This is a genomic window from Massilia sp. ZL223, from assembly GCF_018119395.1.
In the GTDB taxonomy this organism is placed as follows: Bacteria; Pseudomonadota; Gammaproteobacteria; order Burkholderiales; family Burkholderiaceae_D; genus Telluria.
This window is the reverse complement of record NZ_JAGPWD010000028.1, coordinates 1-55,847: the sequence shown is the minus strand read 5'-3', so window position 1 is coordinate 55,847 and position 55,847 is coordinate 1. Positions and strand designations below refer to the sequence as shown.

Sequence of the window (55,847 nt, the reverse complement as noted above, 5' to 3'; positions counted from 1 at the left end):
AGCGCGCCATCAGCGCTTCGCGGCGCGCTTCTTCCATGACAGGCTCGTAGCGGCGCTCGGCCTGCCACTGGCGCGCGATGTCCTCGCCCGACTCCCAGAAACCGACCGCCAGGCCGGCCAGGTAGGCCGCCCCCAGGGCCGTGGTTTCGGTCACGCGCGGACGCACCACGGGAATGCCGAGCAGGTCGGCCTGGAACTGCATCAGCATGTCGTTGCACGCCGCGCCGCCGTCGGCCCGCATTTCGGTGACGGCGCAGGCGGCGTCCTTCTGCATCGCATGCAGGAGCTCGGCGCTCTGGTAGGCGATGGCTTCGACCGCGGCGCGCGCGATATGGGCCGCCGTGGTCCCGCGCGTCATGCCGACGATGGCGCCGCGCGCATACGGGTCCCAATGCGGAGCGCCCAGGCCGGTGAAGGCCGGCACCAGCATCACCCCGCCGCTGTCGGGCACGCTCAGCGCCAGCGGCTCCACATCGGCGGACTGCCGGATGATGCCCAGGCCGTCGCGCAGCCACTGCACCGTGGCGCCGCCCATGAACACGCTGCCTTCCAGCAGGTAGTCGGTGGCGCCGGCGATGGTCCAGCCGACCGTCGCCAGCAGGCGCGTATGCGAGACGGGCGGCTTGTCGCCCGCATGCATCAGCATGAAGCAGCCGGTGCCGTAGGTGTTCTTGACCAGGCCCTTGCGATGGCAAGCCTGGCCGAAGGTGGCCGCCTGCTGGTCGCCGGCGATGCCGGCGATCGGGATCGCATGGCCGAACCACTCCTCGGACGCCAGGCCCACGACTTCCGAACTGGCCACCACTTCCGGCAGCACGGCTGGCGGAATGCCGAACAGGTCCAGCAAATCCTGGTCCCAGCGCAGCGTGTGGATGTTGAACAGCATCGTGCGCGAGGCGTTGCTGACGTCGGTGACATGGCGGCCGCACAGGCGGAACGCCAGCCAGCTGTCGACGGTGCCGAAGGCCAGCTCGCCGCGTTCGGCGCGCTCGCGCGCATGCGGCACATGCTCGAGCAGCCATTGCAGCTTGGTGGCGGAAAAATAGGCGTCGACTTCGAGGCCGGTGCGTTCCTGGATCATGGCGGCATGGCCGGCCGCGCGCAGGCGGTCGCAGGCTTCGGCGGTGCGGCGGTCCTGCCAGACGATGGCGCGGGCGAGCGGTTCGCCGCTGCTGCGGTCCCATAGCAAGCTGGTCTCGCGCTGGTTGGCGATGCCGATGGCGGCCACTTGCGCGGGCTGGATGCCGGCCTGGCGCAGGGCCTCGCGTGCGCAGGCGAGCTGGCTGCTCCAGATGTCGAGGGCGTCGTGCTCGACCCAGCCGGGCTGGGGGAAATGCTGGGGGTATTCGCGCTGGCAGCTGGCGACCGGCAGTCCGGCGTGGCCGAACAGGATCGCGCGCGAACTGGTGGTGCCCTGGTCGAGGGCGAGGATGAAGCGATCCATCACGTCTCCTGAAGCGGTGCTAAGAAGAGAAGCCCAGGCGCGGATACCCGGCGCAGCCGTCAACCTCGTGCAGGAAGCCTGCGTCCAGGTAGCGCGGGATCTTGTCGAATTCACCCAGCACCCGGCTGCGGAATGGCTCGTCCTCGTACCAGCGTTCGGCCGGGACGCCGAAGTAGTTGACCGGACAGACCGACATGCGCAAGCCCGGCCAGTGCCGCTGCAAGGTCATGAGGTAGCGGCGCGTCGAGCACACCTTGCCGATGACGAGGACGCTGCGGATCGCGCCGAGGTCCATCGCTTCGGCCGCACGGGCGCGGCCGAAGCGGACGTTTTCGCCGGTGTTGGTGGCGGCGGTTTCCAGGATCAGGACCGACTCGGGCAGGCCCATGCGCACCAGCCGCTCCCCGATGAGCTCCGCCTCGGCTTCCAGCAGGCCGCGCGTGCGCCCGCCGGAGACCAGCAGGCGGCGGAACATGCCCTGCTGCCACAGCCCATAGGCCGCGTCGCAAAATTCGGGCATGCCGTGGCGCGTGCCGAAGAGGAAGCCAAGGTCCGAGGGTGAGGCCGGAAAAGCCGGCATCATGTAGTCGGCTATCAGCTGCAAATCAGTGGGAGACATGGCGCGGGAGCGAGTCGTCGACAGGCCGATCATATCAGCCCGGCAAGCCCTTATGTCCACGCCGTGGAGAGAGAATTCAAGTAAAGCAGGCCGATAGGCCGGATTCTGTGTAGTGGTCTCCCTTGCGGGACGCCCCTATGACAGCCATTCCTCTAGGCGCTGGATTACTCCAGCGCTCAAGCTTCCTACCCGCACGCTCCGCGAGCAACATCAACGCGTGCCTATTTGGAATTGCTCCAGGTGGAGGTTACCGCGTTTCACCGTAACTTAATACGCTCGTCTCTGTGGCCCTATTCCTCGCCTTATACCTTGCGGCTTTCAGCGGACGGCCGTTAACCGTCACCCCGCTCTGTGGAGTCCGGACCTTCCTCCCGCCCGCATCCGAAGATGAGGGCCAGCGACTGTCTGGCCTGCTTCACGGCTGACATTGTAACCGATTGGGGGTGGGCGGGACAGCGGAGCCGGGAGGATGCGTGGTGCGCGCCACAGTGCAAGCGGAGGCCCGCTACCCGTAAACGCCATCCCGGCGCAGGCCGGGATGGCGTTTACGGGTAGCGGGCCGAACGCTCGCGTTTTCTGAAATTTGATGTCGCCATTTCAAAAGCCTCCACTGAGCAGCTCACATAGAATGCCCGGATGCCAAACCAACAAGGATGACCGAACCATGACGCACCCTTCCCGTACCGGCGGCCAGATCCTGGTCGATGCGCTCCACATCCACGGCGTGGACACCGCCTTCGGCGTGCCGGGCGAAAGCTACCTCGACGTGCTCGACGCGCTGCACGATTCGCAGATCCGCTTCGTGATCAACCGCCAGGAAGGGGGCGCGGCGTTCATGGCCGAGGCCTACGGCAAGCTGACCGGCAAGCCGGGCATCTGCTTCGTCACCCGCGGCCCGGGCGCCACCAACGCCTCGATCGGCGTGCACACCGCCTACCAGGACTCGACCCCGATGATCCTGTTCATCGGCCAGGTCGGCAACGACTTCATCGACCGCGAAGCCTTCCAGGAAATCGACTACCGCCGCATGTTCGGCCAGATGGCCAAGTGGGTGGCCCAGATCGACCGCGCCGACCGCATCCCCGAATACATCGCGCGCGCCTTCCAGGTCGCCACCAGCGGCCGTCCGGGCCCGGTGGTGCTGGCGCTGCCGGAAGACATGCTGGTCTCGACCGCCGCCGTGGCCGATACCCGCCCCTACCAGCCGGTCCAGGGTTCGCCTTCCGCCGCCCAGATCGCCCAGCTGCGCGCCGTGCTGGCCGAAAGCCGCCGCCCGCTCGTACTCCTGGGCGGCAATACCTGGAACGACCAGGCCTGCGCCGACCTGCGCGCCTTCGCCGAAGCCAACCACCTGCCGGTGGCCTGCGCCTTCCGCTTCCAGGACCTGCTCGACAACGATCACCCGCACTACGTCGGCGACGTCGGCATCGGCATCAATCCCAAGCTGGCGGCGCGCGTCAAGGACGCCGACCTGCTCATCGCCCTCGGCCCGCGCCTGGGCGAGATGACCACCAGCGGCTACTCGCTGCTGGCCTCGCCGGTGCCGCAGCAGCGCCTGGTCCACTTCCACCCGGACCCGGAAGAACTGGGCAGCGTCTACCAGGGCGAACTGATGGTCGCCAGCGGCATGCAGCAGGCCTGCGCCATGCTGGCCGCGATGGAACCGGTCGACGCCAGTGCCTGGAAAGGCACGGTCGCGCAAGCCAGGGCCGAGCTGGCCGCTTACCAGGCCCAGCCGCCTATCTTCAAGGAAGGCAATGCCCCGCTCGACCTGTGGCAAATGGTGCAGGAACTGATGGCCCAGCTGCCGCACGACGCCATCATCACCAACGGCGCCGGCAACTATGCTTCCTGGGCGCACCGCTTCTACCGCTACGGCGGCATGCGCACCCAGCTGGCGCCGACCAGCGGCGCGATGGGCTACAGCGTGCCCTCGGGCGTGGCCGCCAAGATCGTGCACCCGGAGCGCACGGTGGTGACCTTCGCCGGCGACGGCGAATTCATGATGAACGGCCAGGAACTGGCTACGGCGGTGCAGTACGGCGCCGGCGTCGTGATCCTGCTGTTTAACAACGGCATGTTCGGCACCATCCGCATGCACCAGGAACGCGAATACCCGGGCCGCGTGTCCGGCACCGGCCTGCACAATCCCGACTTCGCCGCGCTGGCGCGCGCCTACGGCGGCCATGGCGAAGTGGTGGAAACGACGGAAGAGTTCGGCCCGGCCCTGCGCCGCGCGCTGGCCCATGCCAACGAGCACAACAAGCCGGCCCTGATCGAGCTGCGCTACGACGGCAACCTGATCACGCCGAACGCGACCCTGGAAGCCATCCGCAAGAACGCGGAAGTCACCAAGGCGAAACGCTGAGCGGAATGCCCGGCTCGGGAAACCGGGCCGGGAAGACTGGGGTCAGTTCTGTTCCAGGCCGAGCTCGGCTGGAAGCGGGATGGGAGCGTCGAAGAAGCTGGCCTGTTCAGGATGCGTCAGGAACAGCGCGACCAGGGCAATGAAGGCCCAGACGACGATGTTGCGCAGGGTCGCGGCGCTGCCTTCGAGGGCGTTGTCACCGAACACCAGGCGCTTCAGGAAGTTCGTGATTTTCACGGTTAAACCCCGATTTTATCTATTGGTCTCTCTCTGGCTGTCACTCTATATCAGCCGCGCTCGTTTTTCCAGTTTCGCACTGTTGAGTTGTGACGATTTGATGACAGATTGACGACACGAAAATCTTCCGTGAAGCCAGCGCCCGCGCCGCGTGGGCGCGCGCAGTGGGCTGCGGAGTAGGCTGTATTGCTGCTCTGGTAAAATATTCGCTACTTTTTTCATCGCGCCGCCTCCTGGCGCTGCATGCAGCCCCCACCACCAGACCATGTTTAGCTTCTTCAAGAGAAAAAAAGCTCCGGAAACTCCGGAGGTGCAAGCGCCTGCGCCAGTCATCGCGCCCAAGCCGGCTCCGGCGCCCGAGCCCGAACCGGCATCCGCGCCTGTCCCGGCGCCGATCGCGCTGCAGGAAGGCGAGCTGTTCCCTGAAACCGCCGAGCGTCCCACGACCGAAGCCGAAAAGAAACGCTCCTGGATGACGCGCCTGAAGGCGGGCCTGTCCAAGACCTCGAGCAACCTGTCGCTGCTGTTCGTCGGCGCGCGCATCGACGAAGACCTGTACGAGGAACTCGAAGCGGCCCTGCTGATGTCGGACGCCGGCATGGACGCCACCCAGCACCTGCTGGATGCGCTGCGCCGCAAGGTCAAGGAAGAAAAGCTGCTCGACGCGGCCGCCGTCAAGAATGCACTGAAGGAGTTGCTGATCGAGCTGCTGCAGCCCTTGCAGAAGCCGCTGGAGCTGGGCCGCCACGACCCGCTGGTGATGATGATCGCGGGCGTCAACGGCGCCGGCAAGACCACCACCATCGGCAAGCTGGCCAAGCACATGCAGCGCTTCGAGCAATCGGTGCTGCTGGCCGCCGGCGACACCTTCCGCGCCGCCGCGCGCGAGCAGCTGATGGTCTGGGGCCAGCGCAACAACGTCACCGTGATCTCGCAGCAGTCGGGCGACCCGGCAGCGATCGCCTTCGACGCGGTGCAGTCCGGCAAGGCGCGCGGCGTTGACGTGGTCATGGTCGACACCGCCGGCCGCCTGCCGACCCAGCTGCACCTGATGGAAGAACTCAAGAAGATCAAGCGCGTCATCGGCAAGGGCATGGAAGGCGCCCCGCACGAGACCCTGCTGGTCATCGACGGGAACACCGGCCAGAATGCCCTGGCCCAGGTGAAGGCCTTCGACGACGCCCTGCAGCTCAGCGGCCTCATCGTCACCAAGCTGGACGGCACCGCCAAGGGCGGCGTGCTGGCCGCGATCGCGCGCACCCGCCCGATCCCGGTCTATTTCATCGGCGTGGGCGAAAAGCTGGACGACCTGCAACCTTTCAACGCGGAAGAATTCGTCGAAGCGCTGCTCGGCTAAACCCCATGATCGAATTCCAGTCTGTTTCAAAACAGTACTCTCATGACGCCTATGCGCTGCGCGACGTCTCCCTCAGCATCGCCAAGGGCGAGCTGGTCTACCTGGCCGGCCCTTCGGGCGCCGGCAAGTCGACCCTGATGAAGATGGTGGCCGCGGTCGAGCGGCCCAGCAGCGGCAAGGTCCTGGTCAACGGCCAGGACATCGGCCGCATCAACAAGGCCGGTATTCCCTTCCTGCGCCGCAACCTGGGCCTGATCTTCCAGCAACAGCGCCTGCTCAACGACCGCCACATCCTGGCCAACGTGATGCTGCCCCTGCTCGTGACCGGCGCACAGAAAGGCCAGGCCGAACAGCGCGCCCGCGCCGCGCTCGACAAGGTCGGCCTGGCGGACCGCGCCAAGGCCATGCCGCTGGAGCTGTCCGGCGGCGAACAGCAGCGGGTCGCGGTGGCGCGCGCCATCGTCAACCGCCCGCAGATCATCCTGGCCGACGAGCCGACCGCCAACCTCGACCGCGTGGCGGCCGACAAGGTGATCGACGCCCTGCGCGCCTTCCACGCCGCCGGCGTCACCTGCGTGATCTCGACCCACGACGAGCAGGTGCTCGACGCAGCCGGCCGCGTGATCCGCCTGGAGCACGGCCACCTGGTCGGAGGCGCCGCATGAGCCCCTGGTTCCGCCAACACAGCTTCGCGCTGGGCGCCGCGCTGTCCACGGTGCGCAAGTCGCCCGGCAGTTTCCTGTTCAACGTGCTGGTCGTGGCCCTGGCCCTGACCCTGCCCTTCGCCGGCATCACCCTGCTCGACAACGTGCGTCCCCTGTCCGAGCAATTGTCGGTCGACCCGGAAATCAGCCTGTACATGCGGGAAGACACTCCGCGCGCCGAGGCCCAGGCCCTGGCGCCGCAGATCCGCGCCATCGTCGGCAAGGGCAAGACGCAAGTGAACTTCGCGCCGCGCGAAAAGGCGCTGGCCGAGCTCAAGGACAGCAGCGGCCTGGGCGACGTGATCGACACCCTGGGCGAGAATCCGCTGCCGGACAGCTATGTGATCAAGCTGGAAGCCTTCGCCAGCGCCGGTGCGGCCGAGCAGGTCGACGCCATCGTCGAGCGCCTGCGCGCGCTGCCGGGGGTGGAATCGGTGCAGGTCGATTCGAGCTGGGTCAAGCGCCTCGCCGCCATGCTGGGCGTGCTGCGCCTGGCCCTGCTGCTGCTGGCCGCCACCCTGGGCGTCGTCGTGATCGCGGTGGTGTTCAACACGATCCGCCTGCAGGTGCTGACGCAGAAGGAAGAAATCGCCGTGGCCAAGCTGCTGGGCGCGACCGACAACTTCATCCACCGGCCCTTCTATTACACCGGCGCCCTGCTCGGCCTGTGCGCCGGGGCCGTGGCCCTGGGCGTGGTGGCGCTGGCGCTGGTGCCGATGAACGAGGCGATCCTGGCGTTTGCGCGCCTGTATGCTTCGGATTTCCAGTTGTTCCCGCTGGGGGCGCTGGAAGTGGCGGGCTTGCTGGCGATCAGCGCCGGTCTTGGACTGATCGGGGCGATGCTGTCGGTGCAGCGGCATCTGGCACGGGTGCGCTGAAGTTTCTATTTAATGGTGACGGTGTTCTGGCTTCCCGATCTTGACGGCGCTAAAGAAGAACCCGTCCCAAAAGATCACCGCTCGATTGGGTTGTTTGATAAAGACATGCGTGCAACCCAGGTCGACGACCGTGACCGGATTAGGAAGCCGTAAATTCCTTGCGCTGATCCGGGCTTCACGGCGCACATAGAGATCTGGCTCGACGCGCTGGGCCTCCAGACTGGGGGCTCCACAGGTCTGGTCGCCGAATCGCGTTCCCTCCTTTCGTATTGCCATCACGCGACCGAGCAGTTTTTTCGCCTGTTCGTCGTCGATAGACGTAATCTCGACGTTATCGAGAACGGAAGTGAAACGCCAGTCTCCAATTACCTCATGGACAGGTTGCGCCGCTTGCAGTGGCACGGAGATAAACAGTGCAGTCATCGCAAGCACAGCATATGCGTGGATTCGCTGGCTTATGGTAGAGCAAGGCAAGAAGGACATGCGGCTATCCTATTTGAGGGCTCAGGTTGCAGTCTCAGACTTTGCCATGCTTAGAAACAAGCACCTTGAAAACCGTCGCATTGGCCTCATTTTTACTGCTTAGCCGTTCCACCCTACGCAATCACGCGAAATCCTCCTACACGCCGAGCGATCCCAACGTGCGGCAGCCAACAGAGGGGCGGTGCCTCAGCCCTTAATCTGTCCCTGAACGCAAAACTTCCAGCACTTTCAAGCTCACACCTGAGCTGCATCAAGCATTTAGCGACGTTCTGCTCTACAGTGAAACCGGCGGTCAATTTGATGCTTTCAGGCAATACTTTGGCAGGCCTTAAGCACCGCGGCGGTTCCTAGCACTCACCTCGGGAGAGTGCTAATATATGAGCTAAGGAAAGTCAGATTTCAAGAGAAACGCATCCGTAAGCAGTCGTAACAGCGCGTAACAGCTATGCCACTGAGCAATCCTTGGTGGCACATTGTGGATGCAGCAAGATTATCTAAGAGGGAAATGAATATGTCCGCACAATCCGCATTGGTTCCGACCAGCAGTCGTGCTCTGGGACTCGGTTTCACAGGCAATCTTGGCAATATCGACGCCTACATCTCGGCCGTCAACCGCCTGCCGATGCTGACCCATGAGGAAGAGGTCTCGCTGGCAACGCGGCTGCGGGACAACAATGATCTCGATGCTGCGCAGAAGCTGGTGCTGTCGCACCTGCGCCTGGTGGTCTCGATCGCGCGCGGCTACCTGGGCTATGGCCTGCCGCACGCCGACCTGATCCAGGAAGGCAACATCGGCCTGATGAAGGCCGTGAAGCGTTTCGACCCGAACCAGGGCGTGCGCCTGGTGTCGTACGCCATGCACTGGATCAAGGCCGAGATGCATGAATACATTCTGAAGAACTGGCGTCTGGTCAAGGTTGCAACGACCAAGGCGCAGCGCAAGCTGTTCTTCAACCTGCGCAGCAACAAGCAGAGCCTGGACGCCATGTCGCCGGCCCAGGTCGACGAGCTGGCCAAGATGCTCGACGTCAAGCGCGAGGAAGTGATCGAGATGGAAACCCGCCTGTCGGGCCGCGACATCGCCCTCGAAGCGCCGACGGACGACGAGGACGACAAGTTCTCGCCGATCGCCTACCTGTCCTCGGACCTGGAAGAGCCGACCAAGGTCATCGAAGCCGGCGAAGTCACCCGCCTGCAGTCGGAAGGCCTGGAGACCGCGCTGGCTAAGCTGGACCCGCGTTCGCGCCGCATCGTCGAAGCGCGCTGGCTGGCCAACGACGACGGTTCGGGCGCGACCCTGCACACGCTGGCCGAAGAGTTCGGCGTGTCGGCCGAGCGTATCCGCCAGATCGAATCGGCTGCGCTGAAGAAGATGAAAGGCGCGCTGGCCGCTTACATGTAATCGGCACGCCGCACCAGGAAAGCTCCGCCGCGGCGGAGCTTTTTTTTCGCGCCTGCAAAGGCTCATTGCTCAAGCATATGAAACCGACGATCCATCCCGACGAGGTGGCGTTCAGCGCGATCCGCGCCCAGGGCCCGGGTGGCCAGAACGTGAACAAGGTCTCGTGCGCGGTCCACGCGCGCTTCGACATCGCCGCATCCTCGCTGCCGGAGGAGGTCAAGGCGCGCCTGCTCGCCTTGCGCGACGCCCGCGTCACCCAGGAAGGCGTACTGGTCATCAAGGCCCAGCAATCGCGCAGCCTGGAGCAGAACAAGCTCGATGCGCTGCAGCGCCTGCAAGCCCTGGTCGACAAGGCGGCCGAGGTCCAGGCGGAGCGCCGCCCTACCCGGCCCACACGCGCCTCGCAGCGGCGCCGGCTCGACGCCAAGAACCGCAGCGGCCAGATCAAGGCCCTGCGCGCCAAGGTCAGCGACTAGGCGCGCCAGGCGCTCTTAGAAACGTGTGACAATTCCGCATGCGGCCCGAGTGAACCTTTGCGCGCCTGCGCGGTATTCACCGGGGGACAGAACAAGAACACGGGAGCGCGAGCGGCGTGAACGGCCGGAACCATGACAGGGAACTGGCGTTACTGGACGAAGCCTGGCTGATCCAGCGGGCGGCGGCCGGAGACCGTTGCGCCTTCGAATCCCTGTACCGGCTGTATTTCCCGCGCATCGCGCGTTTCCTGCACCGCATGACGCGCAATGCGCAGCTGATCGAGGAGGTCGCCAACGATGCGATGCTCGCCGTCTGGCAAAAGGCCAGGACCTTCGACGGCAGCTGCAAGCTGTCGACCTGGATCTTTGCGATTGCCTACAGGAAGGCCTGCAAGGCCCTGCACGCGCTCGACGAACCGCTCGGGGCCTGCCCCGACGACTGCGAATGCGGCCCGGCCTGCCAGCCCGAGCGCCTGTTCGAACAGCTGCGCCTGGGCGACGCCGTCAACGCCGCGCTCGACACCCTGCCGCTGGCCCAGCGCGCTGTGTTCCAGCTGACCTTTTTCCACGACATGGGCTATGCGGAAATCGCCGAGGTGATGGCTTGCCCGGTCAACACCGTCAAGACCCGGCTGTTCCATGCGCGTCGCAGGCTGGCCCAGCTGCTGGCCGATCAACTGGAGGAAAGGACATGAGCGGACAGGATGCCCATCAGGCGGCCCAGGCGGTGCTGCCCTGGCTGCTGAACGGCACGCTGGCGCCCGAGGAGCGCGCAGGTGTCGAACGCCACCTGCGGGAATGCGCGCCCTGCCGCGCCGATCTCGACGCGCTGCGCGCCATGCGCAGCTCTGCGGCCCAGCCGGACCCGGATTGCGATCCCGAGCGCGCCCTGGCGCGGCTGTTGCCCGCGCTCGACGCCGGCGCAGCCAAGCCACGGCCATCACGCCCCACCCTGCTCCAGCGCCTGGCCGCCAACGATGCCCGCTGGCTGGTCCGGGTTGCCGCGGCCCAGTTCGCAGTGATCGCGCTGCTGGGCGGCCTGCTCCTGGCGCGGGTGTCGCCGTCGCCGGACACGGGCGCCTATCGTCTCCTCGGCGCCGAGGCGCCGGCCCAGGCGAACCTGGTGCTGGCCTTCGCGCCGGACACGCCCGAGCAGGAGCTGCGCCGCATCGCGCGCGCCGGCGGGGTACGCATCGTCGGCGGCCCGACCAGCACCGGGGCCTGGCTCGCCGTGACATCCAGCGGCGACATGGCGCCCGTGCTGGCGCGCCTGCGCGCGGAGCCGGCGGTGGTGCTGGCCGAGCCGCTCGCCAGCGGGAAGTAAGCATGCGCGCGGCCGTGAGAACCCTCTTGTGCGCCCTCCTCGGCGCGCTGCTGCTGCTGGGCGCAGGCGTACAGGCGCAGGACGCGCCGGACGCCGGCCAGGCGGCGGCAGCGCGCCAGGTGCTGGTGATGCTGCGCCTGCCGCCCCAGCATTACCGGCCCGACGCCGCCTACGGCGGCAACTACCGCAACGACAGCGGCCAGGCGGCGCGCCGGCGCGTGGCCCAGGACCTGGCGCGCACCCACGGCCTGACCCTGGTCAGCAACTGGCCGATGCCGGTCATCGGCGTCGACTGTTTCGTGATGGAACAGCACGGCGCCGCGCCGCTCGCGTCCGTGCTGGCGGCGCTGGCGCGCGACCCGCGCGTGGCCTGGGCCCAGCCGGTCGGGATCTACGAGACCCTGGGCGGCGGCGATCCGCTGTTCCGCCTGCAGCCGGCGGCGCGCGCCTGGCGCCTGGCCGAGCTGCACCGCGCCAGCACCGGCCGCAAGGTCGCGGTGGCGGTGATCGACAGCGGCATCGACGCCGCCCATCCCGACCTGGCCGGACAGATCGCGCTGCAGGAGAACCTGGTCGATACCCAGGCTGCCGTGGCGGAGGCACACGGCACCGCCGTCGCCGGCGTCATTGCGGCGCGCCGCGACAATGGCGTCGGCATCGCCGGCGTCGCGCCCGATGCGCGCCTGATGGCCTTGCGGGCCTGCTGGGAAACAGCGGGTCATCCCGCACGCTGCAGCAGTTTCACCCTGGGCAAAGCCCTGAATGTCGCACTGATGCACGAAGCGCGCATCATCAACCTCAGCCTGGGCGGACCGCCCGACCGCCTGCTGCAGGCCTTGCTGGACGCGGCCCTGGCGCGCGGCGTGCTGGTGGTGGGGGCGATCGACCCGCAGCTGCCCGGCGGCGGCTTCCCGGCCTCGCATCCGGGCGTGATCGCGGCCGGCGCCGCGGATGCACCCGATGCCGACATCCCCACCAGCCTGCCCGGCGGACGCTGGGGCTTCGTCTCCGGCTCGTCCTATGCGGCGGCCCACGTGAGCGGCATGGCCGCCCTGCTGGTCGAGCTGCGCCCGCACGCCGGCGCTCCCCTGGTGCGCCAGGCCTTGCGCGAACAGCAGAGCCGCGCCGACGCGCGAGCTGGTAGTATGGATCCATGCGCGCGCCCCTGCTCCCTGCGACCCGCCATCCTTGCTTCTTCCGCACCGCCCTGCGCGCGCGCGGCGTCTTCGGCGCCTTCCTGCTGACCTTCTCCTGTGCTACGCAGGCGCAAGTGAGCGCCAGCCTGTCCCTGGTGTCCGAATACGCGGTGCGCGGCCTGTCGCTCAGCGAAGGCCGTCCCGCCGCCCAGCTGCGCGTCGACTACGACAGTCCCTCCGGCTGGTATGCGGGGGGCTTCGTGTCCTCGGCCAGCCTGGCCTACAGCCCCACGCGTGCCCAGCTGATCGCCTATGCCGGCTACGCCCGCAGGATGGCCTCCGGCCTGAGCTGGGACACCGGAATCAGCCGCACCAGCTTCGCGCGCGACGCCCGCTACCGCTACGACGAGTTCCATGCCGGCCTGAGCTGGGAAAGCGGCAGCGTGCGCGCCTATCTGTCGCCGCACTACTACGGCGCCGGGCGCAGCGCCTATCTCGAATGGAACGGCGTGCATCCGCTGGGCGAGCGCTGGCGCCTGGTCGGGCACGCGGGCGTGCTGCGCCGCTTCGGCGGCTATGGCGGCGCCGACGGACCGGCGCGCGCCGACCTGCGCCTGGGGCTGGCCTACGACGCCGGCTCCGCCACCTTCCAGCTGGCCTGGCTGGCGCGCCAGCGCGACCCGGCCGTCGCCGCCCCGCGCGCGCGCGCGCTGGCGGCCAGCATCGGCGTCGCCTTCTGAGAACCTTTCAGGATCGGGGTGGGATTAACGCAGGTATCCACCCCACCTGACAGGAGCCATCATGACCATCCATCACAGAGCGGCCGCCTTGCTCAAGGCAGGCCTGGCCGGCCTCACCCTCGCCGCCGCAGCGGTCTCCTGCGGCGGCGGTGGCGGCGACGACGAAGAGATGACCGTCACGCCGCCGGTCTCCACCATCACCAGCGCCTACACCGCCACCTCGCTGGTGACGGAAGCGACTGGCGGCGCCCCCAACACCGACGCCAAACTGCTGAACGCCTGGGGCATCGCCTTCAACCCGAACGGTTTCGTCTGGGTGGCGAACGAAGGCAGCTCGACCTCCACCTTGTACGACGGTAACGGTGTGCCGCAAACCCTGGTCGTCGCGATCCCGGCGGGGACCCCCGGCGCGGCCAGGCCGACCGGCATCGTCTTCAACGGCAGCCAGGATTTCAAGGTGACGCAGAACGGCGTCACCGGGGCCAGCCCCTTCATCTTCGCCGGCCTGGGCGGCACCATCGCCGGCTGGTCGCCGGCGGTGAACCTGAACAACGCGGTGACGACGGTGGACACGGGAAGCAATGGCGCCTTCTACACCGGCCTGGCGATCGGCAACTCCGCGGGAGCGAACTATATTTATGCCCCCGACTTCCGGCGCGGCGGCATCGATGTCTACGACACCGGCTTCCAGAAAGTCACCCTGCCCGGCGGCGGCTTTGTGGATCCCGGCCTGCCGCCCAACTATGCGCCCTTCGGCGTGCAGGCGGTGGGCGACCGCGTCTACGTCAGCTACGCCCAGCGCGGCGCGAACGGCACCGACCGGGTCGCCGGCGCGGGCCTCGGCTTGATCAACGTGTTCTCGACCGGCGGCGCCTTCGTGGGACGACTGGTCACGACCGGCGGCGTCCTGAACGCGCCCTGGGGCATGGCGATCGCGCCCGCCGACTTCGGCGACTTCAGCAACATGCTGCTGGTGGCCAACCGCGGCGATGGCAAGATCAACGCCTTCAGCCCGCACGACGGCAAGCTGATCGGCACCCTGATGCGCAGCGACCGCACGCCCATCGTCATCGACGGCCTGTACGGCATCGCCTTCGGCAACGGCATCCAGGCCCAGCCGCGCAATGCCCTGTTCTTCACGGCCGGTCCGGGCAACGGGACGCGCGGCCTGTATGGGCGGATCCAGCTGCAATGAGGCGGTCATGATGCGCGAGCCATGGATGGGGCTGGTGCGGCGGCGGAGCTTGCGCGATGCGCCCGGCGCGCTTTCCGCGCAGCCGCTAGAATGTTTCTCCGACCCGATTCGAGCAGGAGAAACCATGGCAGAGAAAACGCCTTACGTCCCACCCAAGGTCTGGACGCCGGCCGCCTCCGGCGGCGCCTTCGCCAACATCAACCGCCCGGTGGCCGGGCCCACCCACGACAAGGAACTTCCTATCGGCCAACACCCGCTCCAGCTGTATTCGCTGGGTACGCCCAACGGCGTCAAGGTCACGATCATGCTGGAGGAACTGCTGGCCCTTGGCCACGCGGGCGCCGAGTACGACGCCTGGCTGATCCGCATTAACGAGGGCGACCAGTTCTCCAGCGGTTTCGTCGAGATCAACCCGAACTCGAAGATCCCGGCGCTGGTCGACCGCAGCGGCGCCGAGCCGCTGCGCGTGTTCGAATCCGGCTCCATCCTGCTCTACCTGGCCGAGAAGTTCGGCGCCTTCCTGCCCAGGGAGCTGGCGGCGCGCACCGAGACCCTGAACTGGCTGTTCTGGCAGATGGGTTCCGCGCCTTTCGTGGGCGGCGGCTTCGGGCACTTCTATGCCTATGCGCCGGAAAAGTTCGAGTATCCGATCAACCGCTATGCGATGGAAACCAAGCGCCAGCTCGATGTGCTGGACCGGCAGCTGGCCGAACACCGCTTCGTGGCCGGCAAGGAGTACACCATCGCCGACATGGCGATCTGGCCGTGGTACGGCGGCATGGTGCGCGGCGAAGCGTATGACGCGGCCGAGTTCCTGTCGGTGCACGAGTACAGGCACGTGGTGCGCTGGGCCGAGGAAATCGCGGCGCGGCCGGCGGTGATCCGCGGGCGCAAGGTCAACCGGGTGCGCGGCAAGCCCGACGAACAGGTGGCCGAGCGCCACCAGGCTTCCGACCTCGACTAAGGTCAGGCCGCGGCGCTTTCGAACAGGAAGCGCCGCGCCATTATCCGCGCCATCTCTTCCGCCGGCACCGGCCGCGCGATGTAGAAGCCCTGCACCTCGTTGCAATCGAGCCCGCGCAGGATCGCCAGCTGTTCCTCGGTCTCGACGCCTTCGGCCACTACCGACATGCCGAGCGCGTGGGCCATCGACACGATGGCCTGGAAGAACACCTTGCCCTCCTTCGACCTAGCCAGCTCGGTCGTGAAGGCGCGGTCCACCTTCAGCACATCCATCCTGAGCCGCTGCAGCTGCGACAGCGAAGAGTAGCCGGTGCCGAAGTCGTCCACGTGCAGCTTGACGCCGAGAGCGCGCAGCGCGGCCAGCTCGGCCAGGATGTCGTCGTGGTCGCCCATCATCGCCGACTCGGTGATCTCCACTTCGATCAGGCTGGCCGGCACGCGATAGCGCTCCAGTGCACTGCTCAGCTGGCGCTGCACGCCGCCGCGCAGGAACTGCTTGGGCGAGACATTGATCGACACCGGCACCAGCGCCACCCCGGCTTCGCGCCAGGCTGCCAGCTGGGCGCAGGCCTTGCCGATCACGGCTTCGCCGATGCGCACGATCAGGCCAGTCGATTCGGCCAGCGGAATGAAGTCACCCGGCGCGACCATGCCCAGCTCGGGATGGCGCCAGCGCAGCAGCGCTTCCATGCTCAGGAGTTCGCCGCTGCGCGCGTCCACGCGCGGCTGGTAGTGCAGCAGGAACTGGTCGGCCTCGATCGCTTCCAGCATGCGCTGCTTGAGGCGCGCGCGCGAATTCAGGTTCTGGGAATAGGCCGGGTCGAAGAAGCGGTACTGGCCCTTGCCTTCGTTCTTGCCCGCATACATGGCGATATCGCTGTGACGCACCAGGGTCTCGGCATCCAGCCCGTCGCGCGGATACATGGCGATGCCGACCGAGGCGCCCACCGCATGCAGCTCGTCCTTGAACAGGAAGGGCACGGCGAAGGCCTCGACGATGCGCGCCGCCACCGAGGCGGCCTGGCGCTCGCCCTCGCAGGGATGGAGCAGCACCACGAATTCGTCGCCGCCGAAGCGCGCCACCTGGTCGCTCGGGCGCAGCAGCGACAGCAGGCGCTGGGCGGCCGACTTGAGCAGCTGGTCGCCGGTGGCGTGGCCGTGCGAATCGTTGACGTGCTTGAACTCGTCCAGGTCGATGAACAGCAGCGCCAGCCCCGCCCCGCTGGCCCTGGCCTGGGCCAGCGCGGCCGGCATCGCGGCCAGGAAGGCATGGCGCGTGGCCAGGCCGGTCAGGCTGTCTTCGTTGGCCAGGCGTTCCAGCTGCACCTCGTGCTCCTTGCGCTCGCTGATGTCCTGCAGGGTGACCGCAAGGCCGTTGCCGACGCGGACCAGGCGCCGCCGTCCCCAGCCGATGTTCAGGCGGTTATCGAGCGGCAGCTTGCGGTCGTCTTCGTGGAAGCCCGCGTCCATCGCCTTGCGGTAGGTGGCCAGCAGCTCCTCGCCGAACAGCGCGCTGTCGATGCGCGACAGGCTGGCGCCCACCAGCTCCTCGCGCTTCATGCCGTAGAAGAAGGCGCCGCGCTCGTTGCAGTCGACGATGCGGAAGTCCTCGATCTCGCCGTCGCGCCCGCGTACCGCGGCCGCCATGTAGAAGCCGTCGTTGCCGCTCTCGGTGGCGGTGCGGTAGGCGCGCCGCACCTCGTCCTGCTCGCGTTCGCGCTGCAGCGCGCGCCGCGCCAGCACGGCGCCGAAGCCGCCCAGCAGCAGCAATCCCGCGGTGGCGACGATGGCGCGGTCGCGGCTCTCGGCCCAATAGGCCTGCGCGGCTTGCTGCGCTTCGCTGTGCGACAGGCCGACCAGGGCCACCAGCGGGTAGACCGTCGAATGGCGCCAGCCCAGTACCCGCGCCTTCGTATCCAGGAAGCCGCCGCTGCCTTCGACGAGGCGCACCCCGCGTTCGCTCGACCACATGGCGCCGCGCAGCGGCAGCAGCGGTCCGTCCGTGTCGGCGAAGGCGGCGCCGTCGCTGCGCTGTTCGATGCGCAGCCGTCCTTCTGTGCCGGCCATGGCCACCACGCCGTCCGCGCCCAGGGTGGCCGGGCTCACGAAGGAGGTGAAGTAGCGCGCGTCGACCGCCATCAGCACGATGCCGTCGAATTCGTCGTCGAGCGTGTCCAGGCGGCGCGTGAAGAGCACCGCTTCGCCGGCCTTGCCGAACAGCGCGGGCGCGGCGCCGACCCGCAGCGCGGTCGAGATGTGGTTGCGGTGCTGGGCGAAGAACTGGCCGCCGGAGATGTCCGCGCCCAGCAGCGCCGGACGGGTCGAGGAACGCACCACGCCGTCGCGGTCGATCACGGCCACCACGCGGAAGGCGCTGTCGGTGAACATGCCGTCGCGCCGCAGTTCGTCCAGCAGGCCGCGCTCGCGCGAATGCTCCCAGCTGAACTTGAGCTGCATGGTGATCTGGTCCATCTGCCCCACCGAGCGGGTGATGTACTGCTCGTAGGCTTCGGCGTAGGCGGCGGCATCCTTGCGCACCTGCGCTTCGGCACGCGCCTGCTCGGCGTCTGCGCGGAGCACGGTTGTGGTCCACAGCACGGCGCTGAGCAGCACGGCCAGCAAGGGCCAGGCGAAGACGGGAAAGCGGTGACTACGGAGAGGGGCCGGGGCCGAATGTTTGCTCATCAACGACAGTTTCAGTAAGGCATCTGTTGTCAGCTTACTGATGGAAGATGTCATCCTGATGACATCGTCTCTAGCGCCGTGCCACGATGCTGTAGCGCACCTCCAGCTCATCCTGCACCGACAGCAGCCCCCCGCCAACCGAGAACGGCGTGATGCCGAAATCGGTTTGCTTCAGGCGCAGCGTTCCGCTCGCACTCACCTGCGCCGCATCGGCCTGGACCGTGGCCGGCAGATCCAGCCGGTGCGTGACGCCGTGCAAGGTGACGGCAAGACGCGGGCGGCCGTCGGCCAGCCGCTCCGCACGCAGCAGCACTACCGGATAGCGCTGCGCCTCCAGCACCGGGCCGAGCATGTTCTTGCGCGTGCCCTCGACTGCCTGTGGCGACGGCTGCGTGGCGATCCCCGCGTCACGCAGCAGTTGCGGATCGTCGACCGTCATCTGGTCGGCACGAAACGAGACCTCGGCCCGGTCCGCACCGGGCGAGACATAGCCAGCCAGGGTGCGGCTGGCCACCACGTGGTCGTGCCCGAGCCGCGCCATGAGGCCCGCGCGGCGAACCGTGACGGCGACGAACGAGGCGCCCGGATCGACGGCGTAGGCGGCCGCCCCGGGCGCCGCTGTTGCGCGGTACGCGTCGGGCCCGGCTCCTGGAGCCGCCGGGCCTGTCGGCGCTTGTCCACAGGCGGACAGCAGCAACAGCAACGAAAGGTAGCGCTTCATATTGGCTGGACCGGTGTGGCCTCGACGGCCGACAGCGAACTTCTCCAGGGCTCAGTGTACGGCCGTTTGCCCTGAAAGCAAATGCCAGACGCCTCAGGTCGGCGAGAGCATGTAGCCCGCGCCGCGCACGGTCTTGATCAGGGACTTGGCGCGCCCCAGGGCCTTGCGCAGGCGCAGCACGTGGACGTCGACGGTGCGCTGGTCCAGGGTATCCGGCGTCTCCCACAAATGCGCCAGCAGCTGGGCGCGCGAGAATACCTGCCCCGGATGGCACAGCAGGAAGCGCAGCAGCCGGTATTCGGCATGGCGCACCTCGACCTTGTGGCTGCCCACGCGCACGCTGCAGCTCAGGGGGTCGAGCACCAGGCGGCCGGAGCGCAGCACGCGCGACGCGAGGCCGTCGTCCAGCGGCTGGGGGATGAATTCGGGAGCCGGCGCGGGAGCCGGTTCGGAAACGGCGCGCTCGCCCTCGGCGCAATCGGCCGCCAGCAGGATCACGGGACGCTCGCGCAGGCGATGGTCGCCGCGCAGGCGCGCCAGCAGGCGCATGCCGCCTTCCTGGCGCAGCATCGATTCCTGCAGCAGCAGTTCCGGGCGTTCGCGCCCAATGAAGTCCCAGGCCTGCGCCAGACTCGGCACGCTGTGCCAGATCCACTCGTCCTCGTGCAGCGAGAACTTGAGCAGTTCGGCAACCGCCGGCTTGTCGTCGACCACCAGGACGATCGTATTGGACCTTGTCATGGGAAGCTCAATGAACGTGGCGCAGGAAAACAGTCCGGCGGCCCAGGCCGCCGGACAGCTTGCGGTGCGGAGGGCTTAGTAGATCGCCTTGCCCGAACCGTCTTTCAGGCTGCTCTTCCAGGAGGCCTGCACCTGCTTGACCACCGATGCCGGCAGCGGCACGTAATCGAGTTCGGCGGCCGCCGGGGCGCCGTTCTTGAAGGCCCAGTCGAAGAACTTCACGACTTCGGCGCCCTTCTCGGCATTGGCCTGGCTCTTGTGCATCAGGATGTAGGACACGCCGGTGATCGGCCAGCTCTGCTTGCCCGCCTGGTCGGTCAGCACCACGCCGAAGCCCGGGGCCTTGGTCCATTCGGCGCTGGCGGCGGCGGCCTTGAAGTGCTCGTCGTCCGGCTGAAGGAAGGCGCCGTCCTTGTTCTTCAGCTGGGTGTGCGACAGCTTGTTCTTCTTGGCGTAGGCCCACTCGACATAGCCGATCGCGCCCTTGATGCGCTGCACGTTGGCGGCCACGCCTTCGTTGCCCTTGCCGCCCACGCCCACGGCCCACTTGACCGCGGTGCCGGCGCCGACCTTGCTCTTCCAGTCCGGGCTGACCTTGGACAGGTAGTCGGTGAACAGGAAGGAGGTGCCCGAGCTGTCGGCGCGGTGCACGACGGTGATGTCGGCGTCCGGCAGCTTCACGCCCGGGTTCAGGGCCGCGATCTCGGCCGCGTTCCACTTGGCGATCTTGCCCAGGTAGATGTCGGCGATGACCGGGCCGGTCAGCTTCAGCTGGCCGGGGGTGACGCCTTCGACGTTGACCACGGCGACCACGCCGCCCATGATGGCCGGGAACTGCATCAGGCCGTCGCTGTCCAGGTCTTCCGCCTTGAGCGGCATGTCCGAGGCGCCGAAGTCGACGGTCTTGGCCTTGATCTGCTTGATGCCGGCGCCCGAGCCCACCGACTGGTAGTTCAGGCCGGTGCCGGTCGCCGCCTTGTACGACTCGGCCCACTTGGCGTAGATCGGGTACGGGAAGGTTGCGCCCGCGCCGGTGATGTCGGCGGCAAACGAGGTCGTCATCACGAGTGCGGCGGCGGCGCCGGCGAGGATCTTCTTGATCATTGGCTTGGTATTCCTATTTCTGGTTTAAGGATGTGTTGTTTTGGACCACGAAAAAAGGATAGCGGCCGAATGTGACGGCAATGTGACTTCGGTTTGCCGTCGCGCGCGACCCGGCTGTTATGGTTTTGCTATGATGGGCGCTCCACCCCAACACATGGATGACACCGCATGCGCCCCCTGCTCCGTGTTTTCTGTTCCCTCCTGGCCGCCGGCGCGCTGAGCGCCTGCGCCAGCAACGAGCGCCTTCCCGAAGCCCGCTACACCCTGGTCGAGCGCCAGGTGCTGCCGCTCGACCAGCGCGTGACCCTCACCTACGAAGGCGCCGACGACAGCCGCTGCCCCGAGAACGCGCGCTGCATGTGGGCGGGCCAGGTGGCTTACCGCTTCACCCTGCGCATCGGCAATAGCGTGGCCCAGGCCTTCTACCTCGTGCCCGGCCGCCCTGGGCACACCAGCCCGGCCCTGCGCGGCTCGCGCATCGAACTCGACCGCAACCTGGTGGCGCCGCCGCGCGGCCTGGCGGAGGCCCGCCCGGTGTCGTATCCCGTGACGTTCAACATGTACGCCATGTGAGCCCAGGCTCACGGCCAGGAGCATCCATGAAGGCAAACGCGCTCGCGTGCGGGCTGGTGCTGTCCATCGTCGTCCAGCTGCCGGTGCTGGCGAAGACCCCGGTGGCCACCGGCACCGGCGGCGCGGTCGCGACCATCAGCGAGCAGGCCTCGCAGTCGGCGATGACCATCCTGAACCAGGGCGGCAACGCCGTCGACGCCGCCGTGGCCGCGGCCGCCACCCTGGGCGTGACCGATCCCTTCAGCTGCGGCATCGGCGGCGGCGGCTTCATGCTCATCTACCTGGCCAAGGACAAGCGCGTGATCACCATCGACCACCGCGAGACGGCGCCGGCCAGCTTCACGCCCGCCGTGTTCCAGGCCAACGGCAAGGAAATCGACTTCGAGACCGCGGTGGCCAGCGGCGCGGCGGTGGGCGTGCCGGGCACGGTGCGCGGCTGGCACGAGGCGCTGGAACGCTACGGCAGCATGCGCTTCAGGCAGGTGCTGGCGCCCGCCATCGCCGTCGCCGACAAGGGCTTCCGGCTCAATGAAACTTTCTTTCACCTGTCGACCGAAAATGAAAGGAAATTTCAGCAATTCCGGAGCACCAGCGCGCTCTACCTGAGCAAGGGCAAGCCGCTTCCCGCCGGCACCCTGCTGCGCAACCCCGGCATGGCCAGGGCCTACCGGGAAATCGCGGCCGGCGGCGTCGACGCCTTCTACGAAGGGCCGATCGCGCGCGCCATCGTCAATGCCGTCAACCGTCCGCCGGTCGCGCCGGGCAAGAGCGTGCGTCCCGGCCGCATGACCCTGGCCGACCTGGCCAACTACGAGGCGCGCATCCGCCTGCCGCTGCACAGCACCTACCGCGGCTACGACATCTACGGCATGCCCCTTCCCTCGAGCGGCGGCGCGACCGTGGCCGAAGCGCTCAACATCCTGGAAGGCTACGAGCTGGCCTCCATGCCGCGCGCCCAGGCCGAGCACCTCTACCTGGAGGCCAGCCGCCTCGCCTTCGCCGACCGCAACGCCTACCTGGCCGATCCCGAATACCTGGACGCGCCGGTCGCCGGCCTGCTGTCGAAGCAGTACGCGGCCCAGCGCCGCAAGCTCATCCAGCAGCGCGCCGCGGCGAACGTGGCGGCGGGCGATCCCTACATCTTCCAGGACGACCAGAGCGTGCCCCTGCGTCCGCAAGCCCAGCGCATGCAGCCGGACAGCCTGCACACCACCCACCTGACGGTGTCGGACAAGGACGGCAATGTGGTCTCCTACACCTTCACCATCGAATCCTGGGGCGGCAGCGGCATCGTGGTGCCGGGCTATGGCTTCATCCTCAACAACGAGATGACCGACTTCGACTTCAGCGGCCCCCACCCCAACGTGCCGGAAGCCGGCAAGCGCCCGCGTTCCAGCATGGCGCCGACCATCGCGCTCAAGGACGGCAAGCCGGCCTTCAGCATCGGCAGTCCGGGCGGCTCCACCATCATCACCACGGTGCTGCAAACCATCGTCAATTACCTCGACCTCAAGATGCCGATGCACGAAGCCCTCGACGCGCCGCGCATCAGCGAACGCAATGGCGAGGCCAGCTCGATCGAGCCGGGCTTCGCGGGCAGCGCGCAGGCGCGCGCCCTGGAAGCCTTCGGCCACCGCTGGGAAGCGAAACCGGAGGAAATCGGCGCTGCGAATGCGCTGGTGTTCAACCCGGACGGCACCGTCACCGCCGTCAGCGAAGGCAAGCGCCATGGTGTCGGCACGGCCCTGGTGCAGCGGCGCGGGCATTGATCTTGAACGTTGTTTTACGGCAACTAAATTGACAGGAAACCATGCAGATTGGCGGACAAGCACATAGCAAGATGTCATACTCTTGCCTGCCTTTTTTAACGAACGATCGTATCTAGTCGTGCGTGCACTTGCTTCTCACACTCCCTCTACCGCCCTTGAATCGCGCGACGGTCCGCGCCGGATCTGCCGCGTCCGCGCTTGCATCGAGATTCCCGGCCCTCCGCCGCTGCACGGCCGCACGCTCGACGTCGGCCTGGGCGGCATGGGTCTGCTCCTGCCGCATGCGCTGCCCGGCGGCCTGAATTGCCGTGTGCGTTTCTCGCTGTTCATCCAGGCCGCCATCCACCACTTCGACCTGCCGGCCCAGACGGTGGCCAGCGTCTTCCTGCGCGACGATGTCCGCCTCAGCCTGCGCTTCACCCAGGTGCCGCCTGCGAGCGCCAAGCTGCTGGGCGACTACGTCCGCTTCCATCTTTCCTGAGCTTTCCTCAGCTTTCATGCTGCACAGGCGGCTTTTTCGTACCGCCGTGCACTACACTGTCGCCATACAAAAATAATCACAAGGAGACACCATGAGCAATTTCATCACCCTGCTGCCTACCCTCCTGATCGGCGCCCTGGCCCTGATCATGTTCGGACTCGGCCTGTCCCTCACGCTCGGCGACTTCCGCCGCCTGCTCGGCCATCCGAAGGCGGTGGTCGTGGCGCTGGCGCTGCAGGCCCTGGTGCTGCCGGCGATCTGCTACGGCCTCATCGTGCTGTTCGGTGTGCCGCCCGTCTACGCGGTAGGCCTGATGCTGCTGGCCGCCTCGCCGGGCGGCGTCTCGGCCAACCTGTTCAGCCATCTGTTTGGCGGGAACGTCGCCATGAACATCTCGCTCACGGCGATCAACACCCTGCTGTCCATCGTCAGCCTGCCGCTGATCGCCAACTTCGCCATCGACACCTTCTCGAAGAGCGGCCAGGTGGTGCCGATGCAGACCGGGAAGGTGATCGAGGTGATCGGCATCGTCCTGATCCCGGTGGCGGTCGGGATGCTGGTCAAGCGCCGCGCGCCCGGCTTCGCCGCCCGCATGGACAAGCCGATGAAGCGCTTCTCGATGCTGGTACTGGCCCTGCTGGCGATCATCGCCTTCGCCAAGGAATGGAGCGCCCTCACCTCGTCCTTCGCCACCATCGGCCTGGCCGTCATCGCCTTCAACATCCTGAGCCTGGGCCTGGGCTACTACGTGCCGCGCCTGCTGGGCATGGACAAGGCCAACGCCGTGGCGATCGGCTACGAGATCGGCATCCACAACTCGACCCTGGCGATCTTTGTCGCGGTATCGGTGCTGGGCGACTTCCAGCTGATGGTGCCGGCCGCGATCTACTCGATCAGCATGTACGTGTTCGCCACCGCGTTTGGTATGCTGGTGCTGGGCAAGCCGCAGGCGGCGCCCGCCGCCGCCCAAGCCTGAACGGAGAACACGCACCACCATGCCTTTGATTCACAGTAAGGGGACCAGCGCCCACGACGACATGCGATTCCGGGAGCTGTTCGAGCAGGCCCGCGTCAGCATCCAGATCCTGTCGCCCTCCGGCCTCACCCTGTGCGTGAACAAGGCATGGGAAGAGCTGTGGCATATCCGCGAAGGCAGCGAGGTCTACGCCTATGTCCTGAGCGAGGCCTACAACATCCTGCACGATCCGCAGCTGCACGCGACCGGGATCGCGCCCTACCTGGAGCGGGCCCTGGCCGGCGAACTGGTCGAGATCCCCGCCATCCGCTACGACACCGCGGAACTCGGCTATCCCGGCCCGGCGCGCTGGGTCACCGCGCGCGCCCATCCGATCAAGGATGCCGACGGCAGGCTGCTCGAAGTGATGCTGATGCACGAAGACATCACCAAGCGGGTCGAAGCGGAGACCGCCCTGCGCCAGCGCGAGGAACGCTTCCGCTCCTTGGTGATGGCGACCACGCACATGGTCTGGACCACCGCTGGCGACGGACGCGTGATCGACGACATGCCGTCCTGGCGCGCGTATACCGGCCAGAGCCGGGAGCAGACGCGCGACTTCGGCTGGCTCGACGCCCTGCATCCCGACGACCGCGAACACACCAGCCGCAAGTGGAACGAGTGCCTGGCGGCCAAGTCGGTCTTCGTCGGCGACTACCGGGTGCGGCGCGCCGACGGCGAATACCGCTGGACCGCCGTCAAGGCCGTGCCCATCCTGAACGAGGGCGGCGAAGTGCGCGAGTGGATCGGCACCAATACCGACATCGACGACGCGGTCGCCGAGCGCGCCGAGCTGGCGCAGCGCCTGCACCGCGAGCGCCGCCAGTCGGCCCTGCTGGCCAAGGTGGCGCGCGCCTCGCAGAACCTGCACGCCGCGCTGTCGAGCGAGGACATCGCCGGCACCCTGGCGCTGGAAGTGCGCGACATCCTGGGCGTGCGCCACGCCGAGGTCAAGCTGGGCGCCGAAGACGCCGCAGTGGATTTCGAACGCAGCCGCCTGAGCGTGCCGCTGGTGAGCCGCAAGGGCGGCCGCATCGGCCTCATACACGCCTCGGACAAGATCGAGGGCGAATTCAGCGACGAGGACGAGGCGATCCTGGTGCAGCTCGCGGCCATCGCCGCCAACGGCTTCGAGAACGCCCGCCTGTACGCCTCGCTGCGCGAGCAGGACCGGCGCAAGGACGAATTCCTGGCCATGCTCGCCCACGAGCTGCGCAATCCGCTGGCGCCGATCTCGGCGGCGGCCGAAGTGCTCAAGCTGGCGGCGAGCGACGCGTACGTGCGCCGCTCGAGTGAAGTGATCGGCCGCCAGGTGCGCCACCTGACGGCGCTGGTGGACGACCTGCTGGACGTGTCGCGCGTGACGCGCGGCCTGATCGAACTGGATCGCAAGGTGCTCGACATCGAGAGCGTGGTGGCCAGCGCGATCGAACAGGCGCGGCCCCTGCTGGAAACGCGCCGCCACCGCTTCGAGCTGGCCCTCGAGGCCGGCGCGGCGCGCGTGCTGGGCGACGCCACCCGGCTGGTGCAGGTCTTGACCAACCTGCTGAACAACGCCGCCAAGTACACGCCGCCGGGCGGCCATGTGCGCCTGACGGTGGCGCGCGCAGGCAGCGGCATCAACCTGCAGGTCAGCGACGACGGCATCGGCATCGAGCCCGGCCTGCTGCCCCACGTGTTCGACCTGTTCACCCAGGCCGAGCGCACGCCGGACCGTTCGCAGGGAGGCCTCGGCATCGGCCTGGCCCTGGTGCGCAACATGGTGGCCCTGCACGGCGGCGACGTCGAAGCACGCAGCGCAGGCGCCGGCCAGGGCAGCACCTTCACGGTCTGGCTGCCGACGGTCTGATTGCATCGTCCTTAGCGCTAGGCCTGAAGAGCACTGAGCACGTCTGTGATATGCAGCACATATCACAGGAATGGAAATGATGTATTGGACAACTCACGGCCGAGCAGGCACGCTAGGGCTTTCATTTGCGCAGCACGAGGAAATCCCATGCCAACTTACCGTTCCCGTACCACGACCCAGGGCCGCAACATGGCCGGCGCCCGCGCGCTGTGGCGCGCCACCGGCATGAAGGACGGCGACTTCGAGAAGCCGATCATCGCCGTCGTCAATTCCTTCACCCAGTTCGTGCCCGGCCACGTGCACCTGAAGGACCTGGGCCAGCTGGTCGCACGCGAGATCGAAGCGGCCGGCGGCGTGGCCAAGGAATTCAACACCATCGCCGTCGACGACGGCATCGCCATGGGCCATGGCGGCATGCTGTACTCCCTGCCCTCGCGCGACCTGATCGCCGACTCGGTCGAGTACATGGTCAACGCCCACTGCGCCGACGCCATGGTCTGCATCTCCAACTGCGACAAGATCACCCCCGGCATGCTGATGGCCGCGATGCGACTGAACATCCCGGTGGTGTTCGTCTCCGGCGGCCCGATGGAAGCGGGCAAGGTGGTCAAGGTCGTCAACAACGACCGCAAGGTGATCAAGCTGGACCTGATCGACGCCATGATCAAGGCCGGCGACGCCAATGTGTCCGACGCCGACGTGCTGGAAGCCGAGCGCTCGGCCTGCCCCACCTGCGGTTCCTGCTCGGGCATGTTCACCGCCAACTCGATGAACTGCCTGACCGAGGCGCTGGGCCTGTCCCTGCCGGGCAACGGCACCATCGTCGCCACCCATTCGGACCGCAAGGAGCTGTTCCTGCGCGCCGGCCGCCTGATCGTGGAACTGGCCAAGCGCCACTACGAACAGGACGACTACTCGGTGCTGCCGCGCTCGATCGCCACCAAGGCCGCCTTCGAGAATGCGATGGCGCTCGACGTCTCGATGGGCGGCTCGACCAACACCGTGCTGCACCTGCTGGCGGCCGCGCACGAAGCGCAGGTGGAGTTCACGATGGCCGACATCGACCGCATTTCGCGCGAGGTGCCCTGCCTGTGCAAGGTGGCGCCGATGACCGACAAGTACCACATCGAGGACGTGCACCGCGCCGGCGGCATCATCTCCATCCTGGGCGAGCTGGCGCGCGCCGGCCTGCTCGACACTTCCCTGCCCACGGTGCACAGCCCGACCATGGGTGAAGCGATCGAGAAGTACGACATCCGCCGCAGCGACGACCGCGAGGTCCACCAGCTGTTCCGCGCCGCGCCGGGCGGCGTGCCGACCCAGGTGGCCTTCTCGCAGTCCGAACGCTTTGATGCCAATGACCTGGACCGCAGCCTTGGCTGCATCCGCGACCGCGAGCACGCCTATTCGCAGGACGGCGGCCTGGCGGTCCTGTACGGGAACATCGCCGAGAAGGGCTGCATCGTGAAGACGGCCGGCGTGGATGAGAGCATCCTGCAGTTCTCCGGCAAGGCGCGCGTGTTCGAAAGCCAGGACGCGGCGGTCGACGCGATCCTCGGCGACACGGTCCATGCGGGCGACGTCGTCATCATCCGCTACGAAGGCCCGAAGGGCGGCCCCGGCATGCAGGAGATGCTCTACCCGACCTCGTACATCAAGTCCAAGGGCCTGGGCAAGGCCTGCGCCCTGTTCACCGACGGCCGCTTCTCGGGCGGCTCCTCGGGCCTGGTGATCGGCCACGCCTCGCCGGAAGCGGCCGAAGGCGGCGCGATCGGCCTTGTGGAAGAAGGCGACCTGATCGACATCGACATCCCGGCCCGCAGCATCAACCTGCGCGTGGCGCCGGAGACCCTGGCGCAGCGCCGCGCGGCGATGGAAGCGCGCGGACGCGACGCCTGGCAGCCTGTGAACCGCGAGCGCGTGGTGTCGCAGGCGCTGCAGGCCTATGCGGCGCTCACCACCTCGGCGGACCGCGGCGCGGTGCGCGACCTGTCGCAACTGAAGCGCTGAGTAAGTTTGCCTGATATCAATGGCCGGCTCACAGTGCTGGTCATTGTTGCCCGCTGTGGAGGAGCATGGCCATTGTCAGAAAAATCTATATTTTCTTCTGACAGAAATTGCTCGGCATAGTCAGAAATAATAGCTAATTTTTCGGACAGAGAATGAGCATCCTTGTCCGAAAAAAGTGCTAAAATTTCTGACATGAGCGCATCTCTTCCCGAGTCCCGCAATACCCCGAGGACGCGTGCACAGCACAAGCCCGGCACCGACGCGTCCATACGAAAGCTGATTTCCAAAGCATCTCCCGGAAAAGTCTTTAGTGCCGCCGACTTCGCCCATCTTGGGAGCCGTGCGGCCGTCGACAAGGCATTGTCACGCCTCCGTAATGAAGGAAAGCTGCGGCGCCTGGCCCGGGGAATCTACGACGTACCTCGAGAGCACGACATTTTCGGAATCCTCGAACCAGAGGCATCCACCATTGCCCAGTCGATCGAAAGAAAATCCGCTGTGCGCCTGCAACCCTCCGGAGCCTACGCGGCCAACCTGCTCGGTCTCAGCGAACAGGTACCGCTGAAGCCCAGCTTCCTGACTGACGGCCCCTCCCGTACCGTCATCGTCGGCCACCAGGCTTTGGTGTTGAAGCACACTACGCCCAAGAACATGGCGACTGCCGGCCGCATCAGTGGTCTGGTCATCCAGGCACTCCGCCACCTCAAGAAGGAAAATATTGGGCCGGATATGATCGCCAGTCTGAAACGCAGACTGACACGGGAAGATAAGGCGGTCCTGAAGCGGGACTATCCGCTCGCACCGGTCTGGATAGGCAACATCATGCGCGAGCTCGCCGAGGACGACAAATAGGATGGCCGATTTCAACAAGCTGCCGCCGGAGGAACAGGGGCGTGCATTCAGCCAGGCCGCGGCCAGGAAAGGCTGGGCGGCGCCGAGCGTGGAAAAGGACTACTGGGTATGCATCACCTTGGGGCATCTCTTCGCCATGCCCGAACTCGAAGGGCACCTGACCTTCAAAGGCGGCACTTCGCTGTCGAAAGCCTGGGGACTGATCGACCGGTTTTCTGAGGACATCGACCTGACGATTGGTAGAGAGCTCCTGGGCTTCGGTGGAAAGGACAGTCCGGAGCATGCCCCATCATCCAAGCAGATGCACAGGCGCTTGGCAAACCTGCGCAAGGACGCAGCGCTTTTCGTTCAAGGACGTGTGTTGCCAAGCCTGCGCGACCGTATCAGCCGTGATCTCGCCCAGCAGGACTGGTCGCTGGAACTGGACCCGGACGATCCGGACCAGCAAACAATCCTGTTCAACTATCCCAGCCGGTTCGAGGACAATGCAACACGCTATCTGCGACCGCGCGTAAAGATCGAATTCGGTGCACGCTCGGATCCCTGGCCGGCAGTACAGCGTCCGATCCAGCCCATCATTGCCGAACTGTTTCCGAAACTGGAAATCGCCCCGGTCCAGGTTCAGGTTCTGGCTCCCGAAAGGACCTTTTGGGAAAAGGCCATGCTATTGCATGAAGAGCGATTCCGCCCCGCAGACAAGGCGCGTCGCGGAAGGATGGCGCGTCACTATTACGACCTGTACAGCTTGATCGGCCACGGCGTCGCCCGCGCTGCGGCTGCGGACCTCACCCTTTTCGAACAAGTGGCTGCGCACAGGCGGGTGTTCTTCAGGCAGACGTGGGTAGACTATGCGACCCTTCATCCGGCCACGCTGGACGTTCTACCGACCGAGGAACAGGTCGACGAGTGGCGCAAAGACTACGCCGCCATGCGGGCGGAGATGTTCAGCACCGAGCCACCCGCGTTCGATCTCATTCTCCAGCGCGTGCGCGATTTTCAGGATGCGTTCCGGCTCGGCTTGTCCGCAGCCGGCGAGCAGGCGGCAATCGGCCCAGGCGGCTGAACTTCGCCGCCAGGGCCCCACCGCCGGGACCTGCGAATGACAGGCGAAAAAAAGCCGGGGCTCGAAGCCCCGGCAAATGGCGGGAGACACTTACAAAAGCAAAAACACACCAACAGGTACTACAGGCACTACAGGAACTACAAGATTTACAGGTGCGGCACGATCTGCGGCATCAGGTCGTCGAAGGTGCGGCCGACGCCGTTCTCGCCGATCGCATGCATCTTCCATTCGCCGTTGTGGCGATACAGCTTGGCCATGATCTGGGCCGTGTGCGAGCCCTGCACGGACAGGTTGAAGCGCGCCACTTCCTGATTGTTCGCCGCGTTGACCAGGCGGCAGTACGCGTTCTCGACGGTCGAGAAGTTCTGGCCGGTGAAGCTGTTCACGGTGAACACCAGCGACCTGACGCTTTCCGGCACGCGGTTCAGCTCCACCACGATCTGCTCGTCGTCGCCATCGCCCGCACCGGTGCGGTTGTCGCCGCTGTGGCTGATGCTGCCGTCACGGCTCTTGAGCTGGCGGAACCAGACCACGTCCACCGGACGGTTGGATTCGTCGAACAGCACGCACGAGGCGTCCAGGTCGACGCTTTCCGACTTGCCGCCGCCGAAGCCGAAGAAGCCCTTCGACTTGGCCACGTCCCAGCCCAGTCCCATCGTCACACGGTTCAGCGATCCGCCGGCTTCCTTCTCCAGCGAGATCTTCTGCCCCTTTTGCAAATTGACTGCCATGATGAATCCTTTCTTGGTTAGCCGCGCTGCGGCTGCTGCATCCAGGCCTTGAAGGCATTGCGGTTGCGCGAGCACACGTAGACCTTGCCTTTGCCCGAGAAGCGCAGCACCATGCCTTCGCCGCTGGTCTGGCTGTTGATCAGGTTGCCCAGGAAGCCGCCGCTGGTGCCGGTCGTGATCGAGATCTCGTAGCGCAAGGTGCTGTCCCAGCACACCACATGGGCGTTGTCGATGATGGCGTCCTTGCCCGGTTCGACGTCCAGCATGGACATGGAGCCGAAGCCCGACACCACCACCTGGCCGCTGCCCGTGGTCTCGGTCACGAAGAAGCCGCCGCTCTGCGCGAACAGGGCGTTGCCGATGTTCTGGGTGCGCACTTTCAGGTCGACGCCGTTGCTGGCCGCGACGAAGGCGCCGTCGCTGATGATGTACTGGTTCGGGCCGCAGTCGACGATCTGCATGGCGCCCGGCAGGGTCGGCGACAGCAGGCAGTCGCCATCGCCGCGCGTGGCTTCGATGTGCTGCTGGAAGAAGGACTCGCCGTTGGCGAAGGTGCGCATCAGGGCGCTGCCCAGGCCACCCTTCATCTTGCCCTTCAGGTCGAGCGTCGATTCCATCATCACCATCGCGTCGGATTCGCAGTAGATGGTCTCGCCGCGGCGCATCGACACGTGCAGGAAGGGATCGACATCCCCGGTCACGGTAAATACTGGCATGGTGGACTTCCTTTCTTCAGGCGGCCTCTCGCGAGGCCGCCGCCTGTTAATGAATTAAACGTTGACGCCGTAGTTGCGGGCGAGTGGCCCCAGGCCGCCGGCGAAGCCCTGGCCGATCGCGCGGAACTTCCAGTCGGCGCCGTTGCGGTACACCTCGCCGAAGATCATCGCGCCTTCGGTCGAGCTGTCTTCCGACAGGTCGTAGCGGGCGATTTCCTGGTTGTTGCCGGCGTTGACGCAGCGGATGAAGGCCTTGCCGACCATGCCGAAGTTCTGGCGGCGGCTCTCGGCGTCGTGGATGGTCACGCCGAGCACCACCTTGTCGACGTCGGCCGGGACCTTGGTCAGATCGATCGAGACGGTTTCGTCGTCGCCTTCGCCTTCGCCGGTGCGGTTGTCGCCGGAGTGCACGACCGAACCGTCGCTTGATTTCAGGTTGTTATAGAAGATGAAATCGCTGTCCGAGCGGACCTTGCCGGACGAGTTCAGCAGAAACACGGCGCCGTCGAGGTCGAAGGCTGCGCCATCGGTGGCGCGCGTGTCCCAGCCGAGGCCGACCTTCAGCTGGGTCAGGCCAGGAGCTTCCTTCGACAGGTTGACGTTGCCGCCTTTTTGCAGACTGATTGCCATGATGTGAATCTCCTAAAGTAGGACTACATGTGAACACCTGGGTACTACCGCAGCGAGCTGGTGTTCTGCCGCTCGCCGGGGTTCTTGCCGCGCCGTCCCGCAGGACGGCGCGCTTGTTGCTTAGGCCGGCAGTTTCTCTGCGCCGCTGGCTTCCAGCGCGGCCTGCTGCTTCTTGTAGCGCATCGAGCTCCACAGCGAGGCGGCGATGAAGGCCACACCCGTCAGGCCCGTCACCAGCTCGGGCACGTGGAACTTCATACTCGCCAGCATGATCACGGCCAGGATACCGATCGCGTAGTGGGCGCCGTGCTCCAGGTAGACAAATTCGTCCAGGGTGCCCTTCTTGACCAGGAAGACGGTCATCGAACGCACGAACATCGCGCCGATCGCCAGGCCCAGCATGATGATCACGACGTCGGTGGTGATCGCGAAGGCGCCGATCACGCCGTCGAAGCTGAACGATGCATCCAGCACTTCGAGGTACAGGAAGCCGCCGATACCGCCGCGCTTGACCATGTCGCCCACTTCGCCGCCGCCTTCTTCGCCCTTCTCCAGCAGGCTGGAGATCATGTCCACGCCGACGTAGATCAGGATGCCCCACATGCCGGCGATCAGGACCAGCATCTTCTGCGCCTCTTCGACGTAGGTCGTGCTGAACAGCAGCGCGGCGATCGCGATCATCACCGAGATCGAGGACACCTTGCCCAGCGAACCCAGCTTGCGCTCGAAGTGGCCCAGCCAGTGGACTTCCTTCTCGTCATCCAGCAGGAAGTTCAGGAACACCAGCAGCAGGAACATGCCGCCGAAGGCCGCCACTTCCGCGTGGTGGTTGGTCAGGTGCGACGAGAACGATTTCGGATCCGTCAGCGCCAGGTTCCACACGTCCATCATGCCCAGGTCTGCGGCCACGGCCACGATCACCAGCGGGAACACGAGGCGCATGCCGAACACGGCGATGATCATGCCCAGGCCCAGGAACAGCTTGAGCCAGAACTCGTCCCAGCCCTTGAGCACCGAGGCGTTGACCACGGCGTTGTCGAAGGACAGCGAGACCTCCATGATCGACAGGATGGCCGCGACACCGATCGCGGTCATCGCGCCGGCCAGGCCGCTGTGTTCATAGCCCCACCAGCCCGCGAGCGCGAGGCAGACGAAGGTCACAAAAAATGACCCTGTGAAATGCTTCATTGGTTTTCTCCCGTTGAATATAAAAATTAATGTGGACGCAGTGTAGGCTTTTGCAACATCATGGAAAAGCGAAGATAATCGAAGAGTTACTTCTAAAAAACGGAAGAAATGAAAAACACTCCCCCGAATTTCCGCCACCTGCACTACTTCTGGGTGGTCGCCAAGGAAGGCAGCATCACCCGCGCCGCCGAGCGCCTGGGCCTGGCCATCCAGACCGTCAGCACCCAGCTGGCCCTGCTGGAACAGTCTTTCGGCAAGGCCTTGTTCACCCAGCAAGGCAGGCGGCTGACCCTGACCGAAGCGGGCCGCCTGGTCCTGTCCTACGCGGACCAGATCTTCCTGCTGGGCGAGCAGATGCAGGAAGCGCTGGACGAATCCGGCAGCTCGCGCCTGCGCCTGACGGTGGGCATTTCGGATTCGCTGCCCAAGTTCACCGCCTACCGGTTGCTGGAAGTCACGACCCAGCTCGACAAACAGGTCAGGCTCGTGTGCTACGAAGACCAGTATGAAGCGCTTCTCGGCGACCTGGCGCTCCACAAGCTCGACGTGGTGCTAACCGACCGCGCGGTGCCGACCGGCACCACCCTGCGCGTGTTCAGCCACCTGCTGTCGGAAAGCGAGATGTTCGTGGTCGGCGCCCCGCACCTGGCCGACAGCTACCGCGAAGGCTTCCCGCGCTCGCTGCACGGCGCTCCCTTCCTGCTGCCCACCCGCGACACCGCATTGCGCGGCAAGATCGACGCCTGGTTCGAGCGCCATGGCATCCACCCCGACGTGGCCGGCGAATTCGAGGACAACGCCCTGCTCAACACCTTCGGACGGCGCGGGCTGGGCCTGTTCTTTACCCCGGCCGCGCCGGCCGCCCAGATCGAGATCCAGCTCGGCGCGGCCCTGGTCGGCCGGGTGCCCGAGGTACGCGAGCATTTCTACGCGATCTCGAACGAACGCAAGATCAAGCATCCGGCGGTCGAGGCCATCCTCAACGCGGTACACGAAGGCGCGCTGGCCAACGGTTGAGTGATTGAGCGGTACAATGGTGGCGGCTTTGCCTTTTGTTAACTCTTCAACTTTATGGAAAACTTTCTATTCGTCGTTCTTGCGCTCTTCCTGGTTGCGCTGAACGGCTTCTTCGTGGCGGCCGAATTCGGCATCGTCACGTTGCGCAAGACCCGTGTCCGGGCCATCGCCAAGACGGCGGGGCTGCGCGGACGCATCCTGGCCAAGGTGCACGGCCAGCTCGACGCCTACCTGTCGGCTTGCCAGCTGGGCATCACCCTCGCCTCCCTGGGCCTGGGCTGGGTCGGCGAGCCGGCCTTCGCCAGGCTGCTCGAACCGCTGTTCGCCCTGGCCGGCGTCACCTCGCCCGAAGTGATCCATGGCGTGTCCTTCATCATCGCCTTCTCGGTGATCTCCTTCCTGCACATCGTGGTGGGCGAGCTGGCGCCGAAAACGCTGGCGATCCGCGTACCGGAATCGGTGGCGCTGTGGTGCGCCCTGCCGCTGTACGCCTTCTACTGGTCGATGTATCCGGCGATCTGGCTGCTCAACGCCAGCGCCAACACGGTGCTGCGCCTGGCCGGCCTGGCCGGCGCCGGCAGCCACGACACCCATTACTCGACCGACGAACTCAAGCTCATTCTGCGCACCAACACCAGCACCAGCGCGGGCGAAAGCAAGGGCGGCTCGGACGGCAAGTTTACCCACGACGAGCGCAACATCCTGGCGCAATCGCTCGACTTCAGCCAGCTGGCGGTGTCGGACCTGATGCGCCCGATTAACGAGGTGAGCGCGCTGTACGCCAGCCGCGGCCTGGAGCAGAACCTGGAGACGGTGCGCCGCAACCGCTTCTCGCGCTATCCCTATTTCGACCAGGACGGCGAGGAAGTGCTGGGCGTGATCCACCTGAAGGACCTGTTCTTCGCCTTGCAGGCCGGGCGCGCGATCACCGACCTGACCCAGTTCCTGCGCCCGGTCGAGACGATCTCGGCGCGCACCCCGGCCCAGGACATCTTCCGGCGCTTCCGCAGCGGCGCCCCGCACTTCGCCCTGATCGGCGAAAAGGGCAAGCGCCCGGTCGGCTTCATCACCCTCGACAACCTGCTGGGCGCGATGGTGGGCGAGATCCGCGACGAATTCCGCCTCAACGAGAACGACTGGCTCAAGCAGGCCGACGGCACCTACATCGGCAAGGCCAGCCTGCCGATCTTCTCGCTCGAGCGCGTGCTCGGCATCGATATCGACAACGAAGAGATGGGCCTGGACGACGTGGAATCGGTCGGCGGCCTCTTGATGGCCAAGCTGGGCGATATTCCCAAGCAGGGCCAGCGCATCGAATTCCCGCGCTTCGACGTGGTGGTGAAAAAGATGAACGGGCCGCGCATCCTGCTGGTCAAAGTATTTCCAAGACTGGAACGCGGCGACGGCGATGACGACCAGGATTGACGAGGCATTGGGGAAACCGGCATGAGTGTCCAGCGACGCAACAACGTCCATATCGTCGGCGGCGGCGACGCCACCCTGGTGTTCGCGCATGGCTTCGGCTGCGACCAGAACATGTGGCGCTTCCTGGCGCCCTACTACGCGACGCGCTACCGCACCGTGCTGTTCGACCTGGTCGGCAGCGGCCAGTCCGATCACGCCGCCTACGACCGCGGCAAATACGGCAGCCTGCACGGCTACGCCGACGACCTGGTCGAGATCGTCGACGAGTTCGGCAAGGGGCCGGTGGTCTTCGTCGGCCATTCGGTGAGCGCCATGATCGGCATGCTGGCCACCATCAAGGCGCCCGAGCGCTTCGCGGCCCAGGTCATGATCGGCCCTTCGGCCTGCTACCTCAACGACGGCTATTACCTGGGCGGCTTCGCCAGGCGCGACCTCGAGGAACTGCTCGCCAGGATGGAAGAGAACTACCTGGAGTGGTCGACGGCGATGGCGCCGCTGATTATGGGCGCGCCCAACCAGCCCAAGCTGGGCAAGGAGCTGACCGACAGCTTCTGCCGCAGCAATCCCGACATCGCGCGCCACTTCGCGCGCGTGACCTTCCTGTCCGACCTGCGCGACGAGGTGTGCGCGTCGAACACGCCGGCCCTCATCCTCCAGTGCACGGACGACCTGATCGCGCCGCGCACGGCCGGCGAGTTCCTGCAGCGGCAGCTGCCGCGCGCCAGCCTGCGCATGATCGAAAACATCGGCCATTGCGCGCACATGAGCGCGCCGGGGGCCTGCGTGCGCGAGATCGACGCCTACCTGGCCGGCGTCCTGCGCTGACCGCTATCCCATACGCATAGGGCGCACGGTTGAAACAGATGGCATCGTAAATTGTAAAAAAGATATAATCCACAGTTGATGAGCGGGCCTTCGCTCCTTCGACCGAGAGTATGATGTCCATCATTACCAGAAACAATGTGCGCGTCACGGGCGACGGCGCGGCAACGATGATGTTCGCGCATGGTTTTGGCTGCGACCAGACCATGTGGCGCTTCATGGCCCCGGCCTTCGCGGACCGCTACCGCACCGTTACCTTCGATCTTACCGGCAGCGGCGGCTCGGACCTGCGCGCCTACGACCACGCCCGCTACGGCAGCCTGCACGGCCATGCCGACGACGTGCTGGAGATCCTCGACGCCTGTGGCGCCACCGGCCCGGTGGTCTTCGTCGGCCATTCGGTCAGCACCATGATCGGCCTGCTGGCCACCATCAGGGCGCCGGAACGCTTCGCGGCCCAGGTCATGGTCGGCCCCTCGCCCTGCTACATCAACGACGGCGACTACGTGGGCGGGTTCAGCCGCGCGGACATCGACGAGCTGCTCGAGACGATGGAAGCGAACTACCTCGGCTGGTCGAGCAGCATGGCCCCCGCCATCATGGGCGTCCCCGGACGTCCGGATCTGCGCCAGGAATTGACCGACAGCTTCTGCCGCAACGACCCGGAAATCGCCAAGCACTTCGCCCGCGTCACCTTCCTGTCCGACCACCGCGCGGACCTGCCGCTGTCGCGCGTGCCGGCGCTGATCCTGCAGTGCAGCGACGACCTGATCGCCCCGCGCTCGGTAGGCGACTACCTGCACCGCCACCTGCCGGCCAGCACCCTGCACGTGATCGAGAACATCGGGCACTGCCCGCACCTGAGCGCGCCGACCGAGAGCTCGCAAGCGATCGACGCCTTCCTGGCCCAGACCTTGCGCTGACGTGGCCGATGCCCTGCCCGCCGGCGACTTCCTGTTCGAGCATGCGGCCTGCGGCCTGCTGCTGACCGACCAGGCGGGCCTCATCCTGCGCGCCAACACCATGGCGCGGTGCTGGCTCGGCTACGAACCAGGCGAGCTGGAAGGAAAGCTGCGCATGCTCGACCTCCTGCCGGTCGGCGCGCGCCTGTTCCATCACACCCACTGCCTGCCGATCCTGCAGGTGCAGCGCTCGGTGGCCGAGATCCAGGTCGACCTGCGCAACCGCGCCGGCGAACGCTTCCCGGTGCTGATCAACATCGTGCGCTCCCAGGAAGGCGGCCTCCACTTCGACCAGTGGGCGCTGTTCAAGGCCGTCGACCGGCGCGCCTACGAGCGCGAGCTGCTGGCGGCGCGCAAGGCCGCCGAGGCGGCGCTGGAAGCGCGGCGCGGCGCCGAGGCGCGGCTGCAGGAAGCGAATGCCCGCCTGTCGGCGCTCGACCGCCGCAAGGACGAATTCCTGGCCACCCTGTCGCACGAGCTGCGCAATCCACTGGCGCCCATGCGCAGCGCACTCGACGTCCTCAAGCTGAAGTTCGGCGCCAGCGCCGACGAGCGCCTGCTGCGGGCCTTCGACCGCCAGCTGCGCCATCTCACGCGCCTGGTGGACGACCTCATGGAAATCTCGCGCATCACCCAGGGGCGGATGCAGCTGCGCCGCGAGGCGGTCGAACTCAGCGCCCTGGTGCACGCCGTCGCCCACGATGTGGCGCCGGTCATGGACGCCGCCCGCCACACCCTGCGGCTGCGCGTGGCCCAGCCGCCCGTGGTCGTCGACGGCGATGCGACGCGGCTGGCCCAGGTGATCATCAACCTGCTCACCAATGCGGCCAAGTACACGCCCGAAGGCGGCCTGGTCGACCTGGAACTCGATTGCGATCCCGGCCACGCCACGATCCGGGTGCGCGACAACGGCATCGGCCTGCCTGCCGACGCGCTGGCGAGCGTGTTCGACATGTTCTCCCAGCTGGAACCCGCCCTCGAACGCGCAAAAGGGGGATTGGGCATCGGCCTGGCCATGGTGCGCGGCATCGTCGCCCTGCACGGCGGCAGCGTGCGCGCCGACAGCGAGGGTCCCGGGCGTGGCAGCACCTTCAGCATCACCCTGCCGCTGGCTGCGGGCGCCGCCTGCCATGCAGGCATGGATCCTGGTGAGGAGGTGGCGCCGGCCCGCCCCGCCGCCGCCGCCGCCGTCCGCATCCTGATCGTCGACGACAACGTGGATGCGGCCGACACGCTGGGCATGGCGCTGGAGCTGTTCGGCTGCGAGACCAGGATCGTTCACACGGCGGCGGCCGCGCTGGAACTGGCGCCCGCATTCGCGCCGCAAGTGGCGCTGCTCGATATCGGCCTGCCCGACATGACCGGCTACGAGCTGGCTCGCCGGCTGAGGGCCTTGTCCGGCCTGCAGCGCGTCACGCTGATTGCCGCCACCGGCTGGGGACAGCAGAAAGACCGGGAGCTGGCCTTCGACGCGGGATTCGATCACCACCTGACCAAGCCGATCGACCTGGAACGGCTGCTGCTGCTGCTGGCGGCCGAACGGCCCTGAGGGCCGCACGCCCTACTGCTTGACGATCTGGTCCTTGGTGCCGGTCCACTCGCTCATCAGGGAATAGCCGACCGCCAGCAGGACCGGGCCGATGAACATGCCGACGAAGCCGAAGGCGATCACCCCGCCCAGCACGCCGAGCAGGGTGAGCAGGAAAGGCAGGCTGCTGCCGCGGCTGATCAGCATCGGGCGCACCACGTTGTCGACGCCGCTGATCAACAGGGCGCCCCAGACCGCCATGAAGATGGCCCAGCCGGTTTCGCCCTGCGCGAACAGCCACAGCGCCGCCCCGCCCCACACCAGCGGCGGGCCCACCGGCACCAGCGAGGACAGGAACACCAGCACCGACAGCAGGGGCACGGCCGGCACCCCGGCGATGAAGAAGCCGATCGCCGCCACGATGGCCTGGGCCAGCGCGGTGCCGAGCAGGCCGTACATCACGCCGCGCACCGTCTGGCTGACGGTGTGCTGCACCGATTCGGCGCCCTCGCCCATGACCTTCTTCATGGTCACGGCGATCACGTCGAGCAGCGCGTTGCCGTCGCGGTAGAAGAAGAAGCTGACGAAGGCCGCAAGGCTCATCTGCATCACGCCGGTGCCGAGCATGATGCCGCCGGCCAGCAGCCAGCGGCGCGCCGGCTCCACCATGCGCTGGGCCAGTTCCACCATGCGCTCGCGGCTGGCGATCAGCTGGCGCAGGTAGGTGTCGACCGACTCGCCCACCAGCGGAATCTCGCGCAGCCAGGACGGCGGCACCAGCTCGCGGTGCTCGACCAGGCTGCGCAGCTCTTCGAAACCGCGGGCGACGTCGTCGGCCAGGTTGTAGGCGACCATCGACAGCGGGAAGATGACCAGGAAGGTCAGGGTCAGCGTCATCGTCAAGGCCGCCAGGCTGCGGCGGCCGCGCATGGCGCGCAGCAGGCGCAGGTAGAGCGGCCAGGAAGAGATGACGACGGCGGCCGCGAACAGGATCGCGGCGAGGAAGGGTTTAAGAACGTAGAGGCAGCCCAGCGTCAGCAGGACGACAATGGCGATACGGGTGTAGTTCCTGCCCTGAGCTTGTTCCATGCCTTCGATGGGAGTTGGTATTTACGCCATCATAACAGCTGGCGCAGGTCGTGCGCGATGGGCGCCGGGCCCTGGCCGTGGCGCAGGAACAGGCGCACCTTGCCTTCGCGGTCGAACACATAGCTGCCGGCGGTGTGGTCGATGGTGTAGCTGCCCGCGCTGTTTTCCGACCCGGCGCCCGGCACCTTGCTGAAGAAAACCTTGAATTCCTTGGCCGTGCGCGCGGTGTCTTCCAGGCTGCCGCGCAGGCCCAGGAAGCGCTTGTCGAAAGCGGGCACGTAACTGGCCAGCAGTTCCTGGGTGTCGCGCTCGGGGTCGAGGGTCACGAACAGCACCTGCACTTCGTCGGCGGCGGGGCCGAGTTCCTTCAGCACGGCGGCCATTTCGGCCATCGTGGTCGGGCACACGTCGGGGCATTGGGTATAGCCGAAGAACAGCACCACCAGCTTGCCGCGGAAGTCCTGCAGGGTGCGCGGCTTGCCGGTATGGTCGACCAGCGAGAAGCCCTTGGCGTAGTCGAGCCCGGTCACGTCGACATTGTTGAAGGCGGCCGTCTTGCCGCCGGCCCGGTCGGCGATCTTGTCGCAGCCGGCGGCCAGTACCGTCGCCGCGGCCAGTATCAGGATGGTCAGGAGTCGCTTCATGGCAAACCGCTTCATAGCAAACCTCATGTCGGTACCGGCCGGGAGCCGGTAAAAATCGGGCCGGAACCCGGTCAGAACCGGAAGTAATGGTCGACCAGCAGCGCCGCGAACAGCAGCGAGAGGTAGACGATCGACCAGGTGAAGGTCTTGCGCGCCGCCATGTCGCTGTAGTGGCGGTGCACGCGCCAGGAGTGGCGCAGGAAGATCGCATTGAGCACGACGGCGGCCGCCAGGTAGATCAGGCCGCTCATGCCCACCGCGAAAGGCAGCAAGGTGGTGGCGGCCAGGGCCACCGTGTACAGCCACACCTGCAGGCCGGTGAAGCGCATGCCGTGGGTAATCGGCAGCATCGGCAGGCCGGAACGGGCATAGTCGTCGCGGCGGTACATGGCCAGCACCCAGAAGTGCGGCGGCGTCCACATGAAGATGATCAGGACCAGCAGCCAGGCCTGCATCGGCACCTCGCCCGCCACCGCGGCCCAGCCCAGGGCGGGCGGCATGGCGCCGGACAGGCCGCCGATCACGATGTTTTGCGGGGTATTCGGCTTGAGCAGGAGGGTGTAGATGAAGGCGTATCCGACGAAGGTGACGAAGGTCAGCCACATCGTCAGCGGGTTGACGAAGGCGTACAGGATCCACATGCCCAGGCCGCCGATCAGGGCGGAGAACAATATGGTCTGGGTCTGGCTCAGTTCGCCCATGGCGGTGGCGCGGCGCGCCGTGCGGGCCATGCGCGCGTCGATCTCGGCCTCGACCAGGCAATTGACCGCGAAGGCGGCGCCCGCCAGCAGCCAGATCCCGGCGGTACCGGCGATCAGGACCTGCCAGCCCGGGAAACGGTCGGTGGCGAGGAACATCCCGATTACCGCGCAGAACACCGCCAACTGGGTGACGCGCGGCTTGGTGAGGGTCCAGTACTGCGAGAACCGGCTCGGGCTTTTGTGGATGGCTGTCTGGGTTGTCATCAATTTAGGTCTTGCTGCGGCGCCGGCTTCGGCGCCGCGTGTTCACTGCTCTCGCTGCGGCGCGATCAGCGCCGGGTGCGTGCTATGGCGGCGGACGATCGTGCCGTGGCGCCGCCGGCCATGTCGAGTTGGAATTTCACCCGGTAGTTTAACATGGTCACCAGCAGTACCAGCAGGGCCGCCCCGGCGTTATGCAGGACCGCGATGGCCAGCGGGAAATCGAAGTAGACCGTGGCGACGCCCGTGAACAGCTGGACCGCCAGCACCAGGGCCAGGCGTTGCGCCGTCGGGCGCAGGCTGGCGTGCGGCAAGGCCTTCCATATCGCGAAGCCCAGCACCAGCGTGACCACGATTGCGGACATGCGGTGTACCCAATGGATCGCCACCAGGGCCGTGAACGGCAGGTAGTGGCCGGCGGCGGTCTTGCCCAGCTCGCGCCACAGGTGGAAGCCGTGCTCGAAGTCCATTGGCGGCACCACCTGGCCGTCGCACAAGGGGAATTCGTCGCAGGCCAGGGTTGCATAGTTAGTGCTTACCCACCCGCCCAAAGCGATCTGCACGGCCACGGCGGCGGCGGCCAGCAGCGCCAGGGTGCGCAGCTGGCGCAGCACCGCCGGGGCGATGGTGGCGCCGCCCGAAATGGCCTTCGGCTTGATCAGGAAGTCCTCGCGTCCGCCCAGCCAGGTCAGCATGGCCAGCAGGGCCATGCCCAGCAGCAGGTGGATGGTGACGATGACCGGCTGCAGCTTGAGGGTGACGGTCCAGGCGCCGAAGGCGCCCTGGATGCAGACGAACACGAACAGCGCCAGCGGCATGGCCGGCTTGAAGGCCTGGTTGCGGGTGCGGCGCCATTGCATGATGGAGGTGAACAGCAGCGCCATGATGATCACGCCGATGCCCATCGCCAGGTAGCGGTGGATCATCTCGATCCAGGCCTTGACCACGGTCACCGGGCCGGTCGGCATCGCCGCTTCGGCGGCGGCGATCTCCTCGTGCGCCAGGAAGGGATTGGCCATGCCGTAGCAGCCCGGCCAGTCCGGGCAGCCCAGGCCGGAATCGGTCAGGCGGGTGAAGCCGCCGAAGACGATCAGGTCGAAGGTGAGGAAGACCGCCACCCAGACCAGCTTGCGGTACTTGTTGGCGTCGGCAGACATCCAGACCATGGCCAGCGGCAGGCTGGCGACCAGCAAGCCCATCGCGGCCAGCCGCAGTATCGAGGAAGCTTGCATCTGCGTTATCCGATCGCCGAGGCCTTGAGCAGTTTGGCGAGGTCCTTGTAGACCTTGCGGGTATCAGGGTCCTTGGGGAAGCGCATCATCAGGTTGCCGAGCGGGTCGATCAGGTAGACGTGGTCGCTTGCGCCGGTGCCGGACTCGGCAGGCAGCCATTTGCCGACCGCGTCGGCCGGGGCGCGCAGCAAGGTCACACCCTCGAGCAGGTCGACGTCCTGGCCCTCGGCGTCCTTGTAGCGGCGCAGCGCCGCGGTATCCACGGGCTTGTCGTCGAGGACGAGCCAGACGCGCTGCATGCGGTCCATGTTCTTGCCCTGCATGAGGCGCCACTGGCGCATGGCGTGCAGCTGCTCCTGGCAGGCTTGATGACATTCGCCGCCACCGGCCCTGACCATGAGCCACTTGCCCGACATCTGTTCCAGCGTGCGCGGCTGGCCCTCGAGCGTGGTCGACGCCAGCTTGGGGATCGGGTAGTTGCGCGGATCGAGGATGGCGCCGTAGTTGGTGCGTCCTTCCGGCTTGAAGACGTAGTAAGTCAGGTAGGAAGCGATCAGCGGCGAGGCGCACACGAACAGCACGAGGAGCAGTTTCCAGCGTCCGACGCTGCGTGCCTTGGCGGGATCGGTCACGCCGGAGTCAATCACGTTTTTTTGAACCACTTCGAAATCCCGTTATCACAAAAAAGAGAATGGCCATGGCCGCCAGCGCATACCACTGGAAGGCGTAGCCGCGATGCTTGTCGATGCCGCTGGATGGCAGCGGCCAGTCGCGCGCCAGCTTGTCGCCTGGTGCGGCGGGAGCCGTCTGCTGCACCAGGAAAGGTGCGAGCGGCAGTCCGCTGGCGCGCGCCAGGTCCTGCGGCGCCAGGTTCTGCACCAGCTCGCCCGGCTTGAGCGCCTGCCCGCCACCCAGCTCCATCACCTTGCCGGCCGAGGCGACCACCTGGCCCTCCACGGTGACCAGGCCCGCCGGCGTGGAGAACGGCGGCAGCTTGCCGTATTCCGCCTGGCGCGGCAGCCAGCCGCGCAGCACCAGCACATGCGTGCCGGCGCCCGCTATTTTAAACGGCATGGCCAGGACATAGCCGGGCTGGCCGTTCATCGGGCGGTTGGAAAGGAAGACGGGCCAGTTGGAGACGAATTCGCCGCTCATGCGGATGCGGCGGAATTCCAGCTGGGCCGTATCGGAGGACGGCGCGGCAGCTGCGGCGGGACCGAGCACGAGCGGTGGCTCGGCACTACGGGCCGCCAGGCGCGCCTGCAGCTCGGTTTTCTGGGCCGCCCTGCCCTGCTGCCAGTTGCCGAGCAGGATGCCGATGGCGGCGACAACCAGTGCCGCAATGAAAGGAATGAGGCGAAAATGGAAGGCGATCCGCATTACAATGGTGCCTCAACCTTTCCCGGGCCACCCATGAAACTCTTTGTTGCCATCGCCTTCATCCTGATCCTTGCCAGCCTGGGGTCGGCCCTGTTCTTCCTGATGCGCGACAAGGGCCGCAGCAACCGCACCGTGAATGCGCTGGCGATGCGGGTGGGCTTGTCGATTACCTTGTTTCTTTGCCTGCTTGCTGCGTACAAGATGGGGTGGATTGCGCCGACGGGGATTCGTTAAGCCGTATCGGTACGCTGCCGACTTGGGTCCCGGCCTTCGCCGGGAGTCGTAGGCGCCAGTGGCGCGTGCGACGGTTTCTCGGCTGCGGACTGACGGCTTAAGCCTCGATACGCTGCTTTAGCACGTCGTTCCGGCGAAGGCCGGAACCCAAGTTTGCACGCCAACCTCTACCGCTTCCACCACCCGCAGCCTGAAAACAATAGGGACGGCCAGCAACGACCGTCCCCATCAATTTCAATCCTTACCGCTTACAGCCAGTACACCACCACGTACAGGCCCAGCCACACCACGTCCACGAAGTGCCAGTACCACGCCGCACCTTCGAAACCGAAGTGATTCTCCGCCGTGAAGTGCCCTTTCAGCACACGGTACAGGATCACCGACAGCATGATCGCGCCCATGGTCACGTGGAAGCCGTGGAAACCGGTCAGCATGAAGAAGGTCGAGCCGTAGATGCCCGAGGTGAGCTTCAGGTTCAGTTCCTGGTAGGCGTGCATGTATTCATAGACCTGGAAGCCCATGAAGATCGCGCCCAGCAGGATGGTGGCGAACAGCCAGAACGCAGTCTTCGAGCGGTGGCCGGCGCGCAGCGCGTGGTGCGAGATGGTCAGGGTCACGCCCGACAGCAGCAGCAGCGCGGTGTTGATGGTCGGGATCGGGAACGGGCCCATGGTCTGGAAGTTGTCCACCACGCCCGCCGGGCCGGTGTTGCCCCAGACCGGTGCGAAGTCCGGCCAGATGAACTTGTGGTCCAGGTCCGACAGCCAGGGCATGGTCACCGCACGGGCGTAGAACAGCGCGCCGAAGAAAGCGCCGAAGAACATCACTTCGGAGAAAATGAACCAGCTCATCGACCAGCGATAGGACACGTCGATGCGCTTGCTGTACATGCCGCCTTCGGATTCGCCGATGGCGTCGCCGAACCAGAAATACAGCACCATCAGCATGGCGACGATGCCGACCAGGCAGACCGCCGGGCCCCAGGGCAGGCTGTTGACCCAGCCCGAGGCGCCGGCCATGGTGACCAGCATCGAAATGCCGGCAAGCATAGGCCAGCGCGATGGGCCAGGCACGTAGTAGTAAGGTGCGCTGTGCGGCGAACCCACTGGCGAAGTCGTTGGCGAACTCATCTTTATCTCCTCAATCAAACTCTTTTGAATTGTCGGGTAGTTCTTATCACTTGGATCCCGGCCTCCGCCGGGATGACGACTCAGGCGTTATCGGTCGTGTTCCCATAACGTGATCGCCTTGATTCCTTTACTGCGACACCGCGAACCTGACCGCCAGCAGGAGCAGGCCGATGAACAGCGCCGCTCCGATCAGCCCGGCGATGATGACATGCACCGGGTTCAGGTTCGCCGCATCGCTCTCATAGTCGCGGCGCTTGCGCACTCCGAAGAAGGACCAGAACACTGCCTTCATCGTGGCAAGGAAGCTGGCCTTGCGCTGGTGCGGTTTCTCGTCCACGCCTGCTCCTTACTTCGCCGCCACGGTTTTCACGCCGCTCATGCCGCCGATCTCGAAGAACGTGTACGACAGCGTGATGTTCTTCACTTCGCGCGGCAGCGCCGGATCGATGAAGAACACCACCGGCATCTGGCGCGCCTCGTTCGCCTTCAGGGTCTGCTCCTGGAAGCAGAAGCAATCGACCTTCTTGAAGTGCGGCGTGGCGGACTGCGGCGCGTAGCTCGGAATCGCCTGCGCCTTGACCACCCTCGCCTGCGTGTTGACCACCTCGTACACGACCGTGGTCAGCTCGCCCGGATGCACCTCGATGCTGCGCTGGGTCGGGCGGAAACGCCACGGCCCCTGCGCATTGCCGTCCAGCTCGATCGTGATGCGGCGCGAACGGTCGACCTGGGTGTTCGTCGGCGCCTCCACGAAGCCGTCCTTCTGGGTCAGCACGTTAATGCCGAGCACCTCGCAGATCTGGCGGTACATCGGCACCAGCGCGTAGCCGAAACCGAACATCATCACCGCCACCACCACCAGTTTTCCCAGGGTGCTGCGGTTCAGGCGCCGGATGCGGCTGTTGGTCGGGTTCATCCCCGGCTCCCGGTTCAGCTCAGCAGCGTGAACTTGACGAACACGCTGATGAAGAAGAACAGCGCAATCCCGCCCAGCACCAGGGCGGTTTTCAGATTGCTCGGCTTGCGAACTTCCTGGGTCATGATTACTTCACCAGCGGCGGGGTTTCGAAGGTGTGGAACGGCGCCGGGCTCGGCACGGTCCACTCCAGGCCTTCCGCGCCTTCCCAGGGCTTGGCATCCGCCTTCTTGCCGCCGCGGATGGTCGGCAGGATCACGAAGAACAGGAAGTACACCTGCGACAGGCCGAAGCCGAAGGCGCCGATGGACACGATCATGTTGAAGTCCGTGAACTGGGTGGCGTAGTCCGCATAGCGGCGCGGCATGCCGGCCAGGCCCAGGAAGTGCATCGGGAAGAAGGTCACGTTGAAGGTGATCAGCGACAGCCAGAAGTGGATCTTGCCGGCGGTCTCAGGATACATGTGGCCGGTCCACTTCGGACCCCAGTAGTAGAAGCCCGCGAACAGCGCGAACAGCGAGCCCGCCACCAGCACGTAGTGGAAGTGGGCCACCACGTAATAGGTGTCGTGCACCTGGATGTCGATCGGGGTCACCGCCAGGATCAGGCCGGTAAAGCCGCCCATGGTGAACACGAAGATGAAGCCGACCGCGAACAGCATCGGGGTCTCGAAGGTCATCGAGCCTTTCCACATGGTCGCGACCCAGTTGAACACCTTCACGCCGGTCGGCACGGAGATGAGCATGGTGGCGTACATGAAGAACAGCTGCGAGGTCACCGGCATGCCGGTGGTGAACATGTGGTGGGCCCAGACGATGAAGGACAGGATCGCGATCGAGGCGGTCGCGTAGACCATCGAGGCGTAGCCGAACAAGGGTTTGCGTGCGAAGGCCGGGATGATCTGCGACACGATGCCGAAGGCCGGCAGGATCATGATGTAGACCTCGGGGTGGCCGAAGAACCAGAAGATGTGCTGGTACATGACCGGGTCGCCGCCGCCGGCGGCGTTGAAGAACGAGGTGCCGAAGTGACGGTCGGTCAGGGTCATGGTGATCGCGCCTGCCAGGACCGGCATCACGGCGATCAGCAGGAAGGCGGTGATCAGCCAGGTCCAGCAGAACATCGGCATCTTCATCAGGGTCATGCCAGGGGCGCGCATGTTCAGGATGGTGACGATGATGTTGATCGAACCCATGATCGACGAGGCGCCCATGATGTGCATCGCGAAGATCGCCATGTCCATGCCGATACCCATCTGGGTCGACAGCGGCGCATACAGGGTCCAGCCTGCGGCGGTGGCGCCGCCCGGGGCCAGGAAGGACGCGGCCAGCAGGATCGCGGCCGGCGGCAGCAGCCAGAACGAGAAGTTGTTCATGCGCGCGAAGGCCATGTCCGAGGCGCCCACCTGCAGCGGCAGCATCCAGTTGGCGAAGCCGACGAAGGCCGGCATGATCGCGCCGAACACCATCACCAGGCCGTGCATGGTGGTCAGCTGGTTGAAGAACTCCGGACGGAAGTACTGCAGGCCGGGCTGGAACAGCTCGGTGCGGATCATCAGCGCCAGCACGCCGCCCGAGAGCAGCATGATGAAGGAGAACCACAGGTACAGGGTGCCGATGTCCTTGTGGTTGGTGGCGAACAGCCAGCGGCGCAGACCGTGCGGATGGTCGTGTGCGTGGTCGTGGCCGTGATCGTGTGCGTGATCGATAGTGCTGGTAGTCATTTCGATATCCCTGAAGCGATCTTGCTTACTTACGTGCGGCCAGGATTTCGGCCGGTTGTACGATGTTTTCCGCGGCCTTGTTGGTCCAGGCATTGCGGGTGTAGGTGATCACGGCAGCGATCTCGGTATCCGACAGCTGCTTCCATGCCGGCATCGCGGCCGGGTACTTCGGCGTATCCTGGCCGTTCAGCAGGACGTCGACCTGGTGGCCCTTGGCGCCCAGCACGACTTCCGAGCCGACCAGCGGCGCGAACGCGCCCGGCACGCCCTGGCCGTTGGCCTGGTGGCAGGCCACGCAGTTGGCGCTGTACACCTGCTCGCCGCGGGTCTTCAGTTCATCGATGGTCCAGACCTTGTTCGGATCGTCCGCCAGGGCGGCCATGTCCTTTTTCTTCTTGTCGACCCAGGCGGTGTACTCGGCGTCGGTCACGACGCGCACCACGATCGGCATGAAGGCGTGGTCCTTGCCGCACAGCTCGACGCAGTTGCCGCGGTAGACGCCGGTCTTCTCGGCCTTGAACCAGCCGTCGCGCACGAAGCCGGGAATCGCATCCTGCTTGATGGCGAAGGCCGGGATGGTCCAGGCGTGGATCACGTCGTTGGCGGTGAAGACCATGCGGATCTTCTTGTTCACCGGGACGACCATTTCGTTGTCCACCTCAAGGAGGTAGTTCTCGCCCTTCGCCTCGGTGGGCGCTTCGCCCGGCAGGCCGATCTGGGCGCGCGGGGTCGACAGGTTCGACAGGAAGGAGATGCCCTCGCCTTCGCCCTTCAGGTAGTCGTAGCCCCATTTCCACTGCATGCCGGTGGCCTTGATGGTGATGTCGGCATTCGAGGTGTCCTTCAGCGCCACCACGGTCTTGGTGGCCGGGAGGGCCATGCCGATGACGATCAGGAAGGGAACGACGGTCCAGGCGATTTCGACGGCGGTCGATTCGTGGAAGGTGGCGGGCTTGTGGCCCAGGGATTTGCGGTGCTTGAACACCGAATAGAACATGACGCCGAACACGCCCACGAAGATGACCAGGCAGATGATCATCATCAGGTTGTGCAGGGAGTAGATGTCGGCGCCGACACCGGTCACGGGGGGCTGCATGTTCAACTGGTGCTCAACCGGCCGGCCCGTGATCTCCGGTGCCGCCCACGCAGGGATGCCGGCAGTTACAGCGAGGCCGAACAGCATGGCCCCAAATCGCGATGCATAAGTCATATGTCCCCAACCACCAAAAAATAAATGTATTTTTTAGACGGCGGCAATTCCGAGAACAAACTGCCGCCGCCTCCGAACGTTGTTCGCAGAGGGCTGCCGGGTCGTCCCGCGAAATTGCGCTGCGGAATGGTGGAAACCATCACGCCGAGCCCGCCCAGCACTAGGCTGGCAGGGTCCGGCGTTCTCTGCGGATGCTGCAATTCAGTTCTACTTTTTCCCCGGAAGTGCTGTTTTTTTCAGCGTTATTCTGGTCCGAAAGAGAAAAATAGCGATTGATTATACTGAAATTGCTAATTTTTATTCAAGGAAAATCGGGGCATCCGCGGACTGTGGTATGCATGTTGAATTAACGAGGTTTCGGCGGGTGGAAACGGACGATCGATTCCCCCGAGGCCGTGGCGCGCGGCGCCGGGCGGAAAGCATGGCCGTAGATGACTTCGAATGTCAGTCCCAGCTTGCCGTCCGGACGGCGCTGCGCCTCGAAGGCGTCCACGACCTTGCGCCAGGCCGCGCGCCCGATCAGGCCGCGGCGGCGCGTGTCGAGCGGGTTGCCGCCCAGGGCGCGCACGTCGGCCAGCAGCGCCTCCACCGTGTCGTAGGTGACGGTGATGCGTTCCATGTCCATCACCGGCGTCGAAAAACCGGCTTCCACCAGCTGGTCGCCGAAATCGTGCATATCCACGAAGGGCAGCGTATGCGGGGCGTCGTCCAGCGCGGCGAAGGCGGTGCGCAGCTCGTGGAAGGTGTCCGGGCCGAAGTTCGAGAACATCAGCAGCCCGTCGACGCGCAGCACGCGGCGCCACTCGGCGAACACGCGGTCCGGCAGCGGATGCCAGTGCAGCGCCAGGTTGGACCACAGCAGGTCGAGCGAGTTCGGGCCCAGCGGCAGCTTGCCGAAGTCGCCGCACAGGATATCGAGGCCGGCCTTGGCGGGCAGGAAACGGCTGAGCATCTGGTTCAGCGAACGGGTGCTGGGGGCCGGCGCCCTGGCGGCGGAAGCCATGGCCGGGGCGGCGTCCAGGCCCAGGACCTGGGCCGCCGGATAGGTCTTTTGCAGCAGGGCCAGGTCGGCGCCGGTGCCGCAGCCGGCGTCCAGCACCTGTTTCGGGACGATCTTCACCAGTTGCAGGCGCTCGTGCATGCGCTGGGCGATTTCGCGGCGCAGGAAGTCCGACGGGGCGATGCGTTCCGGACGCGCGAACAGCGCGCGTACGCGCGCCAGGTCGATCGGCGCGCTCATCTTGGACGGGGATTGAGGAGAAGCCATGGGGAAGAGCGTACAAATGAGATAATGGCGGGAGTTTACTCGTTTATCGAGAATCCAGCCGATGACAGGAATGCTCGCCTGCTGGCGGCGCTGGCCCAGCCCTCTGTTGCGCTGGCTGCTGCCGTCGAGCTGCGCGCTGTGCGGCGCGGCCGGCGATGCCGCCGTCTGCGGCGATTGCGAAGGCGCCTATGTCACGGTCCGCCCGCGCTGCCCGGTGTGCGCCAATCCGGCCGGCGACCTGGATGCCGCCCTGCCCTGCGGCGCCTGCCTGGCCGCGCCGCCCGCCTTCGACGCCACGCTGGCCGCCTGCGACTACGACGCTCCGCTCGACGCCCTGGTGCTGCAATTGAAGTTCGGCGCCCAGCTGGCGCTGGCGCCCTGGATGGCGCGCACCCTGCACGATGCGGCGCTGCGCGCGGCCTGGCCGGCCCCGGATCTGCTGTGCCCGGTACCCCTGGGTGCGCGCAGGCTGGCCGAGCGCGGCTACAATCAGGCGCTGGAGGTGGCGCGTCCCCTGGCCCGCCTGCTGGACGCGGAATGCGTCCCGCGCCTGGCCCGGCGGGTGGTCGAAACGGCGGCGCAGTCGGGCGTCGAACCGGCCGAGCGGCAGCGCAATGTGCGCGGCGCCTTCGCCATGGAGCTGGAAGAACGGGTAGCGGGCCGGCACGTGGGCGTCGTCGACGACGTCATGACGAGCGGGCACACGCTGGATGAACTGGCGTTCGTATTGAAACGGGCCGGCGCGGCGCGGGTGACGAATTTCGTCTTCGCCAGGACGCCGCCCCACACATGAAGATTGTTGTTAGGAGAATGCGTTGTTCCACGTCGTCCTGGTCGAACCAGAAATCCCGCCGAACACCGGCAATGTCATCCGCCTGTGCGCCAATACGGGCGTGCAGCTGCACCTGATCGAGCCGCTCGGCTTTCCGCTGGACGACGCCAAGATGCGCCGCGCCGGCCTGGATTACCACGACTACGCCACCATGAAGGTCCACAAGAACTGGGACGCCTTCCTGGCGGACGCCAAACCGGACCCGGCGCGCATGTTCGCGCTGACCACCCACGGCTCCTCCCCCTTCGCCGACGCCAGCTTCCGGCCGGGCGACGTGTTCGTGTTCGGCGCCGAATCGCGCGGCCTGGACCCGGCCCTGCGCGAAACCTTCCCGCCCGCGCAGCGCATCCGCCTGCCGATGCGGCCCGATAACCGCAGCCTGAACCTGTCCAACACGGTGGCCGTCGTCGTCTACGAGGCCTGGCGCCAGAACGGCTACGCCGGCGGCGCCTGAGGCCCTGTCCCTGTGGCAGAGCTGCGACAAAAGATAAGCATCGAACACAACAGTTAAGCCGTTCGGGAGTACGCTTGCGAATGTCACGTTTTCACAAACGCGACAGACACAATTCACGTTTCCCCGGCGCCCTGTTCTGTTCGAGGTACCCATGAAGAAGTTGCTCACCACCGGCGCCCTGCTCCTCGGCTGCGCTGCCGCCCATGCCGATCCCGTTTCCTGGGACTTTTCCTTCGCCGGCTTCTACGACCAGGAAGCCGATGTTTTCCTGACCGACGAAACCATCACCGGCTCGTTCAAGGGCAATGACCTGGACGGCGACGGCTTGCTGGAAAAAGACGAACTCCTGGCCCTGGTGGTCGGCGAGACCGACTACATCGCCTGCGCGGCGGGCAGCAATGCCTGGTATACCTGCGGCGCCACCGCCTTCTCGTTCTCGCCGGACGAGGGCTTGAGCTTCGCGGTCGGCAGCTACGGCAGCGATCCGGAAGGCTGGGTGGGCGGCGGCCTCCTGATCACGACGGGCGACCTGCACTACGCCTACGACTTCAACCCGGGCGGCACCCACGAGCGCCATCTGTACTGGACCAGCGACACCCGCCTGACCATGATCTCGCAGGCGCCCGAGCCGGCCACCTGGGCGATGCTGGGCATCGGCTTGCTGGGGCTGACGTGGCGCATGCGGCGCCAGGCGAGTGGCGCCGCCGCATAGGCGGATCAGCCGCGGATTTTCGCCACCAGCTTGGTGGTCGAGCGGTCATGCTCGAAGTCGATCGCCACTGCGCGGCCACCATACGCCAGCACCGCCTGCCCCTCGGGAATCTCGCTCATGACGTAATCGCCGCCCTTGGCATAGATCTCGGGGCGCGCTTCCTGCACCACCTCGAGGGCGGTCTGCTCGTCGAACTCCACCACCAGGCTGACCGACTCCAGCGCCGCCAGCACGGCCATGCGGTCATGCAGGGTGTTGTGCGGGCGGTCGTCGCCCTTGCCCAGGCGCTTGACCGAGGCGTCGGTGTTCACCGCCACCACCAGGGAGGCGCCCAGTTCGCGCGCCTGCGCGAGGTAGGTCACGTGGCCGCGGTGCAGGATGTCGAACACGCCGTTGGTCAGCACCACGGGTTTCGGCAGGCTTGCTACGCGCGCGGCCAGGTCGGCACGGGCGCAGATCTTCTTCTCGAATACAGGCATAAAAATAGAAAAATCAGGTTTGGGGTGGAGCGTCTTCGTCTTCCGCTTCTTCCTCGATCGCCATCGACAGTTCGGTCGCCTTGGCGCCCGCGCCGTCGCCCGGGCCCTTGCGGTCGCCCGAAAGCTTGATCTGCAGGCGCAGGCCGTTGGCCGAATCGGCGTTGCGGATCGCTTCGTCGTAGCCGATGTAGCCCTTGTTGTACAGCTCGAACAAGGCCTGGTCGAAGGTGCACATGCCGAGCTCGCGCGACTTGTGCATGATTTCCTTGATGGTCTGGAAGTTCCCTTTCAGGATCATCTCGCTGATCGTCGGCGTGTTCAGCAGGATCTCGATGGCCGCCTTGCGGCCCTTTCCGTCCTCGGTGCGGATCAGGCGCTGCGACACCACCGCGCGCAGGTTCGAGGACAAGTCCATCAGGAGCTGGTTGCGCCGCTCTTCCGGGAAGAAGTTGATGATGCGGTCCAGGGTCTGGTTGGCGTTGTTCGCATGCAGGGTGCCCAGGCACAGGTGGCCGGTCTCGGCAAAGGCGATCGCGTGTTCCATGGTCTCGGTGTCGCGGATCTCGCCGATCAGGATCACGTCCGGCGCCTGGCGCAGGGTGTTCTTCAGCGCGTTATGCCAGGAATGCGTGTCCACGCCCACCTCGCGGTGGGTGACCAGGCAGTTCTTGTTTTTGTGGACGTATTCGACCGGGTCTTCGACCGTGATGATGTGGCCGGCCGAGTTGCTGTTGCGGTAGTCGATCATCGCCGCCAAGGTGGTCGACTTGCCCGAACCTGTGCCGCCCACCACCAGCACCAGTCCGCGCTTGGTCATGACGACGTCCTTCAGCACTTCCGGCAGGTCGAGCTTTTCGAAATTCGGGATCTCCGAGGCGATGGTGCGCACCACCATGCCCACGCTCTGCTGCTGCACGAAGACATTCACCCGAAAACGGCACACCCCGGGCAGGGAGATGGCAAAATTGCATTCCATCTCGGCCTCGAACTCGGCGCGCTGGCGCTCGTTCATCAGCGACATGGCCAGGGCGCGCGTAACCTCCCCGCTCAGGCGCTGCTGGCTCAGGGGCTTCATCGCGCCCTGGTGTTTCATGCTGGGAGGAAAGTCTGCCGAGATGAAGAGGTCGGAGCCGCCCTGGTGATGCATCACCGTCAGCAACTTGTGGATATAAGCCTGGGCTTCCGCCGGGCCGAAGGTCGAGGACATGCGGGCCTTTCTCTAAAGACAGGCAAAATCGGCCTGCCGGGCAATTATATGACTAAGATTCCCGTTAAAATAATATTTCACGGCTGACCGGCCGCCGCAAGCCGCCGGCGCGCCTTTCCAAGACCAAACGCCTATGACACTGACCGAGCTGAAATACATCGTCGCCGTGGCGCGCGCCAAACACTTCGGCCACGCGGCGGAAGCCTGTTTCGTGGCCCAGCCGACCCTGTCTGTCGCCATCAAGAAGCTGGAAGACGAGCTGGGCGTCACGCTGTTCGAGCGTGGCGGTTCGGAAGTATCGGTGACGCCGCTGGGCGCCCAGATCGTGGCCCAGGCCGAGCGCGTGCTGGAGCAGACCGCCGCGATCAAGGAACTGGCCAAGCAGAACAAGGACCCGCTGGCCGGTCCCCTGCGCCTGGGCGTGATCTACACCATCGGCCCCTACCTGCTGCCGCCCCTGGTCAAGAACCTGATCGACACCGTGCCGCAGATGCCGCTGGTGCTGCAGGAGAACTACACCCACAAGCTGCTGGAAATGCTGCGCCAGGGCGAGCTGGACGCCGCCATCATGGCGCTGCCGCTGCCGGACCACGGGATGTCGGTGCAGCCGCTGTACGACGAGCCTTTCGTGGTCGCGATGCCGCGCAGCCATCCCTGGGCCAGCCGCAAGGAGATCTCGGCCGAGGACCTGAAGCTGGAAACCATGCTGCTGCTGGGCGCGGGCCACTGCTTCCGCGACCAGGTGCTGGAAGTGTGCCCGGAAATGGCCCGCTTCTCGGCGGGCGGCAACGGCATGCAGCGCACCTTCGAGGGTTCGTCGCTGGAGACGATCCGCCACATGGTGGCCAGCGGCATCGGCCTGACCGTGCTGCCGCGCGCCTCGGTGGCCGACATGAACGACAAGAGCGGCCTGCTGACCTATGTGCCTTTCTCGGCGCCGGCGCCTTCGCGCCGCGTGGTGATTGCCTGGCGCAAGAGCTTCACCCGGCGGGCGGCCATCGACGCAATCATCCGCGCGGTGGGCGAGTGCAGGCTGCCGGGGGTGGAGCTGGTGGAGTTCGAAGCGGCGGCTTGACGCTGCCTGCAGAACCCGCTGCTGAAAGACCGTCGGGCCCCCCCGCGCCCCGGGGGGGGGGGGGGGGGGGGGGGGGGTGGGCGGGGGGGCGGG

General features: G+C 66.1%; 56 protein-coding genes and 1 other RNA gene (1 of these 57 running past the window's edge). 30 read left to right on the top strand and 27 right to left on the bottom strand.

The genetic code is table 11. The features are described 5' to 3' along the window. From glpK to rnpB, 3 genes are all read right to left on the bottom strand, one after another. Positions 1 to 1,444: the 5' portion of a glycerol kinase GlpK gene (glpK, locus tag KBW95_RS17110; protein WP_211528844.1), read on the bottom strand. The gene continues 44 nt to the left of window position 1, outside the view; the window shows 1,444 of its 1,488 coding nt (coding positions 1-1,444); it begins with the start codon at positions 1,442 to 1,444; its stop codon lies beyond the left edge, outside the window. A 19-nt stretch (positions 1,445 to 1,463) separates the two neighbouring features. Then, the gene (locus KBW95_RS17105; protein ID WP_229429822.1) at positions 1,464 to 1,964 is read right to left on the bottom strand and encodes a YdcF family protein; all 501 of its coding nucleotides are present in this window, start codon (positions 1,962 to 1,964) and stop codon (positions 1,464 to 1,466) included. Between the two features lie 177 nt (positions 1,965 to 2,141). Next, an RNA gene (rnpB, locus tag KBW95_RS17100) (RNase P RNA component class A) lies at positions 2,142 to 2,480 on the bottom strand. 247 nt (positions 2,481 to 2,727) lie between these two features. Here rnpB and KBW95_RS17095 point away from each other — a divergent pair. Beyond that, entirely contained in the window at positions 2,728 to 4,431 is a 1,704-nt protein-coding gene (locus tag KBW95_RS17095) for a thiamine pyrophosphate-binding protein (protein ID WP_211528842.1), read from the top strand. A 42-nt stretch (positions 4,432 to 4,473) separates the two neighbouring features. Here KBW95_RS17095 and KBW95_RS17090 read toward each other — a convergent pair whose 3' ends face one another. Next, positions 4,474 to 4,668, bottom strand: a complete 195-nt coding sequence (locus KBW95_RS17090; protein WP_211525360.1) for a hypothetical protein — start codon at positions 4,666 to 4,668, stop codon at positions 4,474 to 4,476. 265 nt (positions 4,669 to 4,933) lie between these two features. Here KBW95_RS17090 and ftsY point away from each other — a divergent pair, with 265 nt between their 5' ends. From ftsY to ftsX, 3 genes are read left to right on the top strand one after another with little or no spacing between them, the layout of a single operon-like run. Further along, positions 4,934 to 6,025: a signal recognition particle-docking protein FtsY gene (gene ftsY / locus KBW95_RS17085; RefSeq protein ID WP_211528841.1), complete on the top strand. Its 1,092-nt coding sequence runs from the start codon at positions 4,934 to 4,936 to the stop codon at positions 6,023 to 6,025. A 5-nt stretch (positions 6,026 to 6,030) separates the two neighbouring features. Beyond that, positions 6,031 to 6,690 (top strand): cell division ATP-binding protein FtsE, encoded by a 660-nt coding sequence (locus KBW95_RS17080; protein WP_211525358.1) that lies wholly within the window; start codon positions 6,031 to 6,033, stop codon positions 6,688 to 6,690. Then, positions 6,687 to 7,607 (top strand): permease-like cell division protein FtsX, encoded by a 921-nt coding sequence (gene ftsX / locus KBW95_RS17075; protein WP_211528840.1) that lies wholly within the window; start codon positions 6,687 to 6,689, stop codon positions 7,605 to 7,607. Before KBW95_RS17080 ends, ftsX begins: the two co-directional genes overlap by 4 nt. A 9-nt stretch (positions 7,608 to 7,616) precedes the next feature. Here the strand turns inward: ftsX and KBW95_RS17070 are convergent, their stop codons facing one another. Then, entirely contained in the window at positions 7,617 to 8,090 is a 474-nt protein-coding gene (locus KBW95_RS17070) for a hypothetical protein (protein WP_211528839.1), read from the bottom strand. Between the two features lie 511 nt (positions 8,091 to 8,601). On the opposite strand from KBW95_RS17070, the gene rpoH reads away from it, so the two are divergent. From rpoH to yghU, 8 genes are all read left to right on the top strand, one after another. Beyond that, positions 8,602 to 9,492 (top strand): RNA polymerase sigma factor RpoH, encoded by an 891-nt coding sequence (gene rpoH / locus KBW95_RS17065; protein WP_211525355.1) that lies wholly within the window; start codon positions 8,602 to 8,604, stop codon positions 9,490 to 9,492. Positions 9,493 to 9,569: 77 nt separating this feature from the next. Then, the gene (gene arfB / locus KBW95_RS17060; RefSeq protein WP_211525354.1) at positions 9,570 to 9,968 is read left to right on the top strand and encodes an alternative ribosome rescue aminoacyl-tRNA hydrolase ArfB; all 399 of its coding nucleotides are present in this window, start codon (positions 9,570 to 9,572) and stop codon (positions 9,966 to 9,968) included. A 116-nt stretch (positions 9,969 to 10,084) separates the two neighbouring features. Beyond that, entirely contained in the window at positions 10,085 to 10,663 is a 579-nt protein-coding gene (locus KBW95_RS17055) for a sigma-70 family RNA polymerase sigma factor (RefSeq protein ID WP_211528838.1), read from the top strand. Next, on the top strand, positions 10,660 to 11,292 hold the full coding sequence (locus KBW95_RS17050; RefSeq protein WP_211528837.1) for a zf-HC2 domain-containing protein: 633 nt from the start codon (positions 10,660 to 10,662) through the stop codon (positions 11,290 to 11,292). Before KBW95_RS17055 ends, KBW95_RS17050 begins: the two co-directional genes overlap by 4 nt. Before the next feature lie 14 nt (positions 11,293 to 11,306). Further along, positions 11,307 to 12,536 (top strand): S8 family serine peptidase, encoded by a 1,230-nt coding sequence (locus KBW95_RS17045; protein ID WP_373888816.1) that lies wholly within the window; start codon positions 11,307 to 11,309, stop codon positions 12,534 to 12,536. Then, a complete protein-coding gene (locus KBW95_RS17040; protein WP_211528835.1) occupies positions 12,446 to 13,168 on the top strand; it encodes a TorF family putative porin in 723 nt (240 codons plus the stop codon). The genes KBW95_RS17045 and KBW95_RS17040 overlap by 91 nt, the downstream gene beginning before the upstream one ends. A 61-nt stretch (positions 13,169 to 13,229) precedes the next feature. Continuing rightward, positions 13,230 to 14,363, top strand: coding sequence for a TIGR03118 family protein (locus KBW95_RS17035; protein ID WP_211528834.1), 1,134 nt, complete (start codon positions 13,230 to 13,232; stop codon positions 14,361 to 14,363). Positions 14,364 to 14,487: 124 nt separating this feature from the next. Then, positions 14,488 to 15,327, top strand: coding sequence for a glutathione-dependent disulfide-bond oxidoreductase (gene yghU / locus KBW95_RS17030; RefSeq protein WP_211528833.1), 840 nt, complete (start codon positions 14,488 to 14,490; stop codon positions 15,325 to 15,327). 2 nt (positions 15,328 to 15,329) lie between these two features. Here the strand turns inward: yghU and KBW95_RS17025 are convergent, their stop codons facing one another. The 4 genes from KBW95_RS17025 to pstS all read right to left on the bottom strand — a co-directional run bounded on the left by KBW95_RS17025 (position 15,330) and on the right by pstS (position 20,577). After that, the gene (locus KBW95_RS17025; protein WP_211528832.1) at positions 15,330 to 18,011 is read right to left on the bottom strand and encodes an EAL domain-containing protein; all 2,682 of its coding nucleotides are present in this window, start codon (positions 18,009 to 18,011) and stop codon (positions 15,330 to 15,332) included. 70 nt (positions 18,012 to 18,081) lie between these two features. After that, positions 18,082 to 18,732, bottom strand: coding sequence for a YceI family protein (locus tag KBW95_RS17020; protein ID WP_211528831.1), 651 nt, complete (start codon positions 18,730 to 18,732; stop codon positions 18,082 to 18,084). A gap of 93 nt (positions 18,733 to 18,825) precedes the next feature. Beyond that, complete coding sequence (locus KBW95_RS17015; RefSeq protein ID WP_211528830.1) at positions 18,826 to 19,473, bottom strand: response regulator transcription factor; 648 nt, start codon at positions 19,471 to 19,473, stop codon at positions 18,826 to 18,828. 75 nt (positions 19,474 to 19,548) lie between these two features. Beyond that, positions 19,549 to 20,577, bottom strand: a complete 1,029-nt coding sequence (gene pstS / locus KBW95_RS17010) for a phosphate ABC transporter substrate-binding protein PstS (protein WP_211525344.1) — start codon at positions 20,575 to 20,577, stop codon at positions 19,549 to 19,551. A 168-nt stretch (positions 20,578 to 20,745) separates the two neighbouring features. On the opposite strand from pstS, the gene KBW95_RS17005 reads away from it, so the two are divergent. From KBW95_RS17005 to KBW95_RS16970, 8 genes are all read left to right on the top strand, one after another. Beyond that, the gene (locus tag KBW95_RS17005) at positions 20,746 to 21,150 is read left to right on the top strand and encodes a hypothetical protein (RefSeq protein WP_211528829.1); all 405 of its coding nucleotides are present in this window, start codon (positions 20,746 to 20,748) and stop codon (positions 21,148 to 21,150) included. 26 nt (positions 21,151 to 21,176) lie between these two features. After that, positions 21,177 to 22,919, top strand: a complete 1,743-nt coding sequence (gene ggt, locus KBW95_RS17000) for a gamma-glutamyltransferase (protein WP_211528828.1) — start codon at positions 21,177 to 21,179, stop codon at positions 22,917 to 22,919. A 118-nt stretch (positions 22,920 to 23,037) separates the two neighbouring features. Next, on the top strand, positions 23,038 to 23,400 hold the full coding sequence (locus KBW95_RS16995) for a PilZ domain-containing protein (RefSeq protein WP_211528827.1): 363 nt from the start codon (positions 23,038 to 23,040) through the stop codon (positions 23,398 to 23,400). 91 nt (positions 23,401 to 23,491) lie between these two features. Beyond that, complete coding sequence (locus KBW95_RS16990) at positions 23,492 to 24,376, top strand: bile acid:sodium symporter family protein (protein ID WP_211528826.1); 885 nt, start codon at positions 23,492 to 23,494, stop codon at positions 24,374 to 24,376. A gap of 19 nt (positions 24,377 to 24,395) precedes the next feature. Continuing rightward, positions 24,396 to 26,264, top strand: coding sequence for a PAS domain-containing sensor histidine kinase (locus KBW95_RS16985; RefSeq protein ID WP_211528825.1), 1,869 nt, complete (start codon positions 24,396 to 24,398; stop codon positions 26,262 to 26,264). A gap of 147 nt (positions 26,265 to 26,411) precedes the next feature. Continuing rightward, a complete protein-coding gene (gene ilvD / locus KBW95_RS16980) occupies positions 26,412 to 28,274 on the top strand; it encodes a dihydroxy-acid dehydratase (RefSeq protein ID WP_211528824.1) in 1,863 nt (620 codons plus the stop codon). Positions 28,275 to 28,436: 162 nt separating this feature from the next. Continuing rightward, entirely contained in the window at positions 28,437 to 29,126 is a 690-nt protein-coding gene (locus KBW95_RS16975) for a DUF6088 family protein (RefSeq protein ID WP_211528823.1), read from the top strand. A gap of 1 nt (position 29,127) precedes the next feature. Then, entirely contained in the window at positions 29,128 to 30,189 is a 1,062-nt protein-coding gene (locus KBW95_RS16970; RefSeq protein WP_211528822.1) for a nucleotidyl transferase AbiEii/AbiGii toxin family protein, read from the top strand. A gap of 146 nt (positions 30,190 to 30,335) precedes the next feature. Here the strand turns inward: KBW95_RS16970 and KBW95_RS16965 are convergent, their stop codons facing one another. The 4 genes from KBW95_RS16965 to KBW95_RS16950 all read right to left on the bottom strand — a co-directional run bounded on the left by KBW95_RS16965 (position 30,336) and on the right by KBW95_RS16950 (position 33,454). Next, positions 30,336 to 30,920, bottom strand: a complete 585-nt coding sequence (locus KBW95_RS16965; RefSeq protein ID WP_211528821.1) for a TerD family protein — start codon at positions 30,918 to 30,920, stop codon at positions 30,336 to 30,338. A 17-nt stretch (positions 30,921 to 30,937) separates the two neighbouring features. Next, positions 30,938 to 31,636 carry a TIGR00266 family protein gene (locus KBW95_RS16960; protein WP_211525335.1) on the bottom strand — a complete coding sequence of 233 codons (699 nt, stop codon included), beginning with the start codon at positions 31,634 to 31,636 and terminating at the stop codon, positions 30,938 to 30,940. A gap of 54 nt (positions 31,637 to 31,690) precedes the next feature. Beyond that, the gene (locus KBW95_RS16955; protein ID WP_211525334.1) at positions 31,691 to 32,266 is read right to left on the bottom strand and encodes a TerD family protein; all 576 of its coding nucleotides are present in this window, start codon (positions 32,264 to 32,266) and stop codon (positions 31,691 to 31,693) included. 120 nt (positions 32,267 to 32,386) lie between these two features. Continuing rightward, the gene (locus tag KBW95_RS16950) at positions 32,387 to 33,454 is read right to left on the bottom strand and encodes a DUF475 domain-containing protein (RefSeq protein ID WP_211528820.1); all 1,068 of its coding nucleotides are present in this window, start codon (positions 33,452 to 33,454) and stop codon (positions 32,387 to 32,389) included. Positions 33,455 to 33,562: 108 nt separating this feature from the next. On the opposite strand from KBW95_RS16950, the gene nhaR reads away from it, so the two are divergent. The 5 genes from nhaR (at position 33,563) to KBW95_RS16925 (ending at position 39,229) form a co-directional block, all read left to right on the top strand. Then, positions 33,563 to 34,471: a transcriptional activator NhaR gene (gene nhaR, locus KBW95_RS16945; protein WP_211525332.1), complete on the top strand. Its 909-nt coding sequence runs from the start codon at positions 33,563 to 33,565 to the stop codon at positions 34,469 to 34,471. Positions 34,472 to 34,525: 54 nt separating this feature from the next. Continuing rightward, positions 34,526 to 35,896 carry a hemolysin family protein gene (locus tag KBW95_RS16940; RefSeq protein ID WP_211525331.1) on the top strand — a complete coding sequence of 457 codons (1,371 nt, stop codon included), beginning with the start codon at positions 34,526 to 34,528 and terminating at the stop codon, positions 35,894 to 35,896. 21 nt (positions 35,897 to 35,917) lie between these two features. Next, a complete protein-coding gene (locus tag KBW95_RS16935; RefSeq protein WP_211528819.1) occupies positions 35,918 to 36,721 on the top strand; it encodes an alpha/beta fold hydrolase in 804 nt (267 codons plus the stop codon). 113 nt (positions 36,722 to 36,834) lie between these two features. After that, the gene (locus KBW95_RS16930) at positions 36,835 to 37,641 is read left to right on the top strand and encodes an alpha/beta fold hydrolase (RefSeq protein WP_211528818.1); all 807 of its coding nucleotides are present in this window, start codon (positions 36,835 to 36,837) and stop codon (positions 37,639 to 37,641) included. Between the two features lies 1 nt (position 37,642). Then, a complete protein-coding gene (locus KBW95_RS16925) occupies positions 37,643 to 39,229 on the top strand; it encodes an ATP-binding protein (protein ID WP_211528817.1) in 1,587 nt (528 codons plus the stop codon). Between the two features lie 12 nt (positions 39,230 to 39,241). Here the strand turns inward: KBW95_RS16925 and KBW95_RS16920 are convergent, their stop codons facing one another. From KBW95_RS16920 to KBW95_RS16895, 6 genes are all read right to left on the bottom strand, one after another. Beyond that, positions 39,242 to 40,297 (bottom strand): AI-2E family transporter, encoded by a 1,056-nt coding sequence (locus tag KBW95_RS16920; protein ID WP_211528816.1) that lies wholly within the window; start codon positions 40,295 to 40,297, stop codon positions 39,242 to 39,244. Between the two features lie 29 nt (positions 40,298 to 40,326). Then, positions 40,327 to 40,941 (bottom strand): SCO family protein, encoded by a 615-nt coding sequence (locus KBW95_RS16915; protein WP_211528815.1) that lies wholly within the window; start codon positions 40,939 to 40,941, stop codon positions 40,327 to 40,329. Positions 40,942 to 41,012: 71 nt separating this feature from the next. Continuing rightward, a complete protein-coding gene (cyoE, locus tag KBW95_RS16910) occupies positions 41,013 to 41,906 on the bottom strand; it encodes a heme o synthase (protein WP_211525325.1) in 894 nt (297 codons plus the stop codon). Between the two features lie 65 nt (positions 41,907 to 41,971). Beyond that, the gene (locus KBW95_RS16905) at positions 41,972 to 43,135 is read right to left on the bottom strand and encodes a heme A synthase (RefSeq protein ID WP_211528814.1); all 1,164 of its coding nucleotides are present in this window, start codon (positions 43,133 to 43,135) and stop codon (positions 41,972 to 41,974) included. Between the two features lie 5 nt (positions 43,136 to 43,140). Then, on the bottom strand, positions 43,141 to 43,782 hold the full coding sequence (locus KBW95_RS16900) for an SCO family protein (protein WP_373888815.1): 642 nt from the start codon (positions 43,780 to 43,782) through the stop codon (positions 43,141 to 43,143). Beyond that, entirely contained in the window at positions 43,775 to 44,515 is a 741-nt protein-coding gene (locus tag KBW95_RS16895; RefSeq protein WP_211528813.1) for an SURF1 family protein, read from the bottom strand. The genes KBW95_RS16900 and KBW95_RS16895 overlap by 8 nt, the downstream gene beginning before the upstream one ends. A 33-nt stretch (positions 44,516 to 44,548) precedes the next feature. Between KBW95_RS16895 and KBW95_RS16890 the strand changes: the two genes are divergently transcribed. After that, a complete protein-coding gene (locus KBW95_RS16890) occupies positions 44,549 to 44,749 on the top strand; it encodes a twin transmembrane helix small protein (RefSeq protein ID WP_211525321.1) in 201 nt (66 codons plus the stop codon). A gap of 248 nt (positions 44,750 to 44,997) precedes the next feature. On the opposite strand, the gene KBW95_RS16885 is transcribed toward KBW95_RS16890, so the two are convergent. From KBW95_RS16885 to KBW95_RS16860, 6 genes are all read right to left on the bottom strand, one after another. Next, positions 44,998 to 45,879 carry a cytochrome c oxidase subunit 3 gene (locus KBW95_RS16885; protein ID WP_211525320.1) on the bottom strand — a complete coding sequence of 294 codons (882 nt, stop codon included), beginning with the start codon at positions 45,877 to 45,879 and terminating at the stop codon, positions 44,998 to 45,000. A 127-nt stretch (positions 45,880 to 46,006) separates the two neighbouring features. Further along, entirely contained in the window at positions 46,007 to 46,171 is a 165-nt protein-coding gene (locus tag KBW95_RS16880; protein ID WP_211525388.1) for a DUF2970 domain-containing protein, read from the bottom strand. 54 nt (positions 46,172 to 46,225) lie between these two features. Next, positions 46,226 to 46,795 (bottom strand): cytochrome c oxidase assembly protein, encoded by a 570-nt coding sequence (locus KBW95_RS16875; RefSeq protein ID WP_211525319.1) that lies wholly within the window; start codon positions 46,793 to 46,795, stop codon positions 46,226 to 46,228. Positions 46,796 to 46,922: 127 nt separating this feature from the next. Further along, complete coding sequence (ctaD, locus tag KBW95_RS16870; RefSeq protein WP_211525318.1) at positions 46,923 to 48,518, bottom strand: cytochrome c oxidase subunit I; 1,596 nt, start codon at positions 48,516 to 48,518, stop codon at positions 46,923 to 46,925. Positions 48,519 to 48,543: 25 nt separating this feature from the next. Further along, positions 48,544 to 49,728 carry a cytochrome c oxidase subunit II gene (gene coxB / locus KBW95_RS16865; RefSeq protein WP_211525317.1) on the bottom strand — a complete coding sequence of 395 codons (1,185 nt, stop codon included), beginning with the start codon at positions 49,726 to 49,728 and terminating at the stop codon, positions 48,544 to 48,546. Between the two features lie 346 nt (positions 49,729 to 50,074). Then, entirely contained in the window at positions 50,075 to 50,995 is a 921-nt protein-coding gene (locus KBW95_RS16860) for a methyltransferase domain-containing protein (RefSeq protein WP_229429820.1), read from the bottom strand. Positions 50,996 to 51,065: 70 nt separating this feature from the next. Between KBW95_RS16860 and KBW95_RS16855 the strand changes: the two genes are divergently transcribed. The 3 genes from KBW95_RS16855 to KBW95_RS16845 all read left to right on the top strand — a co-directional run bounded on the left by KBW95_RS16855 (position 51,066) and on the right by KBW95_RS16845 (position 52,993). Beyond that, positions 51,066 to 51,788 carry a ComF family protein gene (locus tag KBW95_RS16855; protein WP_211525386.1) on the top strand — a complete coding sequence of 241 codons (723 nt, stop codon included), beginning with the start codon at positions 51,066 to 51,068 and terminating at the stop codon, positions 51,786 to 51,788. A 22-nt stretch (positions 51,789 to 51,810) separates the two neighbouring features. Beyond that, positions 51,811 to 52,281, top strand: coding sequence for a tRNA (uridine(34)/cytosine(34)/5-carboxymethylaminomethyluridine(34)-2'-O)-methyltransferase TrmL (trmL, locus tag KBW95_RS16850; protein WP_211525316.1), 471 nt, complete (start codon positions 51,811 to 51,813; stop codon positions 52,279 to 52,281). Positions 52,282 to 52,432: 151 nt separating this feature from the next. Further along, positions 52,433 to 52,993 carry a PEP-CTERM sorting domain-containing protein gene (locus KBW95_RS16845; protein WP_211528812.1) on the top strand — a complete coding sequence of 187 codons (561 nt, stop codon included), beginning with the start codon at positions 52,433 to 52,435 and terminating at the stop codon, positions 52,991 to 52,993. Between the two features lie 5 nt (positions 52,994 to 52,998). Here KBW95_RS16845 and rfaE2 read toward each other — a convergent pair whose 3' ends face one another. After that, positions 52,999 to 53,472 carry a D-glycero-beta-D-manno-heptose 1-phosphate adenylyltransferase gene (rfaE2, locus tag KBW95_RS16840; RefSeq protein ID WP_211525314.1) on the bottom strand — a complete coding sequence of 158 codons (474 nt, stop codon included), beginning with the start codon at positions 53,470 to 53,472 and terminating at the stop codon, positions 52,999 to 53,001. Positions 53,473 to 53,485: 13 nt separating this feature from the next. Next, complete coding sequence (locus KBW95_RS16835) at positions 53,486 to 54,679, bottom strand: PilT/PilU family type 4a pilus ATPase (RefSeq protein ID WP_211528811.1); 1,194 nt, start codon at positions 54,677 to 54,679, stop codon at positions 53,486 to 53,488. A gap of 133 nt (positions 54,680 to 54,812) precedes the next feature. Here KBW95_RS16835 and KBW95_RS16830 point away from each other — a divergent pair, with 133 nt between their 5' ends. Further along, complete coding sequence (locus tag KBW95_RS16830) at positions 54,813 to 55,754, top strand: hydrogen peroxide-inducible genes activator (protein WP_211525312.1); 942 nt, start codon at positions 54,813 to 54,815, stop codon at positions 55,752 to 55,754. The last annotated feature ends 93 nt before the right edge of the window (positions 55,755 to 55,847 follow it).

Coding starts and splice junctions, on each gene's coding strand:
- yghU (WP_211528833.1), top strand. CDS start 14,488: ATGGCAGAGAAAACGCCTTACGTCCCACCCAAGGTCTGGACGCCGGCC.
- KBW95_RS17005 (WP_211528829.1), top strand. CDS start 20,746: ATGCGCCCCCTGCTCCGTGTTTTCTGTTCCCTCCTGGCCGCCGGCGCG.
- KBW95_RS16955 (WP_211525334.1), bottom strand. CDS start 32,266: ATGGCAATCAGTCTGCAAAAAGGCGGCAACGTCAACCTGTCGAAGGAA.
- KBW95_RS17035 (WP_211528834.1), top strand. CDS start 13,230: ATGACCATCCATCACAGAGCGGCCGCCTTGCTCAAGGCAGGCCTGGCC.
- ggt (WP_211528828.1), top strand. CDS start 21,177: ATGAAGGCAAACGCGCTCGCGTGCGGGCTGGTGCTGTCCATCGTCGTC.
- KBW95_RS16985 (WP_211528825.1), top strand. CDS start 24,396: ATGCCTTTGATTCACAGTAAGGGGACCAGCGCCCACGACGACATGCGA.
- KBW95_RS16845 (WP_211528812.1), top strand. CDS start 52,433: ATGAAGAAGTTGCTCACCACCGGCGCCCTGCTCCTCGGCTGCGCTGCC.
- KBW95_RS17040 (WP_211528835.1), top strand. CDS start 12,446: ATGCGCGCGCCCCTGCTCCCTGCGACCCGCCATCCTTGCTTCTTCCGC.
- KBW95_RS16915 (WP_211528815.1), bottom strand. CDS start 40,941: ATGAAGCGACTCCTGACCATCCTGATACTGGCCGCGGCGACGGTACTG.
- KBW95_RS16835 (WP_211528811.1), bottom strand. CDS start 54,679: ATGTCCTCGACCTTCGGCCCGGCGGAAGCCCAGGCTTATATCCACAAG.
- KBW95_RS16905 (WP_211528814.1), bottom strand. CDS start 43,135: ATGCAAGCTTCCTCGATACTGCGGCTGGCCGCGATGGGCTTGCTGGTC.
- KBW95_RS17050 (WP_211528837.1), top strand. CDS start 10,660: ATGAGCGGACAGGATGCCCATCAGGCGGCCCAGGCGGTGCTGCCCTGG.
- KBW95_RS16965 (WP_211528821.1), bottom strand. CDS start 30,920: ATGGCAGTCAATTTGCAAAAGGGGCAGAAGATCTCGCTGGAGAAGGAA.
- KBW95_RS16860 (WP_229429820.1), bottom strand. CDS start 50,995: ATGGCTTCTCCTCAATCCCCGTCCAAGATGAGCGCGCCGATCGACCTG.
- KBW95_RS17015 (WP_211528830.1), bottom strand. CDS start 19,473: ATGACAAGGTCCAATACGATCGTCCTGGTGGTCGACGACAAGCCGGCG.
- KBW95_RS16875 (WP_211525319.1), bottom strand. CDS start 46,795: ATGAACCCGACCAACAGCCGCATCCGGCGCCTGAACCGCAGCACCCTG.
- KBW95_RS16990 (WP_211528826.1), top strand. CDS start 23,492: ATGAGCAATTTCATCACCCTGCTGCCTACCCTCCTGATCGGCGCCCTG.
- pstS (WP_211525344.1), bottom strand. CDS start 20,577: ATGATCAAGAAGATCCTCGCCGGCGCCGCCGCCGCACTCGTGATGACG.
- KBW95_RS16890 (WP_211525321.1), top strand. CDS start 44,549: ATGAAACTCTTTGTTGCCATCGCCTTCATCCTGATCCTTGCCAGCCTG.
- ftsX (WP_211528840.1), top strand. CDS start 6,687: ATGAGCCCCTGGTTCCGCCAACACAGCTTCGCGCTGGGCGCCGCGCTG.
- KBW95_RS16930 (WP_211528818.1), top strand. CDS start 36,835: ATGTCCATCATTACCAGAAACAATGTGCGCGTCACGGGCGACGGCGCG.
- coxB (WP_211525317.1), bottom strand. CDS start 49,728: ATGACTTATGCATCGCGATTTGGGGCCATGCTGTTCGGCCTCGCTGTA.
- KBW95_RS17095 (WP_211528842.1), top strand. CDS start 2,728: ATGACGCACCCTTCCCGTACCGGCGGCCAGATCCTGGTCGATGCGCTC.
- cyoE (WP_211525325.1), bottom strand. CDS start 41,906: ATGACAACCCAGACAGCCATCCACAAAAGCCCGAGCCGGTTCTCGCAG.
- KBW95_RS17025 (WP_211528832.1), bottom strand. CDS start 18,011: ATGAGCAAACATTCGGCCCCGGCCCCTCTCCGTAGTCACCGCTTTCCC.
- rpoH (WP_211525355.1), top strand. CDS start 8,602: ATGTCCGCACAATCCGCATTGGTTCCGACCAGCAGTCGTGCTCTGGGA.
- nhaR (WP_211525332.1), top strand. CDS start 33,563: ATGAAAAACACTCCCCCGAATTTCCGCCACCTGCACTACTTCTGGGTG.
- KBW95_RS16885 (WP_211525320.1), bottom strand. CDS start 45,879: ATGAGTTCGCCAACGACTTCGCCAGTGGGTTCGCCGCACAGCGCACCT.
- KBW95_RS16880 (WP_211525388.1), bottom strand. CDS start 46,171: ATGAAGGCAGTGTTCTGGTCCTTCTTCGGAGTGCGCAAGCGCCGCGAC.
- KBW95_RS16895 (WP_211528813.1), bottom strand. CDS start 44,515: ATGCGGATCGCCTTCCATTTTCGCCTCATTCCTTTCATTGCGGCACTG.
- KBW95_RS17080 (WP_211525358.1), top strand. CDS start 6,031: ATGATCGAATTCCAGTCTGTTTCAAAACAGTACTCTCATGACGCCTAT.
- KBW95_RS16950 (WP_211528820.1), bottom strand. CDS start 33,454: ATGAAGCATTTCACAGGGTCATTTTTTGTGACCTTCGTCTGCCTCGCG.
- KBW95_RS16970 (WP_211528822.1), top strand. CDS start 29,128: ATGGCCGATTTCAACAAGCTGCCGCCGGAGGAACAGGGGCGTGCATTC.
- KBW95_RS16830 (WP_211525312.1), top strand. CDS start 54,813: ATGACACTGACCGAGCTGAAATACATCGTCGCCGTGGCGCGCGCCAAA.
- KBW95_RS16920 (WP_211528816.1), bottom strand. CDS start 40,297: ATGGAACAAGCTCAGGGCAGGAACTACACCCGTATCGCCATTGTCGTC.
- KBW95_RS16960 (WP_211525335.1), bottom strand. CDS start 31,636: ATGCCAGTATTTACCGTGACCGGGGATGTCGATCCCTTCCTGCACGTG.
- ftsY (WP_211528841.1), top strand. CDS start 4,934: ATGTTTAGCTTCTTCAAGAGAAAAAAAGCTCCGGAAACTCCGGAGGTG.
- KBW95_RS16935 (WP_211528819.1), top strand. CDS start 35,918: ATGAGTGTCCAGCGACGCAACAACGTCCATATCGTCGGCGGCGGCGAC.
- KBW95_RS17105 (WP_229429822.1), bottom strand. CDS start 1,964: ATGCCCGAATTTTGCGACGCGGCCTATGGGCTGTGGCAGCAGGGCATG.
- rfaE2 (WP_211525314.1), bottom strand. CDS start 53,472: ATGCCTGTATTCGAGAAGAAGATCTGCGCCCGTGCCGACCTGGCCGCG.
- KBW95_RS16940 (WP_211525331.1), top strand. CDS start 34,526: ATGGAAAACTTTCTATTCGTCGTTCTTGCGCTCTTCCTGGTTGCGCTG.
- ilvD (WP_211528824.1), top strand. CDS start 26,412: ATGCCAACTTACCGTTCCCGTACCACGACCCAGGGCCGCAACATGGCC.
- arfB (WP_211525354.1), top strand. CDS start 9,570: ATGAAACCGACGATCCATCCCGACGAGGTGGCGTTCAGCGCGATCCGC.
- KBW95_RS17020 (WP_211528831.1), bottom strand. CDS start 18,732: ATGAAGCGCTACCTTTCGTTGCTGTTGCTGCTGTCCGCCTGTGGACAA.
- KBW95_RS17070 (WP_211528839.1), bottom strand. CDS start 8,090: ATGTCCTTCTTGCCTTGCTCTACCATAAGCCAGCGAATCCACGCATAT.
- ctaD (WP_211525318.1), bottom strand. CDS start 48,518: ATGACTACCAGCACTATCGATCACGCACACGATCACGGCCACGACCAC.
- KBW95_RS16855 (WP_211525386.1), top strand. CDS start 51,066: ATGCTCGCCTGCTGGCGGCGCTGGCCCAGCCCTCTGTTGCGCTGGCTG.